51 protein-coding genes and 2 riboswitches (1 of these 53 running past the window's edge) are annotated in these 57671 nt (G+C 38.9%); of the genes, 47 read left to right on the top strand and 4 right to left on the bottom strand.

Features of this window, described 5'->3' with window-relative positions; all coding sequences use genetic code 11:
- Positions 1–117: 117 nt before the first annotated feature.
- The 3 genes from TE34_RS01605 (at position 118) to TE34_RS01620 (ending at position 4982) form a co-directional block, all read left to right on the top strand.
- Entirely contained in the window at positions 118–1335 is a 1218-nt protein-coding gene (locus tag TE34_RS01605) for an ISL3 family transposase (RefSeq protein ID WP_047983024.1), read from the top strand.
- Positions 1336–1828: 493 nt separating this feature from the next.
- Positions 1829–3367: a glutamine-hydrolyzing GMP synthase gene (guaA, locus tag TE34_RS01615; protein WP_047983086.1), complete on the top strand. Its 1539-nt coding sequence runs from the start codon at positions 1829–1831 to the stop codon at positions 3365–3367.
- A gap of 86 nt (positions 3368–3453) precedes the next feature.
- Positions 3454–3554: riboswitch (purine riboswitch) on the top strand.
- Between the two features lie 138 nt (positions 3555–3692).
- The gene (locus tag TE34_RS01620; RefSeq protein ID WP_047983087.1) at positions 3693–4982 is read left to right on the top strand and encodes an NCS2 family permease; all 1290 of its coding nucleotides are present in this window, start codon (positions 3693–3695) and stop codon (positions 4980–4982) included.
- 46 nt (positions 4983–5028) lie between these two features.
- Here TE34_RS01620 and TE34_RS01625 read toward each other — a convergent pair whose 3' ends face one another.
- Both TE34_RS01625 and msrA read right to left on the bottom strand, forming a co-directional pair.
- A complete protein-coding gene (locus TE34_RS01625; protein WP_047983088.1) occupies positions 5029–6192 on the bottom strand; it encodes an MFS transporter in 1164 nt (387 codons plus the stop codon).
- Between the two features lie 400 nt (positions 6193–6592).
- Positions 6593–7117, bottom strand: a complete 525-nt coding sequence (gene msrA / locus TE34_RS01630; RefSeq protein ID WP_047983089.1) for a peptide-methionine (S)-S-oxide reductase MsrA — start codon at positions 7115–7117, stop codon at positions 6593–6595.
- 190 nt (positions 7118–7307) lie between these two features.
- Here msrA and TE34_RS01635 point away from each other — a divergent pair, with 190 nt between their 5' ends.
- The 14 genes from TE34_RS01635 (at position 7308) to fabG (ending at position 22315) form a co-directional block, all read left to right on the top strand.
- Entirely contained in the window at positions 7308–10559 is a 3252-nt protein-coding gene (locus tag TE34_RS01635) for a BTAD domain-containing putative transcriptional regulator (RefSeq protein ID WP_053074936.1), read from the top strand.
- Between the two features lie 85 nt (positions 10560–10644).
- Positions 10645–11163: a GNAT family N-acetyltransferase gene (locus tag TE34_RS01640; RefSeq protein ID WP_047983091.1), complete on the top strand. Its 519-nt coding sequence runs from the start codon at positions 10645–10647 to the stop codon at positions 11161–11163.
- 200 nt (positions 11164–11363) lie between these two features.
- Positions 11364–11945: a TetR/AcrR family transcriptional regulator gene (locus tag TE34_RS01645; RefSeq protein ID WP_047983092.1), complete on the top strand. Its 582-nt coding sequence runs from the start codon at positions 11364–11366 to the stop codon at positions 11943–11945.
- Positions 11946–11963: 18 nt separating this feature from the next.
- The gene (gene menE / locus TE34_RS01650) at positions 11964–13472 is read left to right on the top strand and encodes an o-succinylbenzoate--CoA ligase (RefSeq protein ID WP_047983093.1); all 1509 of its coding nucleotides are present in this window, start codon (positions 11964–11966) and stop codon (positions 13470–13472) included.
- Positions 13462–13875: a MaoC family dehydratase gene (locus tag TE34_RS01655; RefSeq protein WP_047983094.1), complete on the top strand. Its 414-nt coding sequence runs from the start codon at positions 13462–13464 to the stop codon at positions 13873–13875. Before menE ends, TE34_RS01655 begins: the two co-directional genes overlap by 11 nt.
- A complete protein-coding gene (locus tag TE34_RS01660) occupies positions 13872–14879 on the top strand; it encodes a 3-oxoacyl-ACP synthase (RefSeq protein WP_047983095.1) in 1008 nt (335 codons plus the stop codon). Before TE34_RS01655 ends, TE34_RS01660 begins: the two co-directional genes overlap by 4 nt.
- A 70-nt stretch (positions 14880–14949) precedes the next feature.
- Positions 14950–16149, top strand: coding sequence for a substrate-binding domain-containing protein (locus TE34_RS01665; RefSeq protein WP_047983096.1), 1200 nt, complete (start codon positions 14950–14952; stop codon positions 16147–16149).
- Between the two features lie 125 nt (positions 16150–16274).
- Positions 16275–17042 (top strand): ABC transporter ATP-binding protein, encoded by a 768-nt coding sequence (locus tag TE34_RS01670; RefSeq protein WP_047983097.1) that lies wholly within the window; start codon positions 16275–16277, stop codon positions 17040–17042.
- Positions 17026–17733: an ABC transporter ATP-binding protein gene (locus TE34_RS01675; RefSeq protein WP_047983098.1), complete on the top strand. Its 708-nt coding sequence runs from the start codon at positions 17026–17028 to the stop codon at positions 17731–17733. Before TE34_RS01670 ends, TE34_RS01675 begins: the two co-directional genes overlap by 17 nt.
- Before the next feature lie 12 nt (positions 17734–17745).
- Positions 17746–18606: a branched-chain amino acid ABC transporter permease gene (locus TE34_RS01680; protein WP_047983099.1), complete on the top strand. Its 861-nt coding sequence runs from the start codon at positions 17746–17748 to the stop codon at positions 18604–18606.
- Positions 18606–19601: a branched-chain amino acid ABC transporter permease gene (locus TE34_RS01685; protein ID WP_084710588.1), complete on the top strand. Its 996-nt coding sequence runs from the start codon at positions 18606–18608 to the stop codon at positions 19599–19601. Before TE34_RS01680 ends, TE34_RS01685 begins: the two co-directional genes overlap by 1 nt.
- Before the next feature lie 15 nt (positions 19602–19616).
- The gene (locus TE34_RS01690; protein ID WP_047983100.1) at positions 19617–20627 is read left to right on the top strand and encodes a 3-oxoacyl-ACP synthase; all 1011 of its coding nucleotides are present in this window, start codon (positions 19617–19619) and stop codon (positions 20625–20627) included.
- 12 nt (positions 20628–20639) lie between these two features.
- On the top strand, positions 20640–21548 hold the full coding sequence (gene phaZ, locus TE34_RS01695; protein ID WP_047983101.1) for an intracellular short-chain-length polyhydroxyalkanoate depolymerase: 909 nt from the start codon (positions 20640–20642) through the stop codon (positions 21546–21548).
- Between the two features lie 23 nt (positions 21549–21571).
- Positions 21572–22315, top strand: a complete 744-nt coding sequence (fabG, locus tag TE34_RS01700; RefSeq protein ID WP_047983102.1) for a 3-oxoacyl-ACP reductase FabG — start codon at positions 21572–21574, stop codon at positions 22313–22315.
- 43 nt (positions 22316–22358) lie between these two features.
- Here the strand turns inward: fabG and TE34_RS01705 are convergent, their stop codons facing one another.
- Positions 22359–23327: a hypothetical protein gene (locus tag TE34_RS01705; protein ID WP_047983103.1), complete on the bottom strand. Its 969-nt coding sequence runs from the start codon at positions 23325–23327 to the stop codon at positions 22359–22361.
- Between the two features lie 228 nt (positions 23328–23555).
- Between TE34_RS01705 and adh the strand changes: the two genes are divergently transcribed.
- The 4 genes from adh to TE34_RS20520 all read left to right on the top strand — a co-directional run bounded on the left by adh (position 23556) and on the right by TE34_RS20520 (position 27538).
- On the top strand, positions 23556–25076 hold the full coding sequence (gene adh, locus TE34_RS01710) for an aldehyde dehydrogenase (protein ID WP_047983104.1): 1521 nt from the start codon (positions 23556–23558) through the stop codon (positions 25074–25076).
- A gap of 24 nt (positions 25077–25100) precedes the next feature.
- Positions 25101–25454, top strand: coding sequence for a DUF779 domain-containing protein (locus TE34_RS01715; RefSeq protein WP_047983105.1), 354 nt, complete (start codon positions 25101–25103; stop codon positions 25452–25454).
- 265 nt (positions 25455–25719) lie between these two features.
- Positions 25720–27216 carry a class I adenylate-forming enzyme family protein gene (locus tag TE34_RS01720; RefSeq protein WP_047983106.1) on the top strand — a complete coding sequence of 499 codons (1497 nt, stop codon included), beginning with the start codon at positions 25720–25722 and terminating at the stop codon, positions 27214–27216.
- A 235-nt stretch (positions 27217–27451) separates the two neighbouring features.
- Entirely contained in the window at positions 27452–27538 is an 87-nt protein-coding gene (locus tag TE34_RS20520; RefSeq protein ID WP_084710586.1) for a YjcZ family sporulation protein, read from the top strand.
- Positions 27539–27656: 118 nt separating this feature from the next.
- On the opposite strand, the gene TE34_RS01725 is transcribed toward TE34_RS20520, so the two are convergent.
- Complete coding sequence (locus TE34_RS01725) at positions 27657–28091, bottom strand: Hsp20/alpha crystallin family protein (protein WP_047983107.1); 435 nt, start codon at positions 28089–28091, stop codon at positions 27657–27659.
- A gap of 155 nt (positions 28092–28246) precedes the next feature.
- Between TE34_RS01725 and TE34_RS01730 the strand changes: the two genes are divergently transcribed.
- The 26 genes from TE34_RS01730 to gatA form a co-directional block, all read left to right on the top strand.
- On the top strand, positions 28247–28861 hold the full coding sequence (locus tag TE34_RS01730; RefSeq protein ID WP_084710587.1) for a DUF2179 domain-containing protein: 615 nt from the start codon (positions 28247–28249) through the stop codon (positions 28859–28861).
- A 131-nt stretch (positions 28862–28992) separates the two neighbouring features.
- Positions 28993–29092, top strand: a riboswitch (purine riboswitch).
- 124 nt (positions 29093–29216) lie between these two features.
- On the top strand, positions 29217–29708 hold the full coding sequence (gene purE, locus TE34_RS01735; RefSeq protein WP_047983108.1) for a 5-(carboxyamino)imidazole ribonucleotide mutase: 492 nt from the start codon (positions 29217–29219) through the stop codon (positions 29706–29708).
- Positions 29695–30816, top strand: a complete 1122-nt coding sequence (purK, locus tag TE34_RS01740) for a 5-(carboxyamino)imidazole ribonucleotide synthase (RefSeq protein WP_047983109.1) — start codon at positions 29695–29697, stop codon at positions 30814–30816. The genes purE and purK overlap by 14 nt, the downstream gene beginning before the upstream one ends.
- Complete coding sequence (gene purB / locus TE34_RS01745; protein WP_047983110.1) at positions 30813–32108, top strand: adenylosuccinate lyase; 1296 nt, start codon at positions 30813–30815, stop codon at positions 32106–32108. The genes purK and purB overlap by 4 nt, the downstream gene beginning before the upstream one ends.
- Positions 32109–32121: 13 nt before the next feature.
- Entirely contained in the window at positions 32122–32835 is a 714-nt protein-coding gene (gene purC, locus TE34_RS01750) for a phosphoribosylaminoimidazolesuccinocarboxamide synthase (protein ID WP_047983111.1), read from the top strand.
- On the top strand, positions 32832–33083 hold the full coding sequence (gene purS / locus TE34_RS01755) for a phosphoribosylformylglycinamidine synthase subunit PurS (RefSeq protein ID WP_047983112.1): 252 nt from the start codon (positions 32832–32834) through the stop codon (positions 33081–33083). The genes purC and purS overlap by 4 nt, the downstream gene beginning before the upstream one ends.
- Entirely contained in the window at positions 33080–33766 is a 687-nt protein-coding gene (gene purQ / locus TE34_RS01760) for a phosphoribosylformylglycinamidine synthase subunit PurQ (RefSeq protein WP_047983113.1), read from the top strand. The genes purS and purQ overlap by 4 nt, the downstream gene beginning before the upstream one ends.
- Entirely contained in the window at positions 33750–35969 is a 2220-nt protein-coding gene (purL, locus tag TE34_RS01765; RefSeq protein WP_047983114.1) for a phosphoribosylformylglycinamidine synthase subunit PurL, read from the top strand. The genes purQ and purL overlap by 17 nt, the downstream gene beginning before the upstream one ends.
- Positions 35954–37363, top strand: coding sequence for an amidophosphoribosyltransferase (gene purF / locus TE34_RS01770; protein WP_047983115.1), 1410 nt, complete (start codon positions 35954–35956; stop codon positions 37361–37363). The genes purL and purF overlap by 16 nt, the downstream gene beginning before the upstream one ends.
- A gap of 13 nt (positions 37364–37376) precedes the next feature.
- Positions 37377–38399, top strand: a complete 1023-nt coding sequence (purM, locus tag TE34_RS01775; RefSeq protein WP_047983116.1) for a phosphoribosylformylglycinamidine cyclo-ligase — start codon at positions 37377–37379, stop codon at positions 38397–38399.
- On the top strand, positions 38392–38976 hold the full coding sequence (gene purN / locus TE34_RS01780) for a phosphoribosylglycinamide formyltransferase (protein ID WP_047983117.1): 585 nt from the start codon (positions 38392–38394) through the stop codon (positions 38974–38976). Before purM ends, purN begins: the two co-directional genes overlap by 8 nt.
- Positions 38977–39227: 251 nt before the next feature.
- A complete protein-coding gene (gene purH, locus TE34_RS01785) occupies positions 39228–40760 on the top strand; it encodes a bifunctional phosphoribosylaminoimidazolecarboxamide formyltransferase/IMP cyclohydrolase (protein ID WP_047983118.1) in 1533 nt (510 codons plus the stop codon).
- A gap of 14 nt (positions 40761–40774) precedes the next feature.
- The gene (purD, locus tag TE34_RS01790) at positions 40775–42034 is read left to right on the top strand and encodes a phosphoribosylamine--glycine ligase (protein WP_047983119.1); all 1260 of its coding nucleotides are present in this window, start codon (positions 40775–40777) and stop codon (positions 42032–42034) included.
- Positions 42035–42223: 189 nt separating this feature from the next.
- Positions 42224–43957: an adenine deaminase C-terminal domain-containing protein gene (locus TE34_RS01795; protein WP_047983120.1), complete on the top strand. Its 1734-nt coding sequence runs from the start codon at positions 42224–42226 to the stop codon at positions 43955–43957.
- Between the two features lie 55 nt (positions 43958–44012).
- On the top strand, positions 44013–45077 hold the full coding sequence (locus tag TE34_RS01800; RefSeq protein WP_047983121.1) for a DUF3048 domain-containing protein: 1065 nt from the start codon (positions 44013–44015) through the stop codon (positions 45075–45077).
- Between the two features lie 11 nt (positions 45078–45088).
- Positions 45089–45385, top strand: coding sequence for a YerC/YecD family TrpR-related protein (locus tag TE34_RS01805; RefSeq protein WP_047983122.1), 297 nt, complete (start codon positions 45089–45091; stop codon positions 45383–45385).
- A gap of 348 nt (positions 45386–45733) precedes the next feature.
- The gene (locus TE34_RS01810) at positions 45734–46930 is read left to right on the top strand and encodes a class I SAM-dependent rRNA methyltransferase (RefSeq protein ID WP_047983135.1); all 1197 of its coding nucleotides are present in this window, start codon (positions 45734–45736) and stop codon (positions 46928–46930) included.
- A gap of 195 nt (positions 46931–47125) precedes the next feature.
- Positions 47126–47803 (top strand): heptaprenylglyceryl phosphate synthase, encoded by a 678-nt coding sequence (gene pcrB / locus TE34_RS01815; protein WP_084710589.1) that lies wholly within the window; start codon positions 47126–47128, stop codon positions 47801–47803.
- Between the two features lie 22 nt (positions 47804–47825).
- Entirely contained in the window at positions 47826–50114 is a 2289-nt protein-coding gene (gene pcrA / locus TE34_RS01820; protein WP_047983124.1) for a DNA helicase PcrA, read from the top strand.
- Between the two features lie 14 nt (positions 50115–50128).
- Positions 50129–52135 (top strand): NAD-dependent DNA ligase LigA, encoded by a 2007-nt coding sequence (ligA, locus tag TE34_RS01825; RefSeq protein ID WP_047983125.1) that lies wholly within the window; start codon positions 50129–50131, stop codon positions 52133–52135.
- A 15-nt stretch (positions 52136–52150) separates the two neighbouring features.
- Positions 52151–53269 (top strand): CamS family sex pheromone protein, encoded by a 1119-nt coding sequence (locus TE34_RS01830; protein WP_047983126.1) that lies wholly within the window; start codon positions 52151–52153, stop codon positions 53267–53269.
- A 167-nt stretch (positions 53270–53436) separates the two neighbouring features.
- Complete coding sequence (pruA, locus tag TE34_RS01835) at positions 53437–54984, top strand: L-glutamate gamma-semialdehyde dehydrogenase (RefSeq protein WP_047983127.1); 1548 nt, start codon at positions 53437–53439, stop codon at positions 54982–54984.
- Positions 54985–55279: 295 nt separating this feature from the next.
- Entirely contained in the window at positions 55280–56545 is a 1266-nt protein-coding gene (locus tag TE34_RS01840) for a helix-turn-helix domain-containing protein (protein WP_047983128.1), read from the top strand.
- A gap of 13 nt (positions 56546–56558) precedes the next feature.
- A complete protein-coding gene (locus tag TE34_RS20900; RefSeq protein ID WP_157037558.1) occupies positions 56559–56711 on the top strand; it encodes a hypothetical protein in 153 nt (50 codons plus the stop codon).
- Between the two features lie 243 nt (positions 56712–56954).
- Positions 56955–57245 (top strand): Asp-tRNA(Asn)/Glu-tRNA(Gln) amidotransferase subunit GatC, encoded by a 291-nt coding sequence (gene gatC / locus TE34_RS01845; protein WP_047983129.1) that lies wholly within the window; start codon positions 56955–56957, stop codon positions 57243–57245.
- 13 nt (positions 57246–57258) lie between these two features.
- Positions 57259–57671: the beginning of an Asp-tRNA(Asn)/Glu-tRNA(Gln) amidotransferase subunit GatA gene (gene gatA / locus TE34_RS01850; protein ID WP_047983130.1), read on the top strand. Its footprint extends 1054 nt past the window's final position; the window shows 413 of its 1467 coding nt (coding positions 1–413); its start codon is at positions 57259–57261; the stop codon falls past the right edge of the window.

The raw sequence follows: 57671 nt of genomic DNA on the forward strand, positions 1-57671 counted from the left end.
GGCTCTATAATATTTGTTGGGGTTTCAATAAAATTCAGAAAAAAAGTACACGCACCCCAAACATTCTTTTATACTTGAATTGACGAGAAACAAGATAAAGAATGGGGATGCGTGTAAATGGATTTTATCATGAATATGCCAGGATTAAAAGACTGTAACGTAACAAATTTAGTAGAGCGAGATGGGAAGGTAGAAGTTTATGTGGAAATGGAGCGTAAGCCACATAGTTGTCCGCGATGTGGAGAGGAAACCGAACGCATACATGACTATCGATACCAAAAAGTAAAACATCTGAAATGGTTCGAAAGAATGACTCAACTATGGTATAAGCGCAGACGTTATAGTTGCCCTTCCTGTGGAAAACGATTTTCTGAAGAAAACGGCTTCGTAGAACGATATCAACGCACTTCCGTGGAATGGAATCAAGCGGTCTCTATCCGATCCATCAAAGCAAAAACTTTTAAAGAGGTAGGAGAAACATATGGCTCCTCGGCAACAACCATTGTTAGACGTTTTGACCAATTAGCGGAAACGGAGATTAAAGAGGTAAACTCACTTCCTTCCGTCATAGCGATTGACGAATATAAAGGTGATACAAAAGAGGGTAAATATCAGTTAATTATTGCGGATGGTATCACGAAACAACCATTAGATATTCTCCCAAATCGCTATAAAAAAACCATTAAACAGTATCTCCAAAAACATGGGGCAAAAGTAGAAGTTGTCATTATGGACATGAGTCCAGCTTTCAAGGCAGCTGTTCAGAACGCATTAGGTAAACCTATTATTGTAGCTGACCGTTTTCACTTTTGTCGCTATATCTACTGGGGATTAGACCGCGTGAGAAGACGAGTTCAAAAAGACTTTCATGACTATGATCGTAAGAAATGTAAGCGAATGAAGTATGTATTTCATAAAGCAAAGGGCCGTTTAAAAGATGATGAGCAGTGGCACTTAGAAAGATACTTAAGTATGTCAGATGAACTGAAAGTAGCGTATGAATTAAAGGAAGCTTATCGAGAATGGTTTGAGGAAGCGAAGCTTATGGGGAAAGAACACATCTCCCTAGTGAAAGAAAACCTACAGTCTTTCTATAAAAAGGTAATCGACGCGGAGATACCTGAAATGATAAGTGCCATTAAAACCTTTCAAAACTGGCAGATAGAAATACTGAATAGCTTTGCATACGACTATTCTAACGGTTTTTTGGAAGGTATAAATAATACTACTAAAGTGATAAAGAGAAATGCATATGGATTTAGAAGTTTTAAGCGATTTAGAGCGAAAATCTTATTGGCAAGACAGTATAAAGATGTTGGTGTGCATATAGGATGAGGTGGCGACTAATGTCACCACCCCAACATTTGACGTAGAACCGTTTTTTATCAAGGTTTATTGGTTGTTCTATTGGACAGTATCTTGTAGAAATTGCAGATTTTGTCCGACAGAGCTGTTCTCTCGGACAGTACCGAGGGAAATTAGGAGATTTTGTCCGACAGAGCCCTTCTCTCGGACAGTACCGAGGGAAATCAGGAGATTTTGTCCGATAGAGCTCTTCTCACGGACAATAACGAGGGAAATCAGGAAATATTGTCCGACAGAGCTGTTCTCTCGGACAATACCAAGGGAAACCAGGAAGTTTTGTCCGATAGAGCCCTTCTCACGGACAATACCAAGTGGAAATCAGCAGATGTTGTCCGATAGACTTCTTCTCACGGACAATATCAAGTGGAAACAGTTTATTCTGTCCGATAGAATCAACCTAGCACTAATTGGTGTAGTGAGTTCAGCAAGTAAGCAAGTCAACCATTTACTATAGATAGGGAGAATGCACATGGATAACGAAATGATTCTAGTACTAGATTTTGGTAGTCAATACAATCAGTTAATCACCAGAAGAATTCGGGAGTTTGGTGTTTATAGTGAGCTTCACTCTCATAAACTTACCGTTGATGAGATTAAAAAAATTAATCCAAAAGGGATAATTCTTTCTGGTGGACCTCATAGTGTATACGACGAGAATAGTTTCCGACCAGACGAAGGTATTTTTGAACTAGGGATCCCAGTTCTAGGTATTTGCTATGGTATGCAATTAATGGCTCTTCATTATGGTGGAAGAGTAGACAAATCACAAAACCGTGAATATGGTAAGGCAACTATTTCTCTCCAAAATAACCCAGTGTTATTTTCAGAGACACCAGAAGAGCAAACCGTTTGGATGAGTCATGGTGACAAAGTAGTTGAAGCACCGCTAAACTTTACTGTTGATGCAACTAACCCATCTACCCCTATTGCTGCGTTTAGTAGGAAAGAACAAAATATGTACGGTGTTCAGTTCCACCCAGAAGTGCGTCATTCAGAATATGGTAACCAATTATTACGTAATTTTGTATTTGACGTATGTGGAGCTACTGGCGACTGGACCATTGAAAACTTTATTGAGCAAGAAGTTAACGTGATAAGAGAAAAAGTCGGTGACAAAAACGTTCTATGTGCCCTTAGCGGCGGTGTTGACTCATCTGTAGTTGCTGCTTTAATTCACAAAGCAATTGGCGATCAGCTAACATGTATTTTTGTTGATCATGGTTTGTTACGTAAAAACGAAGCTGACGATGTCATGAAGGTTTTTGCGAATGATTTTGATATGAATGTGATAAAAGTGGATGCATCAGAGCGCTTCTTATCTAAACTAAAAGGCGTTGATGATCCGGAGCAAAAACGTAAAATCATCGGTAATGAATTTATATATGTTTTTGATGATGAAGCAGCTAAACTTAAAAACATGGACTTCTTAGCACAAGGTACGCTTTATACAGATATTATTGAAAGTGGAACAGAAACAGCACAAACGATTAAGTCCCATCATAATGTCGGTGGTCTACCTGAGGATATGCAATTTGAACTGATTGAACCGTTAAACACTTTATTCAAGGATGAAGTTCGCGAGCTTGGGTCTCAGCTTGGTTTACCAGACCGAATCGTATGGCGTCAACCATTCCCAGGCCCTGGTCTTGCAATCCGAGTGCTAGGTGAAGTTACTGATGAAAAGCTAGAAATCGTTCGAGAATCAGATGCGATCTTGCGTGAGGAAATCGCAAATGCTGGATTAGAACGCGATATTTGGCAATACTTTACCGTACTCCCGAATATTCGCAGTGTAGGTGTTATGGGTGATGCTCGTACCTACGACTATACAATTGGTATTCGTGCCGTTACTTCCATTGATGGAATGACATCAGACTGGGCAAGAATTCCATTTGATGTATTAGAAAAGGTTTCTACACGAATTGTTAATGAAGTGGCACATATAAATAGAGTAGTGTATGACATTACGAGTAAGCCACCAGCAACTATTGAGTGGGAATAAAATACGAACGTTAATTTTTATTTACAAAAAAATGTTCGGAAATGGTTGACATATATCTAGTAAAATAGTAATATACTATCATGAACAAGGTAAAAGAATAACTTTTGCGTATAATTTAGGGAATATGGCCCAGAGTTTCTACCAGACCGCCGTAAATGGTCTGACTACGCAGATTAGTATATTAGGATGATAGTTTTCTATTTTGTTAACTATTGTCTGATTACTTTTCTTGCACGGTTTTTGGGTAGCATGCTTAGGTCCCTAATGAAGAGGATCTAAGCATGTTTTTTTATTTGCACTCATTCATATTTTAGGAGGAAAAGTAATGAAAAAGTATTTTCAATTTGAAGAGTTAGGTACAAATTTCCGTACAGAATTTTTAGGTGGATTAACAACCTTCTTAGCAATGGCTTATATACTATTCGTTAATCCAGCAATTTTAGGTGCAACAGGAATGGATACAGGTGCCATCTTTACAGCGACTGCAATTGCTGCAGCAGTAGGTTCTCTATTAATGGGTCTAATTGCTAAATACCCAATTGCACTGGCACCAGGTATGGGATTGAATGCCTTCTTCGCATTCTCAGTTGTAATCGGAATGGGTATTCCTTGGGAAACAGCATTAGCTGGGGTATTAGCTTCTGGACTTATTTTTGTTGTGTTAACGTTAACTGGTCTTCGTGAAAAAGTAATTAACTCCATCCCGGCTGAGTTGAAAAAAGCAGTAGGTGCTGGTATTGGATTATTTATTGCTTTTGTTGGTCTACAAAGTGCTAAAATTGTTGAGGGTAACACTGACACGATAGTAGCTCTTGGTGATTTAACTTCACCAACAGTTTTACTTACAATCTTTGGTCTTGTCGTTTCTGTAATTTTAATGGCTTTAGGTGTAAAAGCAGGTATCTTTTATGGAATGATTATTACTGCAATTGCAGGATTAATTTTTGGTCTTTCTGAATTTAATGGTATCGTAGGAAGTATTCCAAGTGTATCATCAACATTTGGTCAAGCATTTGCACACTTTGGTGACATCTTCACAATGGAAATGCTAGTCGTTATTTTAACGTTCTTATTCGTTGATTTCTTTGATACAGCAGGAACTTTAGTAGCAGTAGCTTCTCAAGCTGGATTAGTTAAAGACAATAAATTACCTCGTGCAGGTAAAGCATTATTTGCAGACTCTGCAGCAACTGTAGTAGGTGCAGCAGTAGGTACTTCTACAACGACTTCATTTGTAGAATCCACAGCAGGTGTTGGAGTAGGAGCACGTTCTGGTTTTGCATCGGTAGTTACAGCTGGTTTCTTCTTACTGGCTTTATTCTTCTCACCACTGTTAAGCGTTGTAACTGAAGCAGTAACTGCACCAGCATTAATTATTGTGGGTGTATTAATGGCTACAGCATTAAAAGACATAGATTGGAATGACTTTGCGATTGCTGTACCAGCGTTCTTAACAGTATTAATGATGCCTTTAACATATAGTATTGCTACAGGTATTGCGATTGGATTTATTTTCTATCCAATTACAATGTTAGTTGCAAAAAGAGGTAAAGAGGTTCATCCAGTTATGTATGTATTGTTTGGAGTCTTTGTAGCCTATTTCATCTTCTTATAAAATTGATAAAAGTAATGGTCATCATGTTAAACATGATGACCATTTTTTATCGTTGAATAGCTCTTCTACCAGAGAACGCAACGTGATAGATAAAGATAGATATCGTACCTGCTAATGAAATAAATCCTAAGATGTAATACAATGTTCCACCACCAAAGTGGTCCATGATCGCTCCTCCACCTAAGGAACCAATAATTCCACTGATTCCAAAGAAGACTGCGTAATACACAAGATGTCCTGTTGATTGTAATGATTTTGGTATCAGGCGAGTGACATAATCTAACGCTGCTAGATAAAAGATACCAAATGTAAGTCCATGTAAGAACTGTAAGCCAATAACAAACATTGGATCGTCTGCTAGCCCGTAAATAAACCAGCGTATCGAATACAAGATACCTGCAATCATCACAAAGAATAATGGATGGAATTTACGGAACCAAAAGCCGGCGAATGCAAAGATTAATGCCTCACTAGCAACACCAACAAACCAACCCAATCCCACTAGCGCTTCACTTCCGCCAAGCTCAGAGATGTATAAGCCAATAAAACTATCATTGGTTCGGTGTGCAACAGATAGGAATACGATGGCCATTAAGAAAAATAAAAAGGACTTGTTTTTCATTAATATGCCTACATCTTTTAGCTTTACTGGAGCAGATTCCACTTTCACGTCTTTTAAACGAAGAACTACTAATAAAGCGATAAAGCCAAAGAATAGGTAAGGCCAAATCATATGTTGAACACCGTAAGTAGAAAGTGTTTTACCAATAATTAGTGATGAAATAGCAAATCCAATCGAACCCCACGTCCGAATCGTTCCGAACGATATTCCAATATCATTCGCGCGTCGTTGAGCTAAGCTATCGCCCAGGCCACCGATTGGTGAGGTGAAGAAATAAAATAGCGCACCCATAAACATGATTGGAATTAAGCCACTCATTTGGAAGAATAGCGTACTAAAGATTAGTAGACCTATCACACAATATAAAAGACTCTTTTTCACGGATTTATATTTATCACTCATATAACCCCAAAACGGCTGAGCAAAAATCGATGCCAATGGCCCAATCGCTAAAACCCAACCAATCTCTGTACCGTTCAACCCTTTATAAGCTAAGTATAATGGTAAGAAACTTAATATAATTGTATTTGCAGCATGAAAGCTAAATAATAGCATTTTTAATGGTAATAATGATTCTTTTGTAGCCAAGTTGTCAGCTCCTTCTGTAGTACAGCTCAAGTGAATATTATACTACTTTGTCGAGGATTGTGAAATAGAAGGATTTCTAACGGGAGGGAACATCAACTTGGGGAGGGGCAGATGTGCTAACAGAACGGGCACATGTCTTTTTGGTTGGGCAGATGTACTAACGAAACGGTCGCGTGTCTTTTGGTGAAGGGCAGATGTACTAACGAAACGGTCGCGTGTCTTTTGGTGAAGGGCAGATGTAGTAACGGAACGGGCACATGTCTTTTTGGAAGGGCAGATGTACTAACGAAACGGTCGCATGTCTTTTGGTGAAGGGCATATGTAGTAACGGAACAGTCGCATGTCCAATGGTGAAGGGCGAAACCAAAAAAGCACCCTCACTAAGAGGATGCCCAATAAACTACTCCCAATTCTCAGCAATGAACTCATCACGGCCAGATTTAGCGCGGTCTTCTTTATATTCCTTTTCACTCTTCTTATAAAAGTCTTGATGATAGTCTTCTGCTGGATAAAACGTAACCGCTGGCAAAATTTGCGTTACAATTGGCTTTGAAAATTTACCACTCTCAGCTAACGCCATCTTTGATGCTTGCGCAATTTCTTTTTGTTCTTCATTATGATAGAAAATCGCTGCACGATATTGGTCTCCGCGATCCTGGAATTGACCGCCCGCATCAGTCGGGTCAATTTGGCGCCAAAAGACTTCAACTATTTCCTCGTAGGAAATAATACTTGGATCAAAAGTAATTTCAACTGCTTCATAATGCCCGGTTGTACCAGTTTTCACCTGTTCATAAGTAGGGTTTTCTACTTGGCCACCAGTATAGCCGGATATAACAGAATGGACGCCATCCCATTGGTCAAAGGGCTTTACCATGCACCAGAAACACCCACCTGCAAATGTTGCTTTTTGTAATGTATTCATATATGTTCCTCCATATTAAACGTAAGAATCGCTCTTCATAATTTTTTTAAAATGAGAATATATAAAACTATACCATATTTCAAGAATTCTACCATAAGGAAATATTCAGAAGTAGCTATTTGTGTTAAAATGATAGAAGATTAAGACTTTAGTATGACATACCAGCTCAATGGAGAAAGGAGTGAATGTGATGCGGAATATCCCTATAGTGCATAGTCAATACGCCCCACCAGCGATACGAGACCGATTTATCCGAAGGGGAAAATTGAATCGTAAATTATCAGCTATTTCGAGTCACACATTAACACTTCTTTATGCTGGGGCGGGGTATGGCAAAAGTACTGCCTTAGCGCTATACCTTCACGATACGAATATGAAGGCATGCTGGTATTCCATATCAGCAACTGATGATGATATCCTACCATTCTTTACAAAGCTAGTAGAATCGGTCAAAATACAGTATCCAACATTCGGGGAAGCGATTTTGAAGAAGTATGATGAGGTAGGGTCATATGTCGATACGGAGCAAATCTATTCTCTTGCATCGACATTTATTAATGAATTAATGGAGTTAAAAGAGGATATAACCATCATTTTAGATGACTATCATCATGTCAATTCATCCTATGAGATTGAAAAATGGACATTATTTTTATTGGAGCATATCCCATCGAATGTGCATATCGTTATTTCAAGCCGTAATAAACCAAAATGGTCGATTCTACCGAAGTTAAAGGTTAGAGGAGATTTGCTAGAGATTTCACAGGATGATTTAATCTTATCGGCTAATGAAATGTATTTTGTCCTAGAGGATGTTCTCAATATCGAGTTAAGTAATGACAAGGTCGATAAAATTTATGAGCTAACGGAAGGTTGGGCAATTGCTTTTAATATGTTAACCCAGCAGTTAGTCGATGAGTCATCAATTGAAACAATCTTTCTCAACCGTCAAACTTCCTTAGAGGATTTATTTGAATATCTAGCATCCGAAGTTCTTAGCAAACAATCTCTAATTATTCAGCAGTTCTTATTACAATCTAGTATTATGGATGTGTTAATTCCAAGAGCATGTGATCAAGTCTTGCAGATTAATGGATCAGAGGATATATTGCAAGGATTGCTGGAGCAGAATTTATTTATTGTAGAAGGGGAAGAAAATTATTACCGTTATCATGCTCTGTTTAAGGCATTTTTAGAGAATCGGTTACAGAAAACTTACCCGACTGAATATAGGAATCTACATATTAAGGCTGCACAGTACTTTGAAAGACAAGGTGATGTAGAAGGAGCACTTTATCATTACCGAAAAATCGAAAAGTATGCCCAAATGGCTGCATTAGTAAATGAATATGGATTAACAATGCTTCGCTCTGGAAGACTGCAGAGTCTATATGACTTATTAACTACCATTCCAGATGAATTTAAAGAAATATATCCTGTTTTATACTTTTATCAAGGGGAAATTGAGCGGTACCGTTCTCAATATGATAAGGCAGAAAAGAACTTTGATCGGATTATTAGTATTATTCCGCGGTATGACCAAGAGCATTTCAATTTGATTGGATTAGCTTTTGAAGGAAAAGCACGGATATACTTGGATACCATTCAACCAGATCAAGCCGAACGTTTTGTAAAAGAAGCGATCAATATGCAAGAACAAGCAAATGCTTCTAAGGAAGAAATGGCCCAACTCTATCAATTACTTGCTGAGAACCTATTAAACTTAGGACAAGCAAGTAAGGCAGAGGCGTGGTTTGATCGGGCAAAATCTCTCAATATCCCAATTGAGGATGGGAACTTAGAAGGAAGAATTCTCCTACGGACAGGACGACTAGCACAAGCGAGAGAGGTATTATTAAAGCGTAAAGAGCAATCTAGCAGTGGGTCTACTAAACATTTGCCACAATCTCATCGTGAAACGGACTTACTTTTGTCTATTGTGGAAGCATTTATGGGTAATGCTGAGGATAGCAAAAAACTTGCTTCGGCGGCAATTCAACTCGGCCTATCCATTCAATCACCTTTTGTTGAAGCATGTGGATGGATGCGGATGGGGCATGCCGTTCAATTATCGGAAGCGTATGACTCTAAGCTGGCTAAGCAATGTTACGAGACTGCTTTAGATATGATGGAAAAGATTAATATCTCCAGAGGGAAAGCCGAACCATACATGGGGATGTCCATATTATTTGGGAAAAATCTGGAGTATGAACGTGCGGTAGAAGCGGCTAAAAAGGGACTTGCCGAAACGGAGAAGGTTAAAGATAAATGGTTAAGTGCGCTCATTAAGGTGGGCCTCTTACTTACAGAAATCTATAATCAACACGATGACAAAGCGATCCCCATACTAGAAGAAGTTCAGGAAGACTTTGTAAGCTGTGGAGATAGGTACGGAATTTTGGTAACCTCTTTCTGGAAAGCATTCATTGCGCACAAGAATGACGATGAGGAAGTATTCAAAGAAAATATAGAGAGGTTCTTACAAGATTTGCATACGGAGGGCTATGAGTTTTTCTTGAAAAAACCAACTGTATTTGGGCCATCCGATTTACAAAATATAGCGCCATTACTGTTAAAGGCTAAAGAACTTGGAGTTGAGCCGCAACTTGTTTCTAAATATATGACAGAGCTTCAATTAAATGAGGATATTAGTAATCATCCAGGCTACACCTTATCAATCGAAACTTTAGGATATTTAAAGGTTGCGATTGGTTCGAAGCAATTAGAGGACCGTGACTTTCAACGGGGCAAAGCAAAAGAACTCTTTGAGCTTTTTGTAACGCACCGCAATAAAATGTTGTCAAAAGAAGAAATCTTTGCAAGTCTATGGCCTGAACAAGATCAAGATACAGCAAATAAGAATTTCAAAGTATCGTTTAATGCGTTGCTCAAGGCATTAGAGCCGAAACGTAAAGCGCGTGAAGAGTCCTATTTTATAATTCGTAAAGGAAGTAATTACGGCTTAAATCCTGATTCGGGATACGAACTTGATATCCATAATTTTGAGAGATGGGTATTAAAAGGGATTGAAGAAAAAGAAGCTAAGCAAGCAAAAGAGTTACTAGAAAAGGGACTAAAACTATATCGCGGAAGTTACTTAGAAGATCTTCGCTTTGCGACTTGGTGCCAGACAGAAAGAGAAAGATTACAAACGCTCTACTTACGTGGTGCGGAAAAATTAGCTCAAGTGAATGTCCGCCTGCAAGATTATCATGCATGTATTGAGTTATGTGAAAGGATCATACGTATTGACCGTACATGGGAAGAAGCGTACCGATTATTAATGTATAGTTATTATCAATTAAATAATCGTCCCCAGGCAATTAAATGGTATGAAAAGTGTTGTGACGTGCTGGAGGATGAATTAGGTGTCGAACCGATGGCTCCAACGGTGGAAATGTATCATTTAATTATTGAGTCGGAGAAATTGAATACGTATTAAAAACCTTCTTTTTGAAGGTTTTTATTTCAATATGACTTCATAAATAGTGTCGAAATTAAAGCTAAAGAAATAATTGGAGGTTAAAATGGCTAATAAAGTTGATTTGTTGATGGATGAGCGTGAGGTATCCATTGCAACAAGTAAAGATGAGAAAGAAATCATTACCCTTCTAAAAGATGTTGCCAATTGGTTAAAGGAGAAAGGAATTGACCAATGGGGCTTCCTTGCAGAAGGAGGTGAAGATGAGGAAATAAGACAGGCAATCCACAATAAAGAGACGTTTGTAGTGAAGAGGAATGAGCATATTGTAGCAACTTTAACACTCTACAAAAAACAGAGTTTGTGGGACCAACATGTTTGGGGTATACGGAATGATAGAGCGATATATCTCCACCGACTAGCGGTAGATAGTTCTTTAATTGGCTCGGGATTAGGAATAGAAGTACTAAAGTGGGCAGAAAATAAACTGAAGAACGACGGAATTGATATGTTACGATTAGATTGTGTTGAAAATAACCTTAAACTGAATAACTTTTATAGTGAGAATGGTTTTGTAAAAATAAGTACTAATGACAACCATTCTTTATATCAAAAGATTCTATAGTTAATACCCCCAAATCCAGCAAGGTTATTTGATGGATTTGGGGGTATAAATGTATATAAAAAAATTAGGTATTCGTTAAATGACGAGGGAATGTATAAGCTTAAAATTTACGGAAAAGAGCTTGTAGAAAAACTTCTAAATAAAACCCTTGCTATTTTTCTGAATACTTTTTATAATATAAAAAGTGAGAGGTGATTCATATGTCAGAATTAAAACTAACAACCAAAGGAAAAATGACAAGACAAAAGATTCTCAGTACTGCAGAAGAGATATTTGGAGAAAAGGGATACTTTGAAACATCCATTGCTGAAATTACGTTAAGGGCAGGAGTGGCTCAGGGGACTTACTATAATTACTTTTCTACAAAAAAGGAAGTCTTTGATGAGTTAATCCGTCAACTGAGCTCAAGTTTTCGTCATCAAATTAAAGTTGCGATGGAGAAAGAAACTACATTTGAAGCCAAGCAACGAGCAGGTTACCTTGCCTTTTTTGAATGGCTAACGAATCATCGTAACCTGTATAGTATCGTCCAGCAATCGGTACTAGTCGATATGAAATTGTATCGCTGGTATTATGAGAAAATTGCTGATGGATTTGTAAGAGCAATCCAGGAAGCTATTGATAAAAAAGAATGTAAACCGCTAAATCCTGAAACCGTTGCATACTGCTTAATGGGGATTGGTCAATTTATTGGAATGCGCTGGGTTTTCTGGGAGGAAGAAAAGGTTCCTGATGAAGTAATCAATGAGGCAATGGACCTTATCTTTAAAGGAATAAACTAGAGAGAGGAGTTCGAATAGATGAAGCCGATATCCTATTGGATTCACAAACGGGCTTTTTTGACACCAAAAAGAGTAGCGCTTATTGGAGAAGAAAGCACCTATACTTATGAAGCATTATCGGAAGAAGTTCATCGAGCAGCATCTTTGTTGCAGCATCGATTCCAATTGCAAAAAGGAGACAGGGTCGCAATCCTCTCCCAAAATCGAGTGGAATATATGATTTTCTATTTTGCGATTGCTCAATTAGGACTCGTTGCCGTACCTTTAAACGTCAGATTAACAGCATCGGAATTGCAGTTCCAGATCAATGATAGTGGTGCAAAAATGATTCTGTATGAAAGTAGAACAGCAGCATTGTATGAGGAAATAAAAAATAAGGTCATTTTTGAAAACGCTTACTGTTTTGGTGAGAAAATTGACGATTATGATTTGCCTTGTAAAGAGGTGAATGTGAATACAGCGGATGATCCATTTATTATTTGCTACACGTCTGGTACAACGGGTAGACCTAAAGGGGCCGTGTTGACTCAGGATAATATGTTTTGGAATGCATTAAACAATCAATACGCGATTGATATTACCACAAATGATAAAGTGATTGTTCTTTTACCGCTATTTCATATTGGTGGGATAGGATTGTTTGCTTTTCCAACCTTACTTGCTGGTGGAACAGTAGTCGTTCCTTCTAAATTTGAACCTGGCTATGCTATTCAAGTAATCGAAGAATACGAGATTACAATAGTCATGGGGGTTCCTACCATTCATGATGCGATACGAAAACACCCTCGTTTTGAAACAGCAGATTTTAGTAGTGTACGCTGGTTCTATAGTGGAGGAGCACCTTGTCCTAGAGAATTAATCGAGGCATATTTAGATCGAGGACTACCATTTGGTCAAGGAATGGGAATGACCGAAACTTCCCCTACTATCTTCATGTTAGTGAAAGAAGATTATCAGAGGAAGGTAGGATCGATAGGGAAGCCTGTCATGTTTTGTGATATTGCTATTGTTGATGAAGAGGGGATTCCCGTACCTAATGGTGAGGTAGGAGAGTTACTCATCAAAGGACCACATGTCATGAAGGAATATTGGGGATTGCCTGATAAGACAAACGAAGCAATACGCGATGGTTGGTTTTATTCCGGGGATTTAATGAGGCAGGATGAAGAAGGTTTTATTTATGTTGCTGGAAGAAAAAAGGACATGATTATATCTGGTGGGGAAAATATTTATCCACTCGAAATAGAACAAGTATTAAAAGAACTTTCAGCTATAAATGAAGCCGCAGTGATAGGGTTACCACACGAAAAGTGGGGAGAGGTGCCAATTGCTTTTATCTCATTCAATTCAAATTGTGATTTGTCTAAAGAAGAGATCCGAGATTATTGCGCTTCTAAACTAGCAAAATATAAAGTTCCGAAAGAGTTTACCATTTTAGAGGATTTACCGAAGAATGCTACTGGGAAAATAGATAAAAAAGCTTTGTACATGTTACTGAATGCAGAGGTGGGAAAAAATGAAATTTAACATTGGACAAACAGCGGAGTTTTCGAGAACTGTTACCGAAACCGACATTGTCCTATTTGCTGGATTAACTGGTGACTATAATCCGATTCATGTTGACCGGGAATATGCGAAGCAGACGTTTTTTAAAGAACGAATTAGTCATGGTATTTTAACTGCAAGTTATCTATCGAGATTGCTAGGTATGCATTTACCTGGGCCAGGCTCGGTGTATGTATCACAAACACTACACTTTACCAAACCGGTTTATATTGGGGATACCATTACTACTCATGGAGAGGTTATTGAGTTGGATGAATCAAAGCGTTTAATCACTGTCAAAACAACTTGTATCAACCAACATGGAGAAGTCGTTCTGGATGGGGAAGGTGTCATGAAGCTATCGAAGGAGATGATCAAACAATGATTGGTATTGAGAGAGTTAGTATATATGAGCCTGAACATCGAGAAACTGCAGCGGTTCTAGCAGAAAAAACTACTATTCCAGAACATGTCATTAAAGAGAAGTTTGGGTTATTTGAAAAAAGAATTGCTCCAAAAGAAATGCATGCCTCTGATTTAGCGGTCGCTGCTGGTAAAAATATTTTGCAAGATATTGACCCGAAGTCGATTGATGTTGTGATTTACTTTGGTAGTCCATATAAGGATTATCAAGTCTGGACGGCCTCTTCTAAGATTCAACATGAACTTGGTACAACAAATGCCTATTCATTTGAAATGATGAATGTTAGCTCTTGTTTTCCAATAGCAGTAAAGGTTGCGAAAGATATGCTTGTATCTGATCAGTCCATTCGTAATATTTTGCTTGTCGGTGGGTCAAAGGAGTCACAAATTGTGAATTACCAAAATCCCAGGTCTCGTTTTATGTTTAACTTTGCAGATGGAGGTGCAGCAGCCCTTATTACGAGAGAAGCAACAAGGAGCGAAATTCTTGCATCTTCCATCCTAACAGATGGTTCATTTAGCAAGGATGTATTAATTCCAGGAGGAGGGTCCGTACATCCCGTTAGTTCCGAGGTTGTAGAAAAGGACATGCATTATATCGATGTTCCAGATCCACTCAGTATGAAAGAACGTCTCGACCCAGTTTCTATCCCCAACTTTGTCAAAGTCATCAAAAACGCCTTAGAAAAAAGTGGAGCAACTCTACACGATTTAAAACTACTTCTACCACTACATACAAAAAAATCCATGTTCACAGAGATTCTGACACAAGTTGGTTTATCAGAAAATCAAGCAGTTTATTTAACACATCATGGCCATATGTCTGCACTTGATCCTTGTTATGGTTTATATTTTGCTGAAATAGATGGGCTATTGAAGGAGGGGGATATTGCTGTTGCTGTATCTGCGGGTACTGGTTACACGTGGGCTGCAACGGCCATTAAATGGCATGGTAAGCGTTTGTAACTGTCTTGTAACTACATGAAGTTATGATTTGCCTAAGTAAGATTTTTAAAAAACAAGGGGGAACTATTTAATGTTAAAACGTACAGTTGGCATTATATTTGCATTGTTACTAGTCGGATTTTTAGCAGCTTGTGGCGATGATGCATCTGGAGATTCAGATGATGTGATTAAAATTGGTGTACTTGCATCTGAAACGGGTGTACTTGAAGCTTATGGGAAACAAACACTTCGAGGCTTTGAATTAGGAATTGACTATGCAACGGATGGAACGAATGAAGTTGCTGGTAAAAAGATTGAGGTAATTATTGAAGATACTGAAACCAATCCGGAAGTTGCTCGTCAAAAGGCTCTTAAACTATTAGAGGATGATGAAGTTGATTTTCTAGTAGGATCTTCAAGTTCAGGTGATACGTTAGCGGTAACGCCACTAGCGGAAGAGTATGAAACAATTATGATTGTTGAACCTGCAGCAGCAGATAGTATTACAGGTTCTGAGTATAATGATTACATTTTCCGTACAGCACGTAACTCATCACAAGATGCTGTTGCAGCAGCTGCTGCAATCGCAGGTGATGGAGTAAAAATCGCAACACTTGCGCCCGATTACTCATTTGGTCATGACGGTGTAGCAGCCTTCGTTGCAGCTGCGGAAGAACTTGGTGCCGATATCGTACATCAAGAATTTGCAGACCAAGCAGCCACTGACTTTACGGCAAATATTCAGAAAATCATTGAAGCAGATCCAGATTACCTATTTGTAGTATGGGCGGGAGCAAACTCGCCATGGAATCAAATTGCAGATATGAAATTACAAGACCAAGGCATTAAAATTTCAACAGGTGCTCCTGATATTGCTGCATTATCAACGATGAATGCACTAGTTGGAATGGAAGGATTTACAGTCTATTATCATACACTACCAGACAATGAAATTAATGACTGGTTAGTAAAAGAACATAAAGAACGTTTTGATGGGGAAGTGCCTGACCTATTTACACCAGGTGGAATGAGTGCAGCACTTGCAATTGTAGAAGCCCTTAAGAAGACTGATGGAGATGCAGATGCTGCTAAGTTAATTGAAACAATGGAAGGAATGAGCTTTGATACTCCAAAAGGTAAGATGACATTCCGTCCAGAAGACCACCAAGCACTACAAGAATTGTATGCGATTACACTAGAACAACAAGATGGGGTTGAGTACCCAGTACCTGTTCTAAACCGTGTGCTTTCACCAGAAGAAACTGCACCACCAATTATGAACAAAGAATAATAGTTTTATAGGCAGAAGTTCTGTCAATGTAATTAAGAATAACATGGGCTACCCTTGCCACTAGGCGAGGGTTGTTCCCTTCTTAAATGGTTTGAACAATTTATTTCAGTTAAAGGAGGCGCATCATGACATTCATTCTAGAAACGAAGGACTTAACCATAAACTTTGGTGGTCATACAGCTGTTGATCATGTAACGGTACAAATACCAGAAAAGAAATTCACATCTATCATTGGCCCCAATGGTGCTGGTAAAACCACTTTTTTCAATCTACTAAGCGGTCAACTTTCTCCATCAGAGGGCTCCATATTTTTTAAGGGGAACGAAATTACTAAAAAATCTGCTACAGACAGAACTCGTCTTGGTATCGGTAGATCCTTTCAAATAACAAATGTATTCCCTAATTTAACCGTACTAGAGAATGTACGCTTAGCCATCCAATCCCAGGCTAATGTTCGTTATCAAATGATTAAGCACTTTTTACATTATAAGAAGTTTGAAGAAAAAGCACATACGATTTTAGAAAGAGTTTTACTGGATGGAAGAGCAGACTCTGTAGCTGCTAATCTAGCACATGGTGAAAAGCGGAAGCTAGAGATTGCCATGTTATTAGCGCTAGAAACAGAGATTTTATTATTAGATGAACCGACTGCAGGGATGTCGTTGGAAGAAGTACCAGCAATTATAGATGTTATTAAACAAATCAAGGCGGAAGAAGATCGAACGATTGTTTTAATCGAGCACAAGATGGATATGATTATGGATCTATCGGATGAAGTCCTTGTATTATTCCACGGAGAATTAATAGCAAAAGGTACTCCAGATGAAATAGTTGAAAATGAAACCGTCCAATCAGCATACCTAGGAGGAATGTACGATGAGCAGCTTGCTTAAGCTTTCTCAAGTGGAAGCCTATATACAGCAATTCCACATATTACATGATATTAGTTTTGAAGTGCCAAAGGGGGAAGTAACTGTATTACTTGGAAGAAATGGCGCTGGTAAAACAACAACGTTACGAACCATTATGGGCTTAAATCCAGTTTCAAAAGGATCTATCAACTTCAAAGACGAAGAAATAACAAATTTAAAGCCTCATCTTATTGCAAATAAAGGTATTGGTTATGTACCAGAAGACCAAGGAATATTTGAAGATTTAACTGTTGGAGAAAATTTACGTGTTGCCATGAAGCGTGAAGATAAGGAAACAACAGAACGCTTAGAATGGATACTAGATTTATTTCCAGATTTGAAGAAGTTCTGGAAGAAGCCGGGTGGACAGTTAAGTGGTGGACAAAAGCAAATGCTAGCAATCTCTCGTGCGTATGTGAATGAAAATGACCTCCTGTTAATTGATGAGCCGAGTAAAGGGCTAGCTCCAATTGTTGTAGAAAAGGTAATGGAAACGATTCTTCAAATGAAAGAGAAAACTACCATTCTACTAGTGGAGCAAAACTTCATGATGGCAAGTAAAATCGGGGATAGATTCTACATTATTGATGATGGCCAGACCGTTCATCACGGACAAATGGGAGAATTGAAAGAAGATAAAGTGTTAATGAAAAAATATTTAGGTGTTTCATAAGGAGGAAACGACATGGACTTAATTGTTAGTTTAACGGTTAACGGACTTGCAACAGGTATGTTGATTTTCCTCCTTGCTGCGGGGTTAACATTAATTTTTGGATTAATGAGCGTGCTGAACTTTGCACACGGAGGTTTATTTATCTGGGGTGCGTATGCCGGCGTATCAATTTATGCGGTAACAGATAGTTTCTTATTAGCGATTATTCTAGCGATTATTACTGGTTTAGTTCTAGGGCTAATAACAGAAAGACTAATTATCAGACCAGTTTATGGAAACCATATTCAACAAATTTTGATTACATTAGGTTTTATGCTTGTACTACAGGAATTGATTAAAGTAGTTTTCGGTCCGGACCAAAAGGCGGTATATCCACCAGCGTGGTTAGAGGGTAGCTTTCAAATGGGTGATGTCATCCTGATTAAATATCGCTTATTCATTATTGCCATTGGTTTTCTATTATTCTTAATCATTTTCCTAATCTTGAAGAAGACAAGAATTGGTTTAATCGTTCGTGCAGGGGTAATGAATCGTGAAATGGTTCAAACTCTTGGAATTAATATTCGTTTTGTATTTATGGCAGTGTTTATGGTTGGTGCTGCACTAGCTGCATTAAGTGGAGTTCTTCATGCGCCATATTCTGGGGTTATTTATGCCGAGATGGGTCTAGAGTTTTCCATTCTAGCCTTTATTGTAGTAGTAATTGGTGGAATGGGAAGTTTTACTGGTTCTTTATTGGCAGCAATATTAGTAGGCTTAGCTCAAGCGTATATGGCTTATTATGTACCAGCATTGTCATTAGCTGTAAATATGTTAATTATGACAGTTGTACTAATCTTTAGACCTCAAGGTTTATTTAAGGTGAAGGGGTGATTGGCTTGATATTACGATCGATGACAAAAAGTAATTTAATCTATCTAGGTGTTGCAGTAATATTGCTCATATTGCCGTTTATCTTAACTGGACGAAGCGTACAATTTATGATTACCCAGATCTTCATCTTTGCTATTTTTGCAATGAGCTATGACCTCTTATTAGGATACACCGGAATCATCTCATTTGGTCACGCGATGTTTTTTGGAATAGGTGCATATACTACTGCTATCTTTATGGATCGTTTTGATGCTAGTATTTTTGCATTGTTAGTAGCCATTTTAGTTGCTGTATTATTTGCAGCGGTTGTTAGTTTTATAGTTGGAATATTAACGCTCCGATTGAAGAGTCATTTTTACGCCATGCTTACCTTAGCATTTGCCGGGTTGTTCTTAGTGGCAGCTGAAAAATGGCGTTCTTTGACGAAGGGGAATGATGGATTTACTTTTAAAATTCCTGAATTCTTAAGAGATTCAACCACATTATATATCGTCAGTTTAGTATGCTTAGTGTTAATTTTCTTTGGACTAAGAAGATTAACGAATTCGCCCTTTGGTAGAGTGTTAGTTGCGATTAGAGAAAACGAGAATCGTACGGAGTCTTTGGGTTTCAAAGTACTACATTATAAAGTATTGGTTAGTGTTGTTTCGGGAGTTGTAGCTAGTTTTGCCGGGGTTCTATATATGCTGTCGCTTCGTTTTGTAAATACGAGCGTGTTCCATACGGATGTAACGATTGATGTATTATTAATGACAATTATTGGTGGCGTTGGTACGTTAGTTGGTCCGATTCTAGGGGCGGCGCTAATCGAATTAGCTCACCACTGGATTTCAGGGTTAGCAGATGTTCACTGGATATTTGAACGGTGGATTATTCTATACGGTACTGTTTACATTCTTGTAGTAATTTTCTTCCCGTTAGGACTCGTAGGTACAATAAGATCCAAGCTATCAGGTCGTTCTAAAAAGCAACACACTACGAAAAAGGCTAGCTAGGGAGGCATTGATAAAATGGAAACGATAGGAATTGTCAGTACAGGTATATACATCCCTGAAAAAAGAATGACCTCAAAAGAAATCTCGGAACTTGCAGGAATTCCACTTGAGGTTGTCGAACAAAAGATGGGAATCAAACAAAAGCCGATTCCAGGTGAAGATGATCATACGGCACAAATGGGGATTTGGGCAGCAGAACGTGCGATCAAGAAAGCCAATATCGATCCTAAAGAGATTGATTTAGTCATCTATATTGGCGAGGAGCACAAGGAGTATCCTTTGTGGACTGCGGGTATTAAGCTTCAACATGAAATTGGTGCTGTGAATGCATGGGCTTTTGATACCGCGCTAAGGTGCGGAACAACGATAATGGGAATAAAGGTTGCCAAGGATATGATGAAATCCGATCCATCCATCAATACGGTTCTACTTGCAGGTGGCTATCGTAATGTAGACTTTATTAACTACGAGAATCCACGCACACGTTTTATGTTTAACCTAGGTGCAGGTGGTGGTGCTATTATCTTGAAAAAGGGACACCTTGAAAATCAAATCTTAGAATCACATATTATTACCGATGGTTCTTTTTCGGAAGATGTTTATGTGACTACCGGTGGAACTAAAAATCCAATATCGAAAGAAAACCTAGATGCCGGCTTATATCAATTGGATGTCGTTGATCCTCAAGGAATGAAGGAACGTTTAGAACAAAAATCGATGATGAACTTTATCGAATGTATTGAAAAAGCTTTAGCAAAAAGTGGTTATCAAAAAGAGGACATCAGCTATGTTGCTATGCTTCATATGAAGAAGTCTGCCCATCTTTATGTACTAGACCAACTTGGTGTTAATCATGATAAATCTATCTATCTAGAAGACTATGGACATATTGGGCAAATGGATCAGATTCTATCACTAGAATTAGCGGAACAACAAGGAAAGCTTCGTAAAGGAGATATCGTTGTACTAGTCTCTGCAGGCATTGGCTATGCTTGGGGAGCAAATATTATCAAATGGGGAGAATGAGGGGGAATACTGATGGCAAATGTAAATTTGAAAAAAGTAGTTTTACCAAATGGTGAAGAAATAGCTTATCGGGAGCGTGAAGGTGGCGAGGATATCATTGTTTTGGTTCATGGAAATATGACCTCTTCTGTTCATTGGGATCTTGTCATTGATAATCTATCGGAGCGTTATAAGGTTTATGCAATCGATATGCGGGGCTTTGGTGAATCTAGTTATAACAAGCAAATTACAGCCATTAAGGACTTCTCAGAAGATCTAAAGCTTTGGGTAGACGAAGTAGGGATTACAGATTTTGCACTTGCTGGTTGGTCTACAGGTGGTTGTGTCTCCATGCAGTTCTGTGCGGATTATCCAGGATACTGTAAGGCTTTATTTCTTCAAGCATCTGGATCCACACGCGGCTATCCTTATTACCCACTTGGTGCAGATGGAATGCCGGATTTGAATAATCGTATTCAGACATTAGATGAAATGTTTAAAGATAGTAAGAGGTTATTTGTTCAAGGAGCGTATGATACGAAAAACTATGATGTTCTAAGACAGGTTTGGGAAGCTGTAATTTATACGCACAACAAGCCTGATGAAGAGAGATACCAGAAATATTTAGAGGATATGACAACCCAGCGTAATTTAGCAGAAATATATCAGGCTCTTAATACCTTCAATATTAGTAGTGTCCATAATGGATTAACTGAAGGAGAGAACCGTATAAAGGATATAAACATCCCTGTTCTTATTGCTTGGGGTGAACGTGATTTAGTTGTTACACGAAGCATGACTGATGAGATCCGAGAAGATTTTGGTGATAAAGCAGTTTATAAAGAATTAAAAGGCTGTGGGCACTCACCAATCATTGATGATTTAGACCAATTATTAGGCGTAATGGAAGACTTCTTTTCGGGTGTAATGAGCGTAAATTAATCTAACGATAGAGGAGTTTATATATGAATAGATTACTAGATAAGGTGGCCATTATTACCGGTGCTGCTAATGGAATTGGCTTTGAGGCAGCACGAAAATTTGGTAATGAGGGTGCAAAGGTTATCCTTGCAGACTTTGATGAAGCAAATGGATTACAAAGTGAGAAGGCATTAAAAGAAGAAGGATTAACGGTTAAGTTTGTCCAAGTGAATGTTGCTGACCGTGATAGTGTTAATGCTCTGGTCGAAACAACACTATCCGAATTTGGGAGAATTGATATTCTAATCAATAATGCAGGGATCACTAGAGATGCTATGCTAGCTAAAATGACGCTAGAGCAATTTCAGCAAGTATTAGATGTGAATTTAACTGGTGTATTTAATTGTACACAAGCAGTTTTGCCATACTTAGTGGAACAAGGGAAGGGCAAGATCGTCAATACTTCTTCAGTAACTGGTACGTATGGTAATGTAGGGCAGACAAACTATGCGGCAGCAAAGGCTGGATTAATTGGCATGACAAAGACATGGGCAAAAGAGCTAGGTCGTAAAGGTATCAATGTAAATGCTGTGGCACCTGGTTTCACGGCGACTGCGATGGTATCTGCTATGCCGGATAAAGTAATCGATAAAATGAAGGCAATGGTACCGATGCAGCGATTAGGAACGCCAGAAGATATTGCGAATGCGTACCTATTCTTGTCTTCAGATGAATCTAATTATGTGAATGGTCATGTGTTGCATGTTGATGGTGGAATTATAATGTAAAATAAAAGAGCTGGATTTATCACTTGATAAGTCCAGCTCTTTGTTATTGCTTTTTTACAGTAAGGTATTGCTTACTTTCTCCTTCCGTTATTTGTCCGACCATCCCTCCACTGCTCCGATATGAAACTTCTCCATTGTTATCTTCTACTTTGAAGTAAGGAAATAAAGTAACAGTGGAACTACCTATCGTTTCAATCATTTCATCTGTAAAAGGTAAGTATATTAGGATATCGGAAGAAATTACTTCCAATGGAAGAGTCAATGGTTCACCATCAAATGAACTGGTAGAATCAACAGATTCAATAGTCTTTGCATCAAAGGTGTATTGAGCATGCTCCTCGAAATAGCCCTCAGGCATACCAGGTAACCAGAATAAAATCTCTTCTAGCTTAGTATTTGGAATTACATTTGCCTCTAAGAAAAGCCCTTTAATCTTCGGCTCTATATCACCTTGATGGCAAAAGTAAAAACTTCTAACTTCCCATGAGCGATCCAGTTGATAACTATTTTCGTGAAAAGTAGTTAGTTTTAATAGATTATCAAATGTGTACGTGAGCGTATTTTCATCATAGGTTAAACGTAGTTCCTCTGGTACATAACTTTCCTTCAGCGTATCTGAAAGGGGAGTTATGCGATGCCCAAAACTCTCCATTGTTTTGTCCCCGTTAAGAATGAATTCCACTTCACCCTTAACTTCCCTTTCATACCAGTTAATTTGTTGCGAGAAAGAATTCTCTAAAAGGTATTCTCCATTAATTACTGCTATTTCTTCCCCGGATTGGTTAAGCAATAATAAATCCTTAATTACCGGTGGTTTTTCCCATGGATGTGATTTCACCCATACCACTGGAATTTGGAAAGGAGCAGTTAATGAATCATCTACTTGTAAAACAAGTAAACCAGACTGCTTTTCAATATGTATACCATTTGGCAGGTCGGATTGGTTCCCCCACCAAATAAATGGCGCAATAATTACTAGTAAAAGTAAAATAATTAAAAGGTTTTTTTTCACTTGTTTTTCCCTTCTTTCCTTAGATTGGGTGAGATAGTAATTTGATTTAATATTACTATAGGGCAATGGAAAATAATAGCAGATTATTATGAAAATAACTAAAACTCTTAAAAGGTTTAATTTGTAAGTAATCCCCTCGTTATGGAATATTTTTCAATTTGTTGGAATAGCCATTTAATAGAGGCTATTTCTAGTTTCTTGTTGAAAAAATTAGAGGGGGAATGTGAAATGAAATATGCAAATCCAAATACAGATGGGGCAGTCATTCATTTTAAGGAACGTTATGATAATTTTATTGGGGGGGAATATCGCCCTCCTGCAAATGGGGAATATTTTAAAAATGTTAGTCCTGTAACCGGACAAGTTTTCTGTGAAGTTGCCCGATCTACAAAAGAAGATGTGGAAGCTGCAATCGATGCAGCCCATGAAGCAAAGGGAGCTTGGGGAACTACATCCGTAGCAGAACGCGCCAATATCTTAAATAAGATCGCTGATCGAATGGAAGAGAATTTGGAAATGCTAGCCGTTGCTGAAACATGGGATAATGGAAAAGCAGTACGAGAAACGCTAGCTGCCGACTTACCACTGGCAATTGATCACTTTCGTTACTTTGCTGGAGCAATCCGAGCGCAAGAAGGTGGTATTAGTCAAATAGATAACGATACGGTTGCTTATCATTTTCATGAGCCATTAGGAGTAGTAGGTCAAATTATTCCGTGGAATTTTCCTTTATTAATGGCAACATGGAAATTAGCTCCTGCACTTGCAGCAGGAAACTGTGTGGTATTAAAACCAGCAGAGCAGACTCCTGCATCGATTCATGTATTCATGGAATTAATTCATGACTTACTACCACCAGGGGTAGTGAACATTGTAAATGGATTTGGACTAGAAGCAGGTAAACCGTTAGCTTCTAACAGCCGTATAGCAAAAATCGCCTTTACTGGAGAAACCACTACCGGTCGATTGATTATGCAATACGCTTCGGAAAATCTAATTCCTGTTACCTTGGAATTAGGTGGAAAGTCACCAAATATATTCTTTGAAGATGTGATGGATAAGGACGATGCCTTTTTAGATAAGGCAATTGAAGGGCTGGTCATGTTTGCCTTAAACCAAGGGGAAGTTTGTACTTGCCCATCCAGAGCATTAATTCACGAGTCTATTTATGATCGATTTATGGAACGTGCCATTGAACGAGTAAATCAAATTAAAATTGGCCACCCATTAGACACGGAAACGATGATGGGAGCACAGGCTTCAACAGAACAAATGGAAAAAATTATCTCATATCTAGATATTGGAAAGCAAGAAGGTGCCGAGGTACTTGCTGGTGGTGCAGTTAATAAGCTAGAAGGTGAACTGGCAGAAGGCTATTATGTAAAACCAACGATTTTCAAAGGACATAATAAGATGCGTATTTTCCAAGAGGAAATCTTCGGTCCAGTACTTTCTGTTACAACGTTTAAAGATAAAGAAGAGGCCATTCAAATCGCCAATGATACGCTATATGGACTAGGAGCAGGCGTATGGACTCGTGACATGAATACCGCGTACCGATTTGGCCGTGACATTGAGGCGGGCAGAGTGTGGACCAATTGTTATCACCAATATCCTGCTCATGCTGCATTTGGTGGCTATAAGAAATCTGGTATTGGTAGGGAAAATCATCAAATGATGCTTGATCATTACCAACAAACGAAGAATCTACTAGTGAGCTATAGCGAAGGTCCAGTTGGGTTGTTTTAAGTCGGACTTAAAGAGGTGTGAGGAATGGTAGAGCGAGTAACTGCAACAGAAGCAACTCTTCAATTACTAGAAAAATTAAAGACGATCCACGGTGATCTAATGTTTCATCAATCTGGTGGATGTTGTGATGGCAGTTCACCAATGTGCTACCCTCGTGGTGAGTTTCGAGTTGGTGATTCCGATATATTCTTAGGTGAGATTGGGGATACACCATTTTATATTTCCAAGGACCAATATGAATATTGGAAGCACACCCAGCTTATTATCGATGTTGTCGATGGCAGAGGCGGCATGTTTTCTGTCGAAGGTCCAGAAGGTAAACGGTTTTTGACAAGGTCGAGAGTGTTTACTGAAGAAGAACGAGCTGCATTAAGTTAATATATAATAAAAATGCCAAATCCGGCTCTGGGTTTGGCATTTTTTATAGCTAAGGTGACCCCTTTTTTGTTAGTTAACATAATCTTTAGCGAGGAATGGTGAAACTTCATCATTTTCAGACTCATCTTTAGCGTTTTAACCAAAACTTTAGCGCTTTTAACCCTATCTTTAGCATTTCCACTCTATTCTCCTCCCAACGAATCACTCTGTAACCCTCGTGTAACTCCTAATTCTTATACTACTCTTAGAAAGTGGAGGGATAGCGATGCATGCAAATATGGACTGGTTACAGAGTAGAGTCAATATATCTCCAGACAGAATTGCTGTAGTTGATGCTGCGACGGATGATTCTTGGACTTATAATGAACTTCATGAACGAGCGAATAAAATTGCCAATTTTTTCTTAACGAACGGTGTTAAATCGGGTGATCGGGTTGCTATTTTAGCACCGAATCATATTGGATATTTAGATTTCTTTTTTGCCTGTATGCGAATTGGTGCGATATTTATCCCATTAAACTGGCGATTAGGGAAAGATGAGTTAACCTATGTGTTACAAGATTCCAAGCCCAAAATAGTAGGTGTAGCACCACTGTTCAGGGATAAAGTTGAAGATATGGATGTAGATACTGAAATAATCGATATTGCGGGTAATCATTACTGTGACTCTTTACCTTATGAACGACATAGCTTTGATAGCCATGTTAAGGAAGAAGCCCCACTAGCAATGATTTATACTGGTGGAACGACTGGCCGTCCAAAGGGAGTCGTATTATCTCATCGGTCTATTTTGTGGAATGCATTAAATACGATTGTTAGCTGGGATCTAGGTGCAGATGATGTTACGTTAATTAGTACACCAATGTTCCATACAGGCGGGTTAAACGTATACACGTTACCACTTTTGCTTGCAGGCGGAAAGGTCGTTCTATCGCCAGAATTCAAGCCAGAGAAGGCAGTCGAAAATTTACTGAAGTACCAATGTACGGTCGTACTCTTTGTTCCGACAATGTACCATATGATTATTCAAACGAAGGAATTCCAAGAAGCAAGCTTCCCCCATATGAAAGTCTTTGTCTCTGGAGGAGCACCATGTCCACATAAGATTTATGATGCTTTTCGGGAGAAGGGCATAGCGTTCAAAGAAGGATATGGACTGACAGAAGCAGGTCCGAATAATTTTTACATTGATCCTAGTGATACTGAACGCAAAATTGGCTCAGTAGGAAAGCCAATGATGTTTAATGATATAAAGATTGTAAAGGATGACGGATCACTTGCTGAAGTAAATGAAGTAGGGGAACTAGTTCTTAAAGGTTATCATTCCTTTGAATATTATTGGAATAAACCAGATGAAACGAATCAAGTTATTAAAGACGGATGGATACATACAGGTGATTTAGTCAAACAAGATGAAGATGGGTATGTTTATATTGTTGGACGGAAAAAGGATATGATTATTACTGGTGGTGAAAATGTTTATCCACTTGAGATTGAACATTGGCTGGAAGCGCATGACTCAGTTGATGAAGCGGCTGTAGTTGGTTTACCGGATAAGAAGTGGGGGGAGATCGTCACTGGATTTGTCTCATTGAAGGACGAAGTGACGGTTGATGAGTTAAAAGAATACTGTCATCAACGACTAACACGTTATAAAGTGCCTAAGAACTTCTTCTTTTTAGAAGAATTACCGAAGACCCATGTGGGGAAAATTAATAAGGCTTTACTGAAGGAACAATATGCAAATGCTGGAACGCTTTAAATCCTATAAAAACTCACGCAGTGGATTAGTACTGGTGAGTTCTTTGTAGATAGGAAATTATAAAAACTTTCCGCCGACATAAGAAAACTAACACATTCGCTAAAGGACGAGCGAATGTGTTAGTTTTTCTAATGCATTTTTCTTATTAGATTCCCCTGAATAAATACATATGCCCATTCCAAAATAGAAAACTTGAATAGGATATATAAACTACTTTTCTAAGGGGTGACATAGTATGAGCAACTATTATAACGATAGCTTTGTGTTAATTGTAGTGTTATTTATCCTTCTAATTATTGTTGGTGCATCTTTTTATTGTTAATTAAAACCTCCTTTTTATATGGCCGATAAGGCTTTATAAACCATATATCCCCCAGAGGTGTTAACCCGATTTTTACTCTAAAGGGCACAGTACTGGGGGATATTTCTATCTTACGACTCTACTCATCTTTAAGGAGTTCAACTTGAACGCGGCTTTTTCGGCTAGATTCTGAAATAAGTCGGTGCAATTGAATATATAATAATCCATTATTATAGGTCGCCTTTATTCTATCTGACCGAACCGGAAAAGGGAGGGTAATCGACCGTTCGAATACACCTTGTAAGATTTCTTCTTTTACGACCGTACCCCCACTATGTCCAATGTCAATAGTGCCTCGAAGCTCTAGAGTCGCATAGTCTACATAAATATCTACTTTATCTAAATCCGATAATCCAGGTATGTTAGCAATACATAATATTTCATTGTCTGTTTGATAGATATTGATTTGGGGAATGGTTGGTTTAAGAATACCTTCAAATTGATCCCAAAATTGTTCGCCAAAAAAGTGATCCATATTCCGTTTCCAATCAGACATTTGTTGAAATGGATCCATGTTTGTTAACACCTCATTTTTAACAGTATGATAGTTATACTATATGCAAATTCTAAAAATGGGTGTATGCCTAACTTTCAAGAAAAGGTATAATAGGGGAAATTCATCATAGGCTTCAAAAAAGAGTATTCTAACGTATAGTAGGAGGTTATTTTTTGCTTGATAATGCACTAATAATGGTTGCTATCATCTTGTTGGTGAACGTTGTCTATGTATCGATGTTTACCATTCGTATGATTTTAACATTAAAAGGTCGTCGCTATGTAGCTGCTTTTGTAAGCATGTTTGAGATAGTTGTTTATATATTTGGTTTGGGGCTTGTATTAGATAACTTAAATGAAATTCAAAATGTCGTTGCCTATGCACTTGGTTATGGAATTGGGGTTGTTGTCGGCTCGATCATTGAGGAAAAACTAGCTCTTGGCTACATAACTGTTAATGTTGTTTCTGGTAATCCAGATTTTAACTTTACTCGAAGACTACGAGAAAAAGGATATGGGGTAACGAGTTGGTCTGCCTATGGAATGGATGGAGACCGATTATCGATGCAAATTCTGACTCCTAGAAAATACGAACTTCGATTGTATGAGGAAATTAAGGATATTGATCCGAAAGCATTCATCATTTCTTATGAGCCGAAGCAAATTCATGGGGGATTCTGGGTGAAACAAGTTAGAAAAGGTCGCTTACTTAACCCGAAGAAAAAGATTACAGGAGAGACGGTAGCTGGGCAAGAGAAGAATAATGTGCCGGGTTCAAAACCAGAGTAATTCATGTGATATAAGGCTTATACTGTCTGCTTTTACACAAAATGTTGCATAAAACCGAACAATAAATATGGATTTAGGAAAATTGTTCGAATTTTTATTGACCATCAATAATATCTTTGTTATGCTAAAACCAACAAATGAATACGGACCCTCATATATTTCTTGGAATATGGCCGAGAAGTCTCTACCTGGCACCTCAAATGCCGGACTATGAGGGAAGATGAGTCGTTGGCGTAACAATGATTAATTTGGTGACCGAAAAAATAGGTCTATTCATCTTCTCTCTAGGCTAATGAGAGGGTGAATAGACCTTTTTCTTGTTTCATGGAAACTAGAAAAGGAAGGGGAAATGATAATGGCTTTAGTTGGTGTCATCATGGGAAGTATCTCTGATTGGGATACGATGAAATATACATGTACTGTTTTAGATGATTTACATATTCGTTATGAGAAAGATGTTATTTCTGCACATCGAACGCCAGATGAGATGTTCACTTATGCGAAGTCGGCTAGAGAGCGTGGATTGAAAGTAATCATCACAGGTGCAGGAGGAGCGGCGCATTTACCAGGAATGGTAGCTTCTCAAACAACACTACCGGTTATCGGTGTACCTGTTCAAAGTAAAGCACTAAACGGATTGGATTCCTTACTATCCATTGTACAGATGCCAGGGGGAGTACCGACAGCAACAGTTGCCATTGGTAAAGCGGGTGCTACAAATGCTGGGCTGCTGGCAGCACAAATTCTAGGTGCTTTTGATAACGATGTTGCTGAAAGACTAGATAACTACCGTAGTGAAATGAGAGCAAAAGTGGATGAAATGAGGGAAGACCTTGGGAAAAAATAATGTCGTTCTACCACCACAAACGATTGGAATCATCGGGGGCGGTCAGCTTGGCCGTATGATGGCGATGGCGGCTAAATATATGGGGTATAACGTTATTGTGTTAGATCCAACACCGAATTGCCCAACTGCACAAGTCTCCGATGGTCAAATAGTTGCAGCCTATGATGATAGGAATGCAATTAAAGAATTAGCGGAAAAAAGTGATATTGTTACGTATGAGTTTGAAAATGTTGATGTAGAAGCGGCCACCTATATCGAGAATCAAGGAAAGTTACCACAGGGTTCCTACGCACTAGAAATTACACAGAACCGTGAAAAAGAAAAAATGCTAATGAAAGAGTTACAATTACCGGTTCCTGAATTTTCTATTGTTCATAACGGGGAAGAATGCGAAGAAGCATTGCAAAATATATCTTTTCCTGTAGTTATCAAAACTTGCCGGGGTGGCTATGACGGAAAAGGACAATTAAAAATTGATTCGGAGGCTGATATTCCAGAAGTCATTCGATTCGCTAATAAGAATAAGCATTGCATCATCGAATCGTGGGTTACTTTTGAGAAAGAAATCTCCGTTATTTTTACAAGGGAAACCACTGGTCGGATAGAGTTTTTCCCGATTGCTGAAAATGTGCATAAGCATCATATTTTATTTCAAACTACAGTACCAGCTAGTGTATCAGATAGTGTTCAGCAAAAGGCAAAACACGCAGCAATCCTGTTGGCAGAGAAAATGAATATCATCGGGACGTTTGCAATTGAGATGTTTGTATCTGGCGACGAAGTTTTTATCAACGAAATGGCACCACGTCCACATAATTCAGGGCATTATACGATTGAAGCTTGTAACATCTCACAGTTTGCCCAGCATATTCGAGCAATCTGTGGTTTACCATTAGTTCCTGTGAAGCTCATGGAGCCAGCTACCATGATCAATATTCTAGGTGAAGATGTTGCGCCTACTTTAAAAGCAATGCCAATGGTAGACAATGGCTTCGTTCACTTGTATGGGAAGGCTGAAGTGAAAGATAAGCGAAAAATGGGTCATATTACATTTATTGGGGAAAATACCACAGAACAGGTTAATGAGTTTGAGGAGGCAAAACAATGATTGGACGCTACACTCGTGAAGAAATGGGAAACATTTGGACAGAGGAAAATAAATTCAAAGCATGGCTAGAGGTTGAAATCTTAGCATGTGAAGCATGGAGCGAGCTTGGTATTATTCCAAAAGAAGATGTTAACAAGCTTCGTGATCATGCTTCTTTCGATATCAACCGTATCTACGAAATAGAACAGGAAACAAGACATGATGTAGTTGCATTTACCCGCGCTGTATCGGAAACACTTGGCGAAGAACGAAAATGGGTTCATTACGGGTTAACGTCTACAGATGTTGTTGACACGGCACTTTCCTATTTATTAAAACAAGCAAACGAAATCATTCGCAAAGATTTACATAACTTCGTAGAAATCTTGAAAAGTAAAGCAATGGAACATAAGCATACCGTGATGATGGGGAGAACCCATGGCGTACATGCAGAGCCAACTACGTTCGGTTTAAAGCTTGCACTTTGGTATGAGGAAATGAAGCGCAATGTAGAGCGCTTTGAATTAGCGGCAAAGGATATCGAATTTGGAAAACTATCCGGTGCCGTTGGAACATATGCCAATATTGATCCATTTGTTGAACAGTATGTATGTGAAAAGCTAGGGCTAACTCCAGCACCAGTTTCTACCCAAACATTACAACGTGACCGCCATGCGGCATATGTATCAACACTTGCACTTATTGCAACTTCGATTGAAAAGTTTGCAACGGAAATACGCGGATTGCAAAAAACAGAAACTCGTGAAGTAGAAGAGTTTTTCGCAAAAGGTCAAAAAGGATCTTCTGCTATGCCGCATAAACGTAACCCAATCGGTTCAGAAAATATGACTGGAATGGCTAGGGTTATTCGTGGTTATATGCTGACTGCTTATGAGAATGTGTCCCTTTGGCATGAACGAGATATTTCCCATTCTTCGGCGGAACGCGTTATTTTACCAGATGCGACGATCGCGCTGAATTATATGCTTAACCGTTTTGGTAATATCGTGAAAAACTTAACGGTATTCCCTGAAAACATGAAGCGAAACATCGATAGAACACATGGCGTTATCTTCTCGCAACGTGTACTACTTGCACTTATTGATAAAGGGATGAGCCGTGAAGAAGCGTATGATATTGTACAACCGAAAGCCATGGAAGCATGGGAAACAGAAGTGCATTTTAGAGAGCTTGTGAAAAAAGAAGATCGCATTACAGCTCTATTAAGTGAATCGGAAATTGAGAATTGCTTTGATTATACGTACCATTTAAAAAATGTGGATGTGATCTTTGAACGCATCGGCTTAATCTAAGGGGGGAAGTGTCGTGAAGGCAGAGCTATTGTATGAGGGAAAGGCGAAGCAAGTGTATCGTTCTTCTACGGATTCTGAAAAGCTTGTATTAGCTTATAAAAATGATGCAACAGCTTTTAACGGAAAGAAGAAAGAAAGCTTTCCGGGAAAAGGGAGATTAAACAACGAAATATCTTCTTTCATTTTTCCTTATTTACATGAACGAGGCATCAAAAGCCATTTCGTCAAACGGCTGAATGAAACAGAACAACTAGTCATGGAAACAGAGATTATTCCTTTAGAGATAGTTGTGCGAAATTTGGCAACAGGAAGTATTACGAAGCGTTTAGGTTTTGAGGAGGGTTCTCTATTTGAATCACCACTAATAGAACTTTTTTATAAAAATGACGAATTAGATGATCCTTTAATAAATGATGATCATGCTCTGCTATTAACCGATGTAACCCATAAGGATTTGCGTGAAATAAAAGTGAAAGCACTAGAAATAAATACTGTTTTAAAGGAATTCTTCCAATCTATTAACCTACAACTAGTAGATTTTAAACTTGAATTTGGCCGTCTTCAAAATGGCAGCATTGTCCTAGCAGACGAGATTTCCCCAGATACTTGTAGGTTATGGGATATGGAAACAGGTGCAAAGATGGATAAGGATGTATTTCGTCAAGGTACGGGTGATTTGATTTCTGTTTATGAACAAATTTTACAGCGACTGGAGCGATGGGTATGAGAAAGGTTACGGTTTATATTACATTGAAGCAAGGTGTTCTTGATCCTCAAGGGAAAGCGATTCAGACGTCTTTGAATTCACTTGGATATAAAGAGGTCGAAGAGGCACGCGTTGGAAAATACATTGAAATGCAAATAGAAGATGGACCGAATCTTGAATCGCGAGTGAAAGAAATGTGCGATAAGCTGCTTGCTAACCCTGTCATCGAGGATTATCAGTTTGAAGTGGGGGAGGCTGTTCACGCGTGAAATTTGCAGTGATTGTTTTCCCAGGCTCCAACTGTGACCGAGATATGTACCATGCCGTGAAGGGGGTTCTAGGTGAGGAAGCGGATTTAGTTTGGTATCAAAATAGTAATCTGGAAAACTATGATGGAATCTTACTTCCGGGTGGTTTTTCGTATGGTGACTACCTTCGTTCAGGTGCTGTTGCTGCAACTTCAGATGTAATGAATCAAGTGAGGGAGCAAGCAGCTAAAGGTAAGCCAGTGCTTGGTGTTTGTAATGGATTTCAAATTCTAACAGAATCTGGCTTGCTGCCAGGAGCTTTAATGCGAAACCGTAAGTTATCATTTATGTGTCATCAAGAAGAGCTAGTCGTTGAAAACAACCAAACAATATTTACATCAGGCTATGCAAAAGGAGAGGTAGTACGTTACCCGATTGCACATGGAGAAGGCAACTACTTTTGTGATGCAGAAACATTGGCAGATTTAAAGAAAAATAATCAAATCGTATTTACGTATAAAAATAATCCCAATGGTTCTACTTACGATATTGCTGGAATTACGAACAAAGAAGGAAATGTATTAGGAATGATGCCACATCCAGAGCGTGCAGTAGAAGCACTTCTAGGTAGTTATGATGGGTTAAAGCTTTTCCAATCCATCGTGAAAAATTGGAGGGAGTCCTATTATGTTGCAAACGCATGAGATTAGTCCAGAACAAATTGAACGTGAAAAGCTTTACCAAGGCATGGGGCTAACCGATTCAGAATTTGAAATGGTAAAGAGAATTCTAGGTCGTCTTCCTAATTTTACAGAAACAGGCATCTTCTCAGTCATGTGGTCAGAACACTGTAGCTATAAGACATCTAAGCCACTCCTTAAAAAGTTTCCAACAAAAGCACCACACGTATTGCAAGGCCCCGGTGAAGGTGCTGGGATTATAGATATTGGTGATAACCAAGCAGTAGTATTCAAAATCGAAAGTCATAATCACCCATCAGCTGTTGAGCCGTATCAAGGAGCAGCAACTGGCGTAGGTGGGATTATTCGTGATGTGTTTTCGATGGGAGCTCGTCCAATCGCATTAATGAACTCGCTTCGATTTGGGAACTTAACTACAGACCGTGTGAAATACCTCTTTTCAGAAGTCGTAAATGGTATTGCAGGTTACGGGAACTGTGTAGGTATCCCTACGGTTGGCGGAGAAGTACAGTTTGATGATTCGTATGAGGATAACCCGTTGGTCAATGCAATGTGTATTGGACTAATTAACCATGATGATATTCAAAAAGGAATTGCTGCTGGAATAGGGAATACGGTTATATATGCTGGTGCACCAACTGGACGTGATGGTATTCATGGAGCAACTTTTGCATCCGATGATTTAGCCGAAGACGCAGCAAAAGACCGCCCGGCTGTTCAAGTTGGCGATCCATTTATGGAGAAGCTATTAATTGAAGCTTGTTTAGAAGTTATTCACTCGGATGCACTTGTTGGGATGCAAGACATGGGTGCTGCAGGTCTTACCTCTTCCGCTAGTGAAATGGCTAGTAAAGCGGGAACAGGTTTGGAAATGAATTTAGATTTAGTTCCACAACGTGAGCAAAATATGACGGCTTATGAGTTAATGCTTTCAGAATCCCAGGAGCGTATGCTTCTAGTAGTGAAAAAAGGTAGAGAGCAAGAAATTATAGACGTGTTTGAGCGGTACGGCCTACAGGCAGTTGCGGTTGGTCAGGTGATTGAAGAAAAAGTGTTCCGAATTAAACAGCATGGTGACGTACAAGCGGAGATTCCAGTGGATGCATTAGCAGAGGAAGCTCCTGTATATTATTTACCATCGCAAGAGGCAACGTATTTCCAAGAGTTTCAGAAGATTGGGAATAAGGCTCTAAATGTCGATAATCATAGTGAAGTATTAAAGAGATTATTACAGCAACCTACTATAGCAAGTAAAGAATGGGTTTATGATCAATATGATTCCATGGTACAAACGAACACGGTTATGGGCCCTGGATCGGATGCAGCGGTTGTTCGGATTAAAGGAACAAATAAAGCATTAGCAATAACGACGGACTGTAATTCACGCTATATTTATTTGGATCCAGAAACAGGCGGGAAGATTGCTGTTGCAGAAGCGGCGCGTAACATTGTTTGCTCAGGTGCTAGACCACTTGGTTTAACAGATGGACTTAACTTTGGAAACCCAACGAATCCAGAAGTTTTTTGGCAAATGGAGAAAAGTGTAGAGGGTATGAGTCAGGCATGTGAGGCACTAGCAACGCCAGTTATAAGCGGTAATGTGTCGCTATATAACCAATCAAAAGGGAAAGCGATTTTCCCGACGCCGATTGTTGGGATGGTTGGTTTGCATGAGTCACTGGAACATATTACACCAAGCTTTTTCCAGCATATAGGTGATGTTATTTATGTGATTGGGGAAACGAAGCCTGAATTCGGTGGTAGTGAATTGCAAAACCTTTTAGAAGGAACGTACCAAGGAAAAGCTCCAGAAATCAATCTGGAAGTTGAGGCTAAGCGTCAAGCTCAACTCTTAGAGGCGATTCAACAGGGATTAGTTGCTTCCGCCCATGATTTAGCAGAAGGTGGCTTAGGAGTGGCACTTGCCGAATGCCTATTCTTCGATACGACACTAGGTGCAGATATTCAAGTGGAAGGCGATGCGACCGTAGCCTTATTTAGTGAAACGCAATCTCGCTTTCTAGTAAGCGTGAAGCGTGAGCATCAAGAAGCGTTTGAACACCTAGTAGAAGATGCAAGAGAAGTTGGTCTTGTAACCGGAGATAGTCAATTAACGATTCGCGGTAATCAAGGGGATATTCTAACAGAGAAGGTAGAGGAGTTGCACAACCTTTGGAAAGGGGCAATCCCATGCTTGCTGAAATAAGAGGCTTAAATGAAGAATGTGGTGTCTTTGGCATTTGGGGTCATGAAAAAGCTGCAGAGTTAACCTACTATGGTCTTCACGCCTTGCAGCATCGAGGGCAAGAAGGTGCCGGTGTTGTAACATCCGATGGCCTTGAGTTAAAGCTACATAAAGGGCAAGGGCTTGTAAATGATGTATTTAAGCGGTTTGATTTTTCTGAGTTAAATGGGCATGCAGCAATTGGTCATGTTCGCTATGCAACTCAAGGAGAACGAACAATCGATAATGTGCAACCACTACTATTTCGTTCGCAAGGAGGCAGTATGGCACTGGCTCATAATGGTAATATCATGAATGCATTTGAACTACGTGGAGAGTTGGAGGCTGCAGGGAGTATATTACAAACCTCTTCCGATACAGAAGTGCTTGCTCATTTGCTAAAGCGAAACGGAACGATGGATTCTATCGAAAGTCTGAAAATCGCATTAGGTCAACTTATCGGAGCTTATGCATTTATTCTATTAAAAGAAGATCGGATGCATGTTGCGCTTGATCCAAGGGGCTTACGTCCGTTGTCAATTGGTAGATTGGGAGACGCTTATGTCGTTGCTTCGGAAACATCTGCCTTTGATATTATCGGTGCAACATACGTGCGAGAGGTTGTACCTGGTGAACTGATTACGATATCGGATGCAGGCATCGAATCCACACGATTTGCTCAGCAAGAGAAACGTGCCTTATGTGCGATGGAGTATGTGTATTTCTCTAGGCCTGATAGTAATTTAAATGAGGTTAATGTTCACGCATCTCGGAAACGAATGGGGATTGAATTAGCAAAAGAAGCTCCTGTGGAAGCGGATGTAGTTACAGGGGTTCCCGATTCGAGTATATCCGCAGCAATTGGTTTTGCAGAACAGAGTGGCATTCCGTATGAAATTGGTTTAATAAAAAATCGTTACATCGGTCGAACATTCATTCAGCCATCGCAGGAGCTACGAGAGCAAGGAGTTAAAATGAAGCTATCTCCAGTCCGGGGGATTGTGGAAGGAAAGCGTGTCATCATGATTGATGATTCCATTGTTCGGGGAACGACGAGTAAGCGCATTGTTCGGATGCTCAAAGAGGCTGGTGCCAAGGAAGTACATGTGCGTATTGCATCTCCAGCGATTACTAATCCATGTTATTACGGTATTGATATGTCTACGAAAAAGGAACTTATTGCTGCTAATTATTCGCTGGGAGAAATCTGTGAGCTAATAGGTGCAGATAGTGTGGCCTACTTATCTAGTGAAGGGTTAGAGCGGTCGATAATTTCAAAGGATTCGCTTGAACAGGGAGTTTGCATGGCTTGTATGACAGGGGAATACCCGGTAACCAAGCATGGTCAATTAGAGATTTCCTATACGAAATGCTAAGGAGCGTGTCAGTGTGTCAAATATATATAAGGCCGCAGGAGTCGATGTGGAAGCTGGTTATGAAGCGGTAGAACGAATGAAAAAGCATATTGCTAGAACAACTAGACCAGAAGTACTTGGTGGAATCGGTTCATTTGCAGGTTTGTTCGAGCTAACGTCCTTTCAATATAAAGAACCTGTTCTTGTATCAGGAACCGATGGTGTTGGAACCAAGCTCAAGCTGGCATTTGAATTGGATAAACATGACACAGTTGGTATTGATTTAGTTGCCATGTGTGTAAATGATATTGTCGCACAAGGTGCAAGTCCACTGTTTTTCCTCGATTACATTGCTTGTGGGAAAAATGAGCCAGCCCAAATTGAGCAGATCGTTTCAGGCATTGCGGAAGGTTGTACGCAAGCTAGTGCAGCGTTAATCGGAGGAGAAACTGCCGAAATGCCAGGACTATACGGTGACAATGAGTATGATTTAGCTGGATTTGTTGTTGGTATTGCAGAGAAATCAGCGCTTGTTACCGGGGAAACCATTCAAGCAGGAGATGTGGTCATTGGGCTACCATCAAGTGGCATTCATTCGAATGGCTATTCACTAGTTCGAAAGCTTGTTGCTGGAATGGACTTGAGTGAAACTCCAGATGGGCTATCTAAGCCGCTTGGTGAGTGGCTATTGGAACCGACTAAGATATATACGAAACCAATCCAGCAATTGATGAGAGCTGTGGCTGTCAAAGGGATCTCGCATATAACAGGTGGTGGATTCTATGAAAATATTCCAAGAATGCTACCATCAGGTCTAGGAGTAGATTTAGTTCTCGGGAATTGGAAAGTACCTGAAATATTTACTTTTTTGCAAGAAAAAGGTGGCCTTACGCTGGACGATATGTTTGGTGTGTTTAATATGGGGATTGGCATGGCCATTGTCGTTTCCAAAGAAGATGCCAAACGTGCTCTAAAAGTGCTAGTAGAAGCAGGAGAAAATGCAACTGCCATAGGGCAAGTAGTTACAAATGAAGGAGTAACATTCCGATATGAGTAATGTTAAAGCTGCTGTTTTTGCCTCAGGAACGGGAAGTAATTTTGAAGCAATAATGAATAGCGAAAATCTAGCTTGTGAGATTGTCTTACTAGTTTGCGATAAACCAGGTGCTAGTGTCATAGAAAAGGCAGAACGATTTGGTGTACAAACGTTTGTTGCCAATCCGAAAGCGTATGCTTCAAAGTCAGAGTACGAGGCGGAAGTGTTAAAAACAGTTCGCGAATTCGGCGTCGAATGGATTTTCTTAGCAGGATACATGAGGCTAGTCGGAGTAACCCTTTTAGAAGCATACGAAGGAAAGATATTAAATATTCATCCATCACTACTGCCCGCCTTTCCTGGTAAGGATGCGATTGGTCAGGCTCTGCAGTCAGGTGCTACGGTGACTGGTGTTACGGTGCATTTTATTGATGAAGGAATGGATACAGGACCAATTATTGCGCAGGAGAAGGTTACCGTCATGCCAGGTGATACCGAAGAATCGTTGAAAGTACGTATTCAACAGGTAGAGCATGCCCTGTATCCTAGAGTTATTAATAACATTGTGCGGAGGGCTAGCTTGTATCCAGTGAAGTGATTGTATCTGGTGTGGGGAATATCAACCGAAAATTGGTGGTCATCAACCGTTTGTGGATGAACATCAACCAAAATGATAGACTATCAACCGTATTCCCGGAACATCAACCAAAATTGCACTGCCATCAACCGTTGTCGATAAACATCAACCAAAATTACGTATGTATCAACCGAAATCCACTAAATATCAACCAATCAGGAAATGCCAGTACCAACCGCAACCAATTAATCGAAGTAACGAGGAGTGTTACCATGAAAAAACGTGTACTTATTAGTGTTTCCAATAAACATGGAATAGTAGAATTTGCCAAAGGTCTCGTTAATTTAGGATACGAGATTGTTTCAACTGGAGGAACATTAAAGACGCTTCAAAATGAAGGTGTTCCAGTAATAGCTATTGATCAATTAACAGGTTTTCCTGAGATTTTAGATGGTCGTGTAAAGACACTTCATCCGAAGGTACATGGAGGGCTATTAGCAAAGCGTTCCAACGCTGACCATATGAAACAAATGGAAGAAAACAACATTGAGCCTATCGATATGGTCGTAGTGAATCTTTATCCTTTCAAACAGACGCTTGAGACAGAAGGGGTTACGAAGGAAGAAATCATTGAGAATATTGATATTGGCGGCCCCACTATGTTGCGATCGGCAGCAAAGAACTTTGCAGACGTCCTGGTTGTTGTAGATCCTAACGATTATTCATCGATACTCGACAGATTAGAAACCGAAGCGATTAACTTGGAATATCGTCAACAGCTTGCTGCAAAGGTTTTCCGACATACTGCACACTATGACGCCATTATTGCAAACTATTTTCTTAATCAAACCGGTGAAACGTTTCCGGAAACATATACCGTTACATATGAAAAAGTCCAGTCGCTACGCTATGGAGAGAATCCACATCAAGATGCCGCATTTTATGCAAATCCAATCCAACAAGGAATGAGTCTTGCTACAGCTAAGCAATTACACGGCAAGGAGCTCTCTTACAATAATATCCAAGATGCGAATGCAGCTGTAGAAATCCTAGCTGAATATAGTGGGCCAACAGCAGTTGCTGTAAAGCATATGAATCCTTGTGGAATTGGTATGGGAGATTCCATTGTAGACGCCTTTCAACTAGCATATGATGCTGATTCCATATCTATTTTTGGCGGGATTGTTGCCTTGAACAGAGAAGTTGATTCGCAAACAGCGGAGAAGCTAAGTAAAATTTTTCTAGAAATTGTGATTGCACCAAGTTTTTCAGAGAAGGCATTAGAAATACTAACACGTAAGAAAAACATCCGATTGTTAACGATGGACATGGATCGAAAAGATGAAGCTAGTTATAAGCTCACAACGGTAGATGGTGGTGTGTTAATCCAAAGCAAAGATACAGGTAGTATCACCGAAGAGAGCCTTGAAATAGTTACGGAAAGAGCACCATCGGAAGAAGAGTTGCAGAATCTACTCTTTGCTTGGAAGGCTGTAAAACATGTAAAGTCCAATGCGATTGTTCTTGCGAAAGATTACCAAACTGTAGGTGTCGGTGCAGGACAAATGAATCGTGTAGGGGCTGCAAAAATTGCGATAGAACAAGCTGGAGAAAAGGCTATAGGTGCGGTTATGGCTTCTGATGCATTCTTCCCAATGCCAGATACGGTGGAGGAAGCAATAAAGGCAGGGATAAAAGCCATTATTCAACCAGGTGGTTCAAAGCGTGACCAAGATTCCATCGATGTATGCAATCAGCACGGAATAGCTATGGTATGTACAGGTATGCGTCATTTCAAACATTAATGAGGGGGCCTTTGATGAATGTTCTAGTGATAGGTCGTGGTGGCCGTGAGCATAGTATTGCTATGAAACTAGCGGAAAGTAGGTTAATCGATAAGCTTTTTGTTGCTCCCGGTAATGTGGGGATGGAGAAACATGCAACTTGTGTCCCAATAGAAGAAACAGAGACTACAAAGCTTATAGACTTTGCAAAAGAGGCAGACATTTCTATAACAATTGTAGGTCCTGAGAACCCGTTATTAACAGGGATTGCTAACCAGTTTCAAGAAGCTGGTTTACGTATATTTGCTCCAACACAAGAGGCAGCTTTGATTGAAGGCAGTAAGACTTTTGCTAAGGAATTGATGAGAAAATACGATATCCCAACAGCTCGTTATGATTCGTTTACCGATCCAGTGGCAGCTAAAGAATATGTAGTCCAACAAGGTGCTCCAATTGTGATTAAGGCAGACGGTCTCGCTGCAGGGAAGGGTGTCGTAGTTGCAAATACGACAGAGGAAGCATTTCAAGCAATCGATGATATGCTAGTTTCCAAGACTTTTTCTGATGCCGGTTCTAAGGTTGTAGTCGAGGAATTTTTAGCTGGTGATGAGTTTTCCTTAATGGCTTTCGTAGACGGAGAAAGGGTATTTCCGATGATTCCAGCCAGGGATCATAAGCGCGCGTTTAATCATGATGAAGGTCCTAACACAGGTGGAATGGGGGCTTATGCACCAGTACCAGATGTAACAAATGAAATGATTGACTATGCTACCAAGGAAATTTTACAAAAAGCTACCGCAGGATTAGTGACGGAGGGACGTTCCTTCACTGGTATTTTATATGCAGGGCTTATTATGACAGAGGCTGGTCCTAAGGTAATCGAGTTTAATGCGAGATTCGGAGATCCAGAAACACAGGTAGTCTTACCACTTATGAAAAATGACCTGCTACAAGTGGTAGTTGATATATTAGACGGTAATGACCCTGAGTTAGAATGGGAACAGAGAGCTTGTTTAGGAGTAGTTCTTGCTTCAGAAGGTTACCCTGGCTCCTATAAAAAAGGTGTTCCACTACCAAAAATTGGAGGAAGTTCTTACGTTGTTTATGCTGGTGTTACTCCATCAGCGTTTGGATTAACATCAAACGGTGGTCGAGTTCTGTTAGTTGGGTCTAAGGGTGATTCTTTAGATGAGGCAGGTCAACTAGTATATGAGAGTTTACCATCTAATACGGAGTTAGAAGGATTTTTCTACCGGACAGATATAGGGAAAATGAAGGAAGGCGCTCATCTATAAGAGCGTCTTTTTGCTGTTCTTCAAAATAGTTCCTACTTTAACCCAAACCTACCTCAGCACTTTTTTTCCTACTCTCCAAACCTTGCCAAATATTGTCACAAAGTTTTCACTGTATTTCACAAAAACTTTACAGTAATAAAGCGTGAATTGTGTTACAATTGGAAAAAGAATAAATATGGAGAGTTGCTTATGTTAGAGAACGGACACTGGAGAAACTTTGAGCTCAGAAAACATGTAAAAGTGGTAGAAGGAGAGATCGCCCCTTCTCTTGTTTTGAAGAACGTTACCTATTTAAATATGTACATAAATCAATGGTTGACGGCAAATATTTGGGTCTATAATGAACGGATTGTTTATGTTGGGGATAAGCTTCCTAAACAAAAGACTGAAGTAATTGATTGTGCAGGTAAATATGTTGTACCAGGTTATATGGAGCCACACGCACACCCATTCCAATTGTATAACCCGGAAATATTAGCGAAACATGCTGCAAAATTCGGAACTACAACACTAGTTAATGATAACTTATCATGGCTTTTTTTATTAGACAAAAAGAAAGCGTTTTCTATTATCTCGGAGTTTAATAAACTACCAATCTCCATGTTTTGGTGGTGTAGGTTAGACCCACAAACAGCTTTATTAGATGAAGAAGAGTTATTTAATACGGAAGATATACTAGATTGGTTGTCACATCCTTCTGTTATTCAGGGTGGTGAGCTAACAGGATGGCCGGGTCTACTATCTGGTGATGATCGATTATTATATTGGATTCAAGAGGCGAAACGTAAAGGCATGCCGGTTGAAGGACATCTTCCAGGTGCATCGGAAAACACGTTAACGAAATTAAAGTTACTTGGTGTTTCGGCTGACCATGAATCGATTAGTGGGGCAGACGTGATCAATCGCCTAAAACTTGGCTATCAAGTTGGACTAAGATATTCCTCCATTCGTCCAGACCTTCCAGAACTTCTCGATGAAATTCTAGAAGCAGGGTTAACGGACTTTAATTCTTTAACAATGACAACTGATGGTGGTACTCCTGGCTTCTATGAGAACGGCTTAATGAATGTATGTATCGATATCGCAATAAAGAAAGGTGTCCCAGTAGAGGATGCCTATCGAATGGCAACATTTAATGTAGCGAAACACTTTCATTTGGAAGAGCAGCTTGGATGTATAGCTCCTGGACGCATTGCCAATATTAATATATTACAAGCAAAGGATAATCCACATCCGGAAAGTGTACTTGCAAAAGGAAAGTGGATTGTCTTCAAAGGGAACGTGCAAGAACTACCCTCCTATATTAACTGGGAAAAGTATAATATAAAGCCGATGAGGTTTGACTGGGATTTGAAAATGAGTGATTTACAGTTCTCGATCCCAATCGGTTTAGAAATGGTGAATGATGTTATTATTAAGCCATACGCCATTCAAACAGATATCACATTAGAAAAATTACCTGAGAACCGTGAAGATGCATTTTTATTACTGTTTGATAAAAAAGGTGAGTGGCGTGTTAATACAACTATCCGAGGATTCACAAAATCGCTAGGAGGGTTAGCAAGCTCCTTCTCCCAGACAGGTGATTTGATTTTCATTGGGAAGAATAAGCAAGATATGCTCTTAGCATGGAAGCGTCTGAAGGAACTTGGTGGTGGTATCGTAGTCGTTCAAGACGGAGAAGTTGTTGCAGAGCTCCCGCTGTCATTAAGTGGAAAAATGTATGCTGGTACAATGGATGAATTAATTGAAAAGGAAAAGCAGCTGAAGGAAAAGCTGCTTGATTATGGCTACCAATTCAATGATCCGATTTATAGTATTTTATTTTTATCATCCACTCATTTACCATATATTCGCATCACCCAAGAGGGGATTATGGATATTAAGAAACGAGAAGTACTCTTCCCAGCGACCATGCGTTAATTTATAATGGTGATAAGGAACTAGGAAAAATAGATTAGACAAAGGTGTTGGGAACATGAGAAAGTTTATCGTACTAATTTTATTGAGCATCGTATTGGTTGCCTGCAGTAAAGATGCGGACAGTAAACCAATCGAAGAACCGGAAGAAGAGGTCGAAGTAGGTAATACAGAACCAGAAGAGGTAGAAGAGCCTGAGGAAGTTTTTGCTAATGTCTATCCGTTAACTGGTATCGGCACGAATGAAAGTGTTGATTATCGCATTGTTGGTGTAATGGTGAATAATCATAGTAGTGCTAGGCCGCAAACAGGGTTATCGGAAGCAGATGTTGTGTTCGAGATTCTGGCAGAAGGGATGATTACTCGTTTTCTAGCGCTTTATCACAGTCAACAGCCGGAAGTGGTTGGTCCTGTACGAAGTGCTCGTGAGTATTACTTTGACCTAGCCAATCGATATGGTGCGCTATATATTTACCATGGGGCTGCGGGCTTTGTGAATGACATGCTGGATAACCGTGGGATAGATCATATCGATGGAGCAATTTATGATAATGACGGGAAGCTATTTAAACGTGAATCTTTCCGTGTTGCACCACATAACTCCTATCTGTTGTTTGAAAATGTGTATGATGTCGCAACCAATATTGGGTATGACGTCACTGCTGAACATGAACCAATGCCTTTCCTAACAGAAGAAGAAGTGAAAGGAATTCCAGGGGTGGCCGCCAATCATGTGGAGATTGTATACTCAAATAACCCTATGGAAATCGTTGAATTTGCCTATGAAGCTACTACGGAAAAATATACTCGATATAATGACCGAGAAAAAACGGTCGAGCTTAGCACGAGTGAACCAGTCGAAGTAGATAATATCTTTATTGTGGAGACATATCATGAGATAATTGATGATGTTGGTCGTCGCGCCATTGACTTTTATGCCAGTGGGGATGCATTATTAATTCAAAAAGGTAAAGTACAACAACTGAAATGGGAAAATCGAGACGGAAAAATTGTTCCTGTTAAAGATGGTGAAGTAGTAGGATTTGTACCAGGTAAGACCTGGATTAATGTAGTTCCTACTAGCCCTGGTCTTGGAAATTCAGTTACTATTACTGGAGAGTAGGAGGTAACATCATGCAAATAGATAAATTACGTGGGGAAGAATTAAATTATTTATTTGACGCAATTCTATCCTTAAAGGATCGAGAAGAATGCTATCGTTTCTTTGATGATATTGCGACAATGGGTGAAGTTCAATCCCTAGCCCAAAGACTCCAAGTAGCAAAAATGCTAACCGAGGGCTATACATATAAAACAATAGAAAAAGAAACAAAAGCATCCACCGCCACCATCTCAAGAGTAAGACGTTGTATTGATTACGGCAGTGAAGGGTATAAGATGGTGTTGGAGCGTACGTTGGAAAAGAAATAAATAAAAATGGTTTATCAAGAGGCTAGAACACAACTAGTTTTCCTAACTGTAAAAGAAATATGATCCACTATACTAGCTCCGGAAATATACGTAGACTCCTGCGGGAGGAAAGGCATAGGTGAGACCCCACAGTGCGTAAGCACGAGGAGGCTCACCAGCCGCCCGCGGAAAGCGAAGTATATTTCCGGAGCGGGTTTGATGCACTACTTATGGATTATCTTCATTTAGTTGGAATTCTATAGTTCAGCCTCTTTTTTTATGGGGAGAACTAGCTATTAGGTGAATTTTTGTCGTTTAGGTTCTCTATGGTACAATCAAGAAAAATACAAACAGATAGGATTGGAACAAGTGGCACATAATGTTCGACTAAAAGTAAATTCAAAATTTGTAAATAAATATCGTGGTGGTTTCCCATTAATATTCTCAGATGCAATCACAAACATAAAAGACTTAAAAGAAGAGGGAACTATAGTAAATCTCGTTGATGAGAAAAATACATTCATTGCTAAAGGTTACTATGGCAAACAAAACAAAGGCTACGGCTGGGTCCTTAGCAAGAATGAACATGAAACATTTGATAAAAAGTTCTTTAAAAATAAAATCACATCTGCTCTTCATAGAAGAGAACATTTATTTGGTGAAGAAGATACGAACGCTTTCCGAGTGTTTAATGGTGAAGGCGACGGAGTTGGTGGAATAACCATCGATTATTTTGATGGGTTCTATTTAATCAATTGGTATAGTGTAGGCATTTACCAATTTCGTCAAGCCATTCTTGATGCGCTAAAAGACTCTGTTGATTACAAAGGTATTTATCAGAAGAAACGGTTTGATGCCAAAGGGCAATATGTGGAAGATGATGACTTTGTAGCCGGAGAACGCGGAGAGTTTCCACTAATTGTGAAGGAAAACGGTGTTCAGTTTGCGGTTTATCTAAATGAAGGCGCCATGGTTGGTATCTTTTTAGACCAACGGGAAGTTAGAAAAACCATTCGTGATAAATATGCCAAGGGAACGAATATGTTAAATACGTTTTCCTATACAGGTGCTTTTTCCGTATATGCTGCATTAGGTGGAGCTATAAAAACTACTAGCGTGGACCTTGCCAATCGGAGTAAGCCAAAGACAATCGAGCAATTTAGCCTGAACGGCATTGATTATGAAGCACAAGATATCATTGTCGAGGATGTTTTCCATTACTTTAAATATGCAGGTCGTAAAAACTTGAAGTTTGATTTAGTTGTTCTAGATCCACCGAGCTTTGCTAGGTCTAAAAAGAATGTATTTAGTGCGGATAAAGATTATAAAAACCTCCTAAAAGAAGCAATAGCAATTACGGAGGATGATGGAGTAATCGTCGCATCCACGAATAGTAGTGCCTTTGGAATGGACAAGTTTAAAGGATTTATTCAAACAGCATTTCAGGAAACCGGTCACAAATACACCGTATTAGAAGAATTCTCCTTACCAGAGGATTTCCGTACAATTAGAGAATATCCACATGGTAAATATTTGAAAGTTGTATTTGTGAAGAAGTTAAAATAGAGGTTAGAATAACTTGAACCCTAAATTGGACAACTACTGTCTAGTTTAGGGTTTCATCACTTCATTTCTATAATAAAATACTTCCTTTGAAATTCCACATAAAAAACTACTCATTTCACTAAATCCACACTCCTTTTTTTGCTATAATAAACTAATGGAATATGTTGATGGAGGATTAGACCTTTGTATACAAATATGAAAGAATGGAAACATGTATTTAAACTAGACCCAGCTAAGGAAATTGCTGATGAAGATTTAGAATTAATCTGTGAATCTGGAACGGACGCAATTATAGTAGGTGGAACGGATAATGTAACGCTTGATGGCGTATTGGATTTATTATCAAGTATACGTCGTTATACGGTTCCAGTTATTTTAGAAATATCAACCATGGATGCTGTGACACCAGGGTTTGATTATTATCACATTCCGATGGTGATGAACAGTAAAGATAAAAAGTGGATGATGGATATACAGCATGAAGCGATTAAAGAATATAAGGATATCATGAATTGGGATGAAATCTTTGTAGAAGGCTATTGCATTCTAAATGAAGAAGCGAAGGCTTTTAAAGCAACGGATTGTAAAATACCAACGGATGATGATGTTATCGCTTATGCCTATATGGCGGAGAATGTCTTTCATCTCCCAATATTCTATGTGGAGTACAGCGGGAAATATGGTAATCCAGATTTAGTGAAGAACGTGAAAGCGGAGTTAGACCAGACACTTCTTTTCTATGGTGGTGGCATTGAAACAGCAGAACAGGCTAAAGAAATGAAAGAACATGCAGATGTTATTGTCGTAGGTAATAGCATTTATACGAATATAAAAGAAGCTTTAAAGACAGTACAAGCTGTGAAAGCTAATTGATTTTTAGGAAGGTGTTTTAAGCATGAGTCGTACAATCGATGACTTAATTAAAGGATTGAACAAAGAGCAACAAGAGGCTGTTAAACATACAGAAGGACCGTTATTAATTATGGCCGGTGCTGGAAGTGGGAAGACTCGTGTGTTAACACACCGGATTGCTTATTTAATGGAGGAAAAAGGAGTTTCCCCACGTAATATTTTGGCGATAACCTTTACCAATAAAGCTGCACGTGAAATGAGGGATCGTGTTAGTAAGCTTGTTGGTCCGGAAGCGCAAGATATGTGGGTATCAACATTCCACTCCATGTGTGTACGGATTTTAAGAAGAGATATTGATCGTATTGGTTATAATCGTAATTTCACTATATTAGATAGTGGAGATCAGCTTTCTGTCGTAAAGCAAGTACTAAAAGATTTAAATATTGATACAAAGCAATTCGAACCTCGAGCAATGCAAGGTCAAATTAGTAGTGCGAAGAACGAACTGATTACTGCTGAGGAATTCACCAATAAAGCTGGTAATTTCTATGACAGACAAGTGGCAAGAGTATTTGAAGGCTATGAGAAAGTACTTCGTAAAAACCAGTCGCTAGACTTTGACGATTTAATCATGCAGACTATTCATCTGTTCAAGCGTGTGCCAGAGGTATTAGAATATTATCAACGCAGATTCCAATTTATTCATGTGGATGAGTATCAAGATACCAACCATGCGCAATACACATTAGTTAAACAGTTAGCGAATCGATTCCAAAATCTATGTGTAGTTGGTGACTCAGATCAATCGATTTACCGCTGGCGTGGAGCGGACATTTCTAATATTCTATCCTTCGAAAAAGATTACCCAGCAGCAAGAACGGTATTCTTAGAGCAAAACTATCGTTCTACAAAATCAATTCTAGAAGCTGCGAATAAAGTAATATCGAACAACCCAGGACGCAAGCCGAAGAATCTTTGGACAGAGAATCCAGATGGTCAAAAAATCAATTATTATCAAGGTGCTACCGAGCAGGATGAAGCACTATTTATTACCGATAAAATTCGCGAGCTTATCCGTGAAGAAGGATATTCACCAAGTGATGTTGCGATACTGTATCGTACCAATGCCCAATCCCGTGCGATTGAGGATACATTAATGAAATCTGGTGTTTCGTATCAAATGGTTGGTGGTATGCGATTCTACGACCGTAAAGAAATTAAAGATATGATTGCTTATTTGCGCTTAATAACAAACCCCGACGATGACTTAAGCTTTGAACGTGTCGTCAATGAGCCAAAGCGCGGAATCGGGAAAACATCGATAGACCGTCTTCGAGCATATGCTGCAGAAAATGGCATGTCCTTCTACCAAGCAGTAGAAGTCGTTGATTTTACAGGTGTACCGAAAAAGGCAGCAAATGCACTGGCGGAGTTCGGTAATCTAATCAAAACCTTACATCAACAACAAGATTTTCTTACTGCGACGGACATGGTACAACAAGTGTTAGAACGCTCTGGTTATGAGGAAATGCTGAAAAACGAACGTTCGATAGAATCACAAAGCCGATTAGAAAACTTAGAAGAATTTATGACAGTAACACATGATTTTGAAGAGACAAGTGAAGACAAAACACTTATTGCTTTCTTAACAGACCTTGCATTAGTAGCTGATATTGACCGTGTAGACGAAGAAGATCCGGATAACAAAGAAAAAGTTACCTTAATGACATTGCACGCAGCAAAAGGTCTTGAATTCCCAGTCGTATTCTTAATTGGGATGGAAGAAAATGTATTTCCACATAGTCGTGCGATGTTTGATGATGAAGAAATGGAAGAAGAACGTAGACTTGCTTATGTTGGGATCACGCGTGCAGAGAAACAACTTTATTTAACCAATGCGAAAATGCGTACCCTTTATGGCCGTACAAATATGAACCCAGTAAGCCGCTTTATTAATGAAATACCAGAAGAGCTTGTAGATGGATTAGAACAAATGAAACAATCTATGTTTGGTTCATCGTCATTTGGTAATGATTTTAATAGACAAGAAAGAACGCCGTTTGGAAGTCCTTCGAGAACTAGACCTACTCCAGGACAATCACTAGGACAGCCACAGCCTAAACGTAAGGCAGAGCGCATCCAAACTACTACTGGTGCGGAGTCCGAGACTTGGAAAGCTGGAGATAAGGCGGAACACAAGAAGTGGGGCGTCGGTACTGTAGTAAAGGTTCAAGGTGAAGGGGATAAGATGGAGCTAGATGTTGCCTTCCCAGCACCTACAGGAATCAAACGTTTGCTTGCGAAATTTGCACCAATAACGAAACAACAATAGGAGGTGCTTGTGGAATGGATAAAGCTCAAGCACAGGTAAAAATCGAAACCTTAAAGGAATTATTAAACCGCTATGCACATGAATATTATGTGCTGGATCAACCTTCCATTCCGGATTCGGAATATGACCAAAAACTGGAAGAGTTACGTAAATTAGAAGCGGAATTTCCAGATTTAATTACAAGTGATTCCCCTACGCAACGGATTGGTGGGGAGCCTCTTGAAGGGTTCCAAAAAGTTCAACATTCCATCCCTATGCTAAGTCTTGGTAATGCATTTAACGAGCAGGATCTTCGTGATTTTGCTCGTCGTGCAAGCCAAGGGACTGATAAGCCATTAGCTTTTGTTTGCGAGCTGAAGATTGATGGGCTAGCCATCTCCCTTACATATGAAAATGGAAAATTTGTCCGTGGCGCCACGCGTGGAGATGGTACTACCGGTGAAGATATCACAAGTAACTTACGGACAATTAAAAGTATTCCATTATCCATTAAGGAAAAGGCAAAAATCGAAGTTCGCGGAGAAGCATATATGCCGCATAAATCGTTTCTTGCCCTAAATAAGCAACGGGAAGAAGACGGGTTAGAACTTTTTGCTAATCCAAGAAATGCGGCAGCTGGGTCGTTAAGGCAGTTGGATCCTAAAATAGCAGCATCCCGTAATTTAGATATATTTTTATATGGCATCGGTGAATGGGAAGCGAATCAAGTGTCCTCACATAGTGGGCGATTAAAACAGCTTAAAGACTTTGGATTTAGAACGAATCCAGAATGGAAGAAATGCGATACTATTGAAGAAGTATTAGCGTACGTGGAATATTGGACAAAAGAGAGACCTAATCTACCGTATGAAATTGATGGTATTGTTATAAAAATTGATGATCTACAAACACAGGAAGAGCTTGGCTTTACAGTGAAAAGCCCGCGTTGGGCAATTGCATATAAGTTTCCTGCAGAAGAGGTTGTCACGAAACTAAAAGATATCGAATTGAGTGTGGGTAGAACGGGTGTTGTTACGCCAACTGCGATATTAGAGCCAGTTAAAGTAGCAGGAACCACGGTGCAACGCGCCTCTCTTCATAATGAAGATTTGATTCGTGCGAAGGATATTCGTATTGGCGATACGGTTGTCATTAAAAAGGCAGGGGATATTATTCCAGAAGTAGTGCGAGCGCTAACGGAGCAGCGTACTGGAAAGGAAGAACCATTTCATATGCCAGAAGCTTGTCCAGCCTGTGGTAGCGAACTAGTCCGGTTAGAAGAGGAAGTAGCGCTTCGTTGCATTAATCCAAATTGTCCGGCTCAGCTACAGGAAGGGCTAATACATTTTGTATCCCGTAATGCGATGAATATCGATGGATTAGGTGAAAAGGTTATTAACCAGTTATTCAGTGAAGGATTAATCCATACAATTGCAGATATTTATCGTTTGGAACGAGAAGAGCTATTAAAACTGGAACGTATGGGAGAAAAATCGGTAGACAATTTACTTCAAGCAATTGCAGCTTCTAAGGAAAATTCACTTGAGCGACTGTTATTTGGATTAGGAATTCGTTTTATCGGAGCAAAAGCTGCCAAAACGTTAGCAGTGGAATTTGAAACAATTGATCGTCTGAAGCAAGCTTCTTATGAGGATTTAATTGCAATAGATGAAATAGGAGATAAGATGGCTGATTCAGTAGTTCGATATTTTGAGGAAGAAAAAGTAACAGACTTAATTCAAGAATTAAAAGAGCTTCAGTTAAATATGGAATATAAAGGGCCGAAACGAGTAGAAGTTAGTCTCGAATCTAATCCATTTGCAGGAAAGACAATTGTACTAACTGGGAAAATGGAGCAGATGTCCCGACCAGAAGCAAAAGAGCGAATCGAAGCCCTGGGTGGCAAAGTAACAGGAAGTGTAAGTAAGAAGACGGATCTCGTGATTGCAGGGGAAGATGCTGGGTCAAAATATGACAAAGCAGTAGAACTCGGGATTACGGTGTGGAATGAAGAAGAATTTATGAAGATTCTGGAAGGATAATGAGGAGGGGTTGCTTTGAAAAGATTTAGTATATTATTGGTATCGACACTCCTCTTACTGACGGGATGTACACCTAAATTTAATGACGATACAGAGGATGAAGTTGTACAAAAAGAGGAAGAACCTACAGGTCAACCTTCTATCGTTCCAACCTATAAGCTTTCAGAAGAGGATTATCGGGTGATTTTACCTTACAGAACTAGTAAAGCTAGGGGAGTAATTACCAATCAGATGGGAGCGAATCGACTCGATATCGATGAATTGGAACAAGGATTATTGCGACATTCCAAAGAATATTTCGATCCTAATAAATATTACTTTGAAGAAGGACAATACCTAGATAGTAAAACAGTATTTAGGTGGATTGATGAATTGAATCCAGAACTTGATGATGATGCAACTATTGAAGAACACCGAGATAATCCAAGAACATTTACTCATATACTAGAGCAAAATTATTTACAAAGAAAAGAAGACAATACAGTGGAACTAGTTGGTGTGTCATTCGGATTAGCTTTAAAGTCACAATACCGATTCTATGCAGAGGGTAGAGGTCCATTTTATGAAACAATAGAAGAAGATGACATGCTTAAAAAAGGAAAAGAAATTGCCCAAACTGTGTTAGAGCGAGTTAGACAAATTGATGGACTTCAAGAAGTGCCAATTGTGTTTACCATCTACCGTGAGGAAAAGTCTGGATCTGCTGTACCAGGTAACTTCGTAGCTAAAACCTATGTCAAAGCAAATGATATGAGCATAGATGATTGGGAAACGGTAGAAGAAGATTATATTCTTTTCCCCTCTAATGAAGCAGAAGAGAAGTATTTTGATGATGCACAAATCGTGAATACTTTTGGAGAAGAAATTGCTGGATTTTTCCCTAACTATGTTGGCTATATTGGAGAAGGGTTCTATGTAAATGAAGAATTACAAAAACTGACGATTGAGGTACCTATTGAGTTTAATGGGAAATCTGAAATTATTGGTTTTGCTCAATATACCTACGGGTTGGTAAAAGATAAATTCCCTAATAATTATGATATAGAAATTCAAATAAGCTCCAGTCAAAAGTTAGAAGGCTATATTTATCGTGAGGCTGGAGACGAAGATCCAATTGTCCATCTATTTGATTAATAATTAGATTGTTTGAAGAGTTTTCTATATTACGTTAGAATAAGGAGTGGATATATTCCACTCCGTTTTTATTGAACTTCATAGCATTGGTAAACATCATTTTCGGACATTATGTAAGCGGAGCCATATGTAATATATTGCATATTAATATGAGGAGGTTTTATTTTATGGTAGTACCGTACACGCATGAGCCTTTTACTGACTTTACAGTAGAAGAAAACAAACAGCAAATACTAGAGGCACTAAAGAAGGTTGAAGCAGACCTTGGCAAAGAATATCCACTAATCATCAACGGTGAACGCATCTTTACGGAGGATAAGATTGTATCCGTCAATCCTTCCAATAAAGAAGAAGTTATCGGATATGTATCAAAAGCAAACAAAGAACTTGCTGAAAAGGCTATGAAAGTAGCAGATGAAAAGTTCCAAAATTATTGGAGAATGTCAGATCCTAAATTCCGTGCAGGGATCCTATTCCGTGCAGCAGCAATTATTCGCCGCCGCAAGCATGAATTCAATGCACATCTAGCAAAAGAAGCTGGTAAGCCTTGGAAGGAAGCAGATGGAGAAACTGCTGAAGCAATTGACTTCTTAGAGTTTTATGGTCGCCAAATGCTTGAACTGAAAGATGGAATGCCAATAAACAGTCGTCCTATTGAGCATAACCGTTTTGATTACATTCCTTTAGGAGTTGGGCTAGTAATCTCTCCTTGGAATTTCTCTTTTGCTATTATGGCAGGAACTGCTGTTGCGGCTATGGTTACTGGTAACACTGTTTTATTAAAGCCTGCAAGTGTGACTCCTGTTGTTGCTTACAAATTCATGGAAGTACTCGAGGAAGCTGGTATGCCTGCTGGAATCATTAACTATATTCCAGGTCCAGGTAGTGAAGTTGGTGACTATTTAGTTAATCACCCACGCACTCGTTTTATTAGCTTCACTGGTTCACGTGAAGTTGGACTAAATATCTTTGAACGTGCAGCTAAGATTCAACCTGGTCAAATTTGGCTGAAACGCACTATTCTAGAAATGGGCGGTAAGGATACTATTGTTGTTGACAAGGAAGCTGATCTTGAACTAGCAGCTGAGTCTATCGTACATTCAGCATTTGGATTCTCAGGACAAAAATGTTCGGCATGTTCTCGTGCAGTAATCCATGAAGATGTTTACGAGCAAGTGAAAGATCGTGTTGTAGAGTTAACGAAAGAATTAACTGTAGGTGACCCTGCAGAAAATAAATATATGGGACCGGTTATTGACCAAGGTTCTTATGATAAAATCATGAAATACATCGAGATTGGTAAAGAAGAAGGAAGAATACTAGTTGGTGGTACAGGTGACGATTCAAAAGGTTGGTTTGTTAACCCAACAGTAATTGCTGATCTTGATCCAAAAGCTCGTATCATGCAAGAAGAAATCTTTGGACCAGTTGTTGGTCTAACGAAAGCAAAAGATTTCAATGAAGCAATTGAAATTGCGAATAATACAGAATACGGCTTAACTGGTGCAGTAATCACAAATAACCGTGAGCACTTAGAACAAGCACGCAGAGACTTCCATGTTGGAAACTTATACTTCAACCGTGGATGTACTGCTGCAATCGTTGGATACCAACCATTTGGTGGATTCAATATGTCTGGTACAGATTCAAAAGCAGGTGGTCCAGACTACCTAGTCCAACACATGCAAGGTAAAACAACATCTGAAATGCTTTAATAACGAAAAACCTCTTTCAATTTGACTGAAAGAGGTTTTTTTACTATTCTATGAAAATCAGGAAATTTACGCCCAAATAACGATACTATTTCGACATAATTCTACAACTTTCTACAAACTAACCCTGATTTTTCTATCAAAACTTTCCTACTTTCCTCAATTTAGGAAAGTAGGAAAGTTTTTAGCGATTTATTAGTACTTTTTACCCCCAACTTTCCCAATATGAAAATTAGAAAAATATGCTATCATAGATTTAACAGATAGATTCAGAGACAAATAGTAGGAGGAAAGTAACATGGAAATCGGCTCCTTTATTAAATTACAACGTGTCAAAAAAGGAATGACGCAAGAAGAACTAGCAGCAGGCATTGTTTCTATGAGCTATTTGTCTAAGATTGAAAATCTTCGTACAGAAGCAAGCCCTGAAGTTGTGAGTATGCTTTGCACGCGTTTAGGGATTGAGTTAGATAGTGATAAGGATATTACAATCAAGGAAAAATGTGAACGATGGTTTAATATGCTATTTGAGGTTAATGACAAGGAACAAATCGTCGAAAAGTTTCAAGAACTTAATGAGTTAATGACAATAGTTCGATCCGATAGTTTGATGTTGTTCGAGATACATAAAATAAGATATTTTCTTGTTTTAGGTCAATATGACAACGCGTTGGAACAGATTAACAGTTTAAATGAAGTTTCTAGTTCATTTGATAATAATCATTTGTATTATTGGTATAAATTTAAAGGGAACTATTCATTTTTAAATAATGAATATAATCAAGCGATGAAATTGTTTAAACTAGCTGAGGACAAGATTAATCAGACTCATATTCCTGATTCAGAAGTTGCCGATTTACAATACACTATAGCTGTCACACATAGTAAATTGATAAACACACTTGAAGTTATTGAGTATTCGAATAAGGCAATTGATATTTTCCAAAAGGAATATAACTTTATACGATGTGCTCAATGTCATATTCTTTTAGGTATTTCATATAGAAGAATTAAAATGTATGAAAAAGCGATTAAACACTATAACTTAGCTAAACATCTGGGTGAACTAAATAAGAATAATACAGTTATCCAGTTAACTAATCAAAACCTAGGTTATTTGTATTCTGCAATAGGGGATTCAAAAGAAGCTATTAAGCATTACCTAGCAGCAATTGACGATGAGTCGGTAGGCTTAAATGAAAGATTGATAGCTATAACAAATTTAATAAAAGAATACTATAAAGCCTATAATCTCGAAAAAGCACTAGAAGTAACTGAAAAAGCAAAAGAGTTATTGAATTTAGCAAAGAATAATGTTTTTTATGAATTATATTATTATATAGTTCATTCATATATATATGCTATCAATGAACAGTACGAACAATTTACCACGTTAGTAATAGAGGATCTTATACCTTACCTAAAGAAACATAAGGATCATGGAAATTTAATTCTATTTTCCAATATGTTGGCAAAGCACTTTGAAAGTGTTGGTAAGTATAAGGACTCTGTTAAATATTATAAATTAGCTAACCTCACCTATGAGGAAATAGTAAACTTGTAAAGGGGGGATAATCTTGAAAAAACTATTTGCTTCATTAGCTTTAGGAACACTTCTAATGGGAGGATTTTTATTCATGCAGGATAATCAGTCAACTGATTTAGCGCATGGAGAAGCAGAACCTAGCATCTTGAAAATGTCTAGTGTTTCTCCAGTGAGTCTTTACTAATTAATCAATTTACTTAAGCTTGTCAGTAATCTATGTTTTTTACCCTATTACTATATGATAGATATTGCCTGAAATAGTGTGGAAGCTATTTCAGGTCTTTTTTTTGTTTAAATGAAATCTTTTCTTTCCAAAATACTGGATAAGTTGCCTATTACTAGGATATTCTGCTATTATCAATAGTATTGTAAAAGCTTTTTACCCTAATATATAAATGATAAACTTAGATTTATGGAGGTGCGGAAAATGGCAGAAATTACAAAGGAACAAGTGAAACATGTAGCAAACTTAGCACGTCTTGAAATTTCGGATGAAGAGGCTGCAATGTTTACAGAACACTTAAGTTCCATCATTACATTTGCAGAGCAATTAAATGAAATAGATACGGATGGTATTGAACCGACAACTCACGTATTAGATTTGAAAAACGTAATGCGCAAGGACGAGCCTAGACAATGGATTACAAGAGAAGAAGCATTGAAAAATGCCCCTGATCATAAAGATGGACAATACCGTGTACCATCAATTCTAGAATAAGGAGGGAAAATGAATGTCTTTGTTTGACCATAGTATTAAAGAAATCGAAGCGAAATTACATAATAAAGAAATCACAGCTACTGACCTTGTAGATGCTTCTTATGATCGAATTAAAGAAGTAGATGATAAGGTTCATGCATTCCTAACTTTAGATGAAGAGAATGCACGAGCGAAAGCGAAAGAATTAGATGCTGAGTCTGATATAACTGCAAAGTTATTCGGAATTCCAGCTGGTATTAAGGATAATATTGTAACGAAAGGCATACGCACAACTTGTGCTAGCCAATTTTTACGCAACTTCAATGATCCACTTTATGATGCAACGGTTGTAGAAAAATTAAATGCGGAAAAGTCTATTACGATCGGTAAACTAAACATGGATGAATTCGCAATGGGTTCTTCTAATGAAAACTCAAGCTTCACACC

The sequence above is a fragment of the Ornithinibacillus californiensis genome (assembly GCF_001038485.1).
GTDB lineage: Bacteria > Bacillota > Bacilli > Bacillales > Amphibacillaceae > Ornithinibacillus > Ornithinibacillus californiensis.

Bases quoted from the DNA above. Each gene is read 5' to 3' on its own strand.
- TE34_RS01605 (WP_047983024.1), top strand. From the start codon at position 118: ATGGATTTTATCATGAATATGCCAGGATTAAAAGACTGTAACGTAACA.
- guaA (WP_047983086.1), top strand. From the start codon at position 1,829: ATGCACATGGATAACGAAATGATTCTAGTACTAGATTTTGGTAGTCAA.
- TE34_RS01620 (WP_047983087.1), top strand. From the start codon at position 3,693: ATGAAAAAGTATTTTCAATTTGAAGAGTTAGGTACAAATTTCCGTACA.
- msrA (WP_047983089.1), bottom strand. From the start codon at position 7,117: ATGAATACATTACAAAAAGCAACATTTGCAGGTGGGTGTTTCTGGTGC.
- TE34_RS01635 (WP_053074936.1), top strand. From the start codon at position 7,308: ATGCGGAATATCCCTATAGTGCATAGTCAATACGCCCCACCAGCGATA.
- TE34_RS01640 (WP_047983091.1), top strand. From the start codon at position 10,645: ATGGCTAATAAAGTTGATTTGTTGATGGATGAGCGTGAGGTATCCATT.
- TE34_RS01645 (WP_047983092.1), top strand. From the start codon at position 11,364: ATGTCAGAATTAAAACTAACAACCAAAGGAAAAATGACAAGACAAAAG.
- menE (WP_047983093.1), top strand. From the start codon at position 11,964: ATGAAGCCGATATCCTATTGGATTCACAAACGGGCTTTTTTGACACCA.
- TE34_RS01655 (WP_047983094.1), top strand. From the start codon at position 13,462: ATGAAATTTAACATTGGACAAACAGCGGAGTTTTCGAGAACTGTTACC.
- TE34_RS01660 (WP_047983095.1), top strand. From the start codon at position 13,872: ATGATTGGTATTGAGAGAGTTAGTATATATGAGCCTGAACATCGAGAA.
- TE34_RS01665 (WP_047983096.1), top strand. From the start codon at position 14,950: ATGTTAAAACGTACAGTTGGCATTATATTTGCATTGTTACTAGTCGGA.
- TE34_RS01670 (WP_047983097.1), top strand. From the start codon at position 16,275: ATGACATTCATTCTAGAAACGAAGGACTTAACCATAAACTTTGGTGGT.
- TE34_RS01675 (WP_047983098.1), top strand. From the start codon at position 17,026: ATGAGCAGCTTGCTTAAGCTTTCTCAAGTGGAAGCCTATATACAGCAA.
- TE34_RS01680 (WP_047983099.1), top strand. From the start codon at position 17,746: ATGGACTTAATTGTTAGTTTAACGGTTAACGGACTTGCAACAGGTATG.
- TE34_RS01690 (WP_047983100.1), top strand. From the start codon at position 19,617: ATGGAAACGATAGGAATTGTCAGTACAGGTATATACATCCCTGAAAAA.
- phaZ (WP_047983101.1), top strand. From the start codon at position 20,640: ATGGCAAATGTAAATTTGAAAAAAGTAGTTTTACCAAATGGTGAAGAA.
- fabG (WP_047983102.1), top strand. From the start codon at position 21,572: ATGAATAGATTACTAGATAAGGTGGCCATTATTACCGGTGCTGCTAAT.
- adh (WP_047983104.1), top strand. From the start codon at position 23,556: ATGAAATATGCAAATCCAAATACAGATGGGGCAGTCATTCATTTTAAG.
- TE34_RS01715 (WP_047983105.1), top strand. From the start codon at position 25,101: ATGGTAGAGCGAGTAACTGCAACAGAAGCAACTCTTCAATTACTAGAA.
- TE34_RS01720 (WP_047983106.1), top strand. From the start codon at position 25,720: ATGCATGCAAATATGGACTGGTTACAGAGTAGAGTCAATATATCTCCA.
- TE34_RS20520 (WP_084710586.1), top strand. From the start codon at position 27,452: ATGAGCAACTATTATAACGATAGCTTTGTGTTAATTGTAGTGTTATTT.
- TE34_RS01725 (WP_047983107.1), bottom strand. From the start codon at position 28,091: ATGGATCCATTTCAACAAATGTCTGATTGGAAACGGAATATGGATCAC.
- purE (WP_047983108.1), top strand. From the start codon at position 29,217: ATGGCTTTAGTTGGTGTCATCATGGGAAGTATCTCTGATTGGGATACG.
- purB (WP_047983110.1), top strand. From the start codon at position 30,813: ATGATTGGACGCTACACTCGTGAAGAAATGGGAAACATTTGGACAGAG.
- purS (WP_047983112.1), top strand. From the start codon at position 32,832: ATGAGAAAGGTTACGGTTTATATTACATTGAAGCAAGGTGTTCTTGAT.
- purL (WP_047983114.1), top strand. From the start codon at position 33,750: ATGTTGCAAACGCATGAGATTAGTCCAGAACAAATTGAACGTGAAAAG.
- purF (WP_047983115.1), top strand. From the start codon at position 35,954: ATGCTTGCTGAAATAAGAGGCTTAAATGAAGAATGTGGTGTCTTTGGC.
- purN (WP_047983117.1), top strand. From the start codon at position 38,392: ATGAGTAATGTTAAAGCTGCTGTTTTTGCCTCAGGAACGGGAAGTAAT.
- purH (WP_047983118.1), top strand. From the start codon at position 39,228: ATGAAAAAACGTGTACTTATTAGTGTTTCCAATAAACATGGAATAGTA.
- purD (WP_047983119.1), top strand. From the start codon at position 40,775: ATGAATGTTCTAGTGATAGGTCGTGGTGGCCGTGAGCATAGTATTGCT.
- TE34_RS01795 (WP_047983120.1), top strand. From the start codon at position 42,224: ATGTTAGAGAACGGACACTGGAGAAACTTTGAGCTCAGAAAACATGTA.
- TE34_RS01800 (WP_047983121.1), top strand. From the start codon at position 44,013: ATGAGAAAGTTTATCGTACTAATTTTATTGAGCATCGTATTGGTTGCC.
- TE34_RS01805 (WP_047983122.1), top strand. From the start codon at position 45,089: ATGCAAATAGATAAATTACGTGGGGAAGAATTAAATTATTTATTTGAC.
- pcrB (WP_084710589.1), top strand. From the start codon at position 47,126: ATGAAAGAATGGAAACATGTATTTAAACTAGACCCAGCTAAGGAAATT.
- pcrA (WP_047983124.1), top strand. From the start codon at position 47,826: ATGAGTCGTACAATCGATGACTTAATTAAAGGATTGAACAAAGAGCAA.
- ligA (WP_047983125.1), top strand. From the start codon at position 50,129: ATGGATAAAGCTCAAGCACAGGTAAAAATCGAAACCTTAAAGGAATTA.
- pruA (WP_047983127.1), top strand. From the start codon at position 53,437: ATGGTAGTACCGTACACGCATGAGCCTTTTACTGACTTTACAGTAGAA.
- TE34_RS01840 (WP_047983128.1), top strand. From the start codon at position 55,280: ATGGAAATCGGCTCCTTTATTAAATTACAACGTGTCAAAAAAGGAATG.
- gatC (WP_047983129.1), top strand. From the start codon at position 56,955: ATGGCAGAAATTACAAAGGAACAAGTGAAACATGTAGCAAACTTAGCA.